Origin of the sequence: Blastococcus sp. HT6-30 (genome assembly GCF_039729015.1) — a bacterium.
Classification (GTDB): Bacteria; Actinomycetota; Actinomycetes; order Mycobacteriales; family Geodermatophilaceae; genus Blastococcus.
On the sequence record NZ_CP155792.1, the window covers coordinates 2,846,812 to 2,902,960 of the forward strand.

The following is a 56,149-nucleotide window of genomic DNA, read 5'->3' on the forward strand; positions in this document are numbered from 1 at the left end:
TACCTCGCCGAAGGGCTCGGCCACGCCTTCGTCGCGCTGGAGGACCGCAGCTCGGTCACCTACCTGGTCTCCTCCGGCTACGACCCGGGGCGGGAGTTCGGCGTCTCGCCACTGGACCCGGATCTGGACCTGCCCTGGCCGTCCGACCTCGAGCTGGAGCTGTCGGCCAAGGACCGGGCCGCCCCCACCCTGGCCGAGGCGCGGGCGCAGGGCCTGCTGCCGACCATGGCCGAGTGCGCCGCGCGGTACGCCCGGCTACGCCAGGTGTGAGGGCGGGGCGCCGGGGAGCCGGCCCGGGCGGGGCCACAGCCGGGCGGTGATGCGGCCCACCACGACGGCGACGCCGAACGAGCGGCTGTCGTCGGTGACGAACGGGTTGTCCCCCTCCACCCAGTGCCCACCGGGGACCGCCCGGCGCACCCGCTTGACCACCAGCAGGTCCGGCCGCGACGGGAACCGCGCCAGGACGACGTCCCCCGGGCGCACCCCGCGCGACCACCGGCCCCCGGACCGCACCCGCCGGGCCAGCAGGAGGTCACCCGAGCGGACGGTCGGGGACATGGACGGCCCGCTCACCCGGACCGGTCGCCACGCACCCGGCAGCGGGTCCACCGGGCCGTCCCCGCGCTCTCCCGCACTGTCGCCGTCGATCACCGCGAGTAGGGTCGCAGACGACACAACCCCACGATCCTCGGAGGCATCCCCATGCGTCTCACCCGCATGTTCTCCGCCGTGGAGGCCACCGCGCACTGCGACCTCCCCTGCGGCGTCTACGACCCGGCCCAGGCCCGCATCGAGGCGGAGTCGGTCAAGGCCATCCAGGAGAAGTACCAGGGCAACGACGACCCGGTCTTCCGCACCCGCGCCGTCCTGATCAAGGAGCAGCGGGCGGACCTCGTCAAGCACCACCTGTGGGTGCTGTGGACCGACTACTTCAAGCCCCCGCACTTCGAGAAGTACCCGCAGCTGCACGAGCTGTTCAACAAGGCCACCAAGCAGGCCGGCGCCGCCGGCGGCAAGGGCAGCATGGACCCCGCCGAGGGCCAGAAGCTGCTCGACTACATCGCCGAGATCGACAAGATCTTCTGGGAGACCAAGGCAGCTGCCTGAGACCGGATCTGCGCTGCTGCCGGGCCGCCCTCGTGGGTGGTCCGGCAGCGCCGTCTCGGAAACTCCTCCCACCCTGGCGACGCCGCGCCGGCGCCTAGGGTCTGCCCCATGCGCGGCTCGGAGGACTTCGTGATCGACGTCGGGCAACTCCTGGAGAGGGTCGAGGACGCGGCACCCATCGAGGCGGTGGAGGCCGTCGCCGACGCCCTGGGGGCGATGGTCGAGGCCCGCAGCGCGACCTTGCTGATCGCCGACTTCACCGGCCGGGCCGTCGTCCGGCTGACCTCGGCCGCCCTGGTCGAGGGCGCGCGCAGGCACGGGGGCGAGCAGGCCGAGACGCTGTCGCTGGCCGGCACGGTCTACGAGCAGGTCCTGCGGACGCAGGAGGCCGACGTCCGGGAGGCCGTCGACGGGGCGGTGGTGGTCGTGCCGGTCACCGACCGGGGCGACGCGATCGGCGTCATCGAGTTCGACCTCGCCCGCTACCCCTCCGCGAAGGAGATGGCGGAGATCCGTACCGCGGCGCACGCGCTCGCCTACGTGGTCATCGCCGCCCGCCGGCACACCGACGTGTTCGAGTGGGGGCAGCGCTCGACGGAGTTCGCGCTGGCCGCGGAGATCCAGCGTCGGCTGCTTCCCGCGTCCTACACGTGCGAGGCCGGTCAGTTCACCCTTGCAGGGTGGCTGGAACCGGCCAGCTCGGTCGGCGGGGACACCTTCGACTACACGCTGGACCGCGACTGCCTCCAGTTGTCGATCACCGACGCCGTCGGCCACCAGGTCGCCGCGGCCCTGCTGGCCACCCTGCTGGTGGGGGCGCTGCGCAACGGTCGGCGACGCGGCATGGACCTCGCCGAGCAGGCCCGGTACGCCAACGACGCCCTCGCGGAGAACGCGGACGCCGGGCAGTTCGTCACGGGGCAGCTGGTGCGGGTGGACCTGCACGCCGCTACCGCGACGGTCGTCAACGCCGGGCACGTCCTGCCGCTGCGGCTGCGCGACGGCCGGGTCGAGGAGGTCGACCTGCGGGTCGAGCCGCCGTTCGGCGTGGTTCCCGGCAAGTCCTTCGACGTCCAGCCCTTCCCGCTCGAGCCCGGTGACCGGATCGTCTTCCTCACCGATGGCATGCAGGAGCGCAACGCGGTCGACCTGGATGTCGCGAGAACGCTGGCGGACACCGCCGACCTGCACCCGCGAGAGGTGGTCCACGCCCTCGGCAGGGCCGTCCTCAAAGAGACCGGCGGGGACCTGCGCGACGACGCCACGATGATCTGCCTCGACTGGTACGGCGGCCCGCCGCGACCGCGCACCAGCGAGCAGGGGGCCGACCCGGACATCACCTCGCCGCCGGCCTGAACCCGGGATCCGGACCGACCGCGGGCGCGGCCGGTACGGTTTGCAGACGATGCGCATCGACCCCGCCGGGTGGCCCTTCATCACCGGACCGCTGGCCCCAGCCGCCCTGCTCGCCGCGGGAGGCCGGACCACCGGCCGCCGGAGCCTCCGCCTGGCCGCCTGGCCACTGGTGGGGCTGTCGGCGTACATGGCGCTGTTCTTCCGCGACCCGGACCGGCGCTGCGACACCGTGCCGGTCGACCCGGACGACGTCCTGTCCCCGGCCGACGGCGTGGTGATGGTGGCCGGTGAGCCGCAGGAGGGAGTGGCCCCCGACGGCGACTGGCAGCAGGTGAGCGTCTTCCTGTCGGTGGTGGACGTGCACGTCAACCGCTCCCCGTACCACGGCGAGGTCGTGGAGAGCTCCTACCGCAAGGGCAGCTTCCTCGCGGCCTACCGGAAGGAGTCGGCGCACCGGAACGAGCGCAGCGAACTGTGGCTGCGCGACGGGGACCGCACGGTCGTCTTCCGCCAGATCGTCGGCGTGCTCGCCCGCCGGATCGTCACCCGCACCGGGCCCGGGCAGCAACTGGCCACCGGGGAGCGGATGGGCCTGATGAAGTTCGGCTCGCGCATGGACGTGTTCGTGCCGCCCGAGTGCGAGATCACCGTGACGAAGGGGCAGCGCGTGCGGGGCGGCGAGACCGCCATCGCCCGCTGGTCCTCGACCCGCTGAGGGTTCGCCGTGCCCAGCTCCGCCTCCGGCCACCGGCCCCCGCAGACCCGCCGCACGGCCACCGTCGAGTTCGTGCGCGGCTCGGTGCGGGGCAGCCGGCGGCGTGCGCTCGCGACCCTGCCCAGCCTCTTCACGCTCGCCAACATGTTCTGCGGGTTCCTCGCCATCCTGGTGTCGATCCGCGGTCAGTACACGCTCGCGGCCGTCCTGGTCGGGCTGTCGGTGCTGTTCGACATCGTCGACGGCGCCGTCGCCCGCCTGGTCGGCGCCGTCACGCCGTTCGGTCTGCAGTTCGACTCGCTGGCCGACCTGGTCTCCTTCGGGCTGGCCCCGGCGCTGCTCGCGTTCACCCTGTTCTCCGAGGGGCGCGACGGGTGGGACCCGCTCGGCTGGGTCGTCTGCTTCCTGTGGGTGGCGTGTGCCGCCATCCGCCTGGCCCGGTTCAACACGACCATCGACCCGACGGCGGACAAGCGGTACTTCATCGGCATGCCGAGTCCCGGTGCCGCCGGCGTCGTGCTGGCGTCGGTGTTCGCCTTTGGCGACGACATGCAGGGCCGTGACCGGCTCTGGGTGCTGCTCGTGGTGGCCGTCCCCGCGGTGCTGATGGTCACCGACGTCCGCTTCCGGTCGTTCCGGTCGCTGGTCAGCCCGAAGAGCGGCCGCCCCTACGGGCTGGTCGCCACGGCGGTGCTCCTGGTGATCGGCCTCGCGCTGTTCCCGGTTGTCACCGGATGCGTGCTCGCCTACGGCTACCTGCTCGCACCGGTGCTCGTGCCGGTGCTGTCACCACTGGGCCGGCTGGTGCCGGCCCGCCTGAAGGAGCTCCTCTCATGAGCGTGCGCCCGATCCGCCCCGACGACGTCCCCGCCGTCGTCGGGCTGGTGCGCGAGCTCGCCGACTACGAGAAGGCGCTGCACGAGGTCCGCCTGACCGAGGAGCAGCTCACCGCCTGCCTGTTCGGCGACTCCCCCGCCCTGTTCGGCCACGTGGCCGAACGCGACGGCCGGGTCGTCGGCACGGCCCTGTGGTTCCTCAACTTCTCCACCTGGCGGGGCACCCACGGCATCCACCTCGAGGACCTCTACGTCCAGCCGCAGCACCGCGGCGCCGGGCTCGGCCGGGAACTGCTGCGCACGCTCGCACAGGTCTGCGTCGACCGGGGCTACTCGCGGCTCGAGTGGTCGGTGCTGGACTGGAACACCCCGTCGATCGACTTCTACCGGGCCGCCGGCGCCGTGCCCATGGACGAGTGGACGGTGTTCCGGCTCACCGACGACGCGCTCGCGTCGTTCGCCTGCGCCGCACGGGAGTGACCCACCGGCGCTAGCGTTCGGCCCGTGACCACCGAGCGCGGACCGATCGAGTGCTGGCTGACCGACATGGACGGGGTCCTGGTCCACGAGGGACACGCCCTGCCCGGGGCGAAGGAGTTCCTCGACCGCCTGGTCGAGCGGCGGCGTCGGTTCCTCGTCCTCACCAACAACTCGATCTTCACACCGCGTGACCTCGCGGCCCGGCTCAGCCGCACCGGGCTGCTGGTGCCCGAGGAGGCCATCTGGACCTCGGCGCTCGCGACCGCCGACTTCCTCACCACCCAGCTGCCCGGCGGGTCGGCCTACGTCATCGGCGAGGCCGGGCTGACCACGGCGCTCTACGAGGCCGGCTACACCCTCACCGACAGCGATCCGGACTACGTCGTCCTCGGGGAGACGCGCACGTACTCGTTCGAGGCGATCACGCGGGCGATCCGGCTCGTCGGTGGCGGCGCCCGCTTCATCGCCACGAACCCCGACGTCACCGGCCCCTCGCCCCAGGGCCCGCTGCCGGCCACCGGGTCGGTCGCCGCCATGATCACCGCGGCGACCGGCGCGAAGCCCTACTTCGTCGGCAAGCCGAACCCGATGATGTTCCGCAGCGCCATGAACCGCATCCAGGCGCACTCGGAGTCCACGATCATGGTCGGCGACCGCATGGACACCGACGTCGTCGCCGGGATCGAGGCCGGTCTGGAGACCGTGCTCGTGCTGTCCGGGTCCACCGCGGCCGACGAGGTGACGCGCTTCCCCTTCCGGCCCAGCCGGGTGCTCGACTCCATCGCCGACGTCATCGACCTGATCTGAGGGAGCCCCCTCTCCACCTCGCGGGTTCGGGCGCGCCCCTGAGGGGACCTCAACGGTCCAGGTAGGCCAGGCGGGACTCGGGGGTGGCCAGCAGGTAGAGCACGGTGCCGACCAGCGCCAGGATCGGCAGGCCGATCAGCGGCTGCTGGGCCGAGAAGGCGAAGGTGAAGCCGGTCAGCCCCAGGAACAGCTGCAGGGCGATCACCGGCCCGCGGGCCCAGCCGGCCACCCGCCACAGGCCGCGGGCGGCGGCACCGAGGACGCCGGCGGCCAGCGCGGCCAGCACCACCTCGGCCAGGGCCCGGGGCACGCTCTCGGGGTCGCCGGTCACGGTGAGGACGAGCAGCACCAGCGCGCCGAGGCCGAACAGCAGCGCCTCGAGCCCCACCGCCAGCGCAGCCCGGCGGAGCGACGGCGGCGCCTCGGTGCGTGGCGTCGCGGGGCGGGGCGCAGGTTGCGCGATCGAGGCGCCGAACAGGCGGTCGGCGAGGCGACGGGGCGGCGGTGCGGGCGCGCCGCGGTCCTCGGTCACGACGGCGAGACTACGCGGCGCCCGCTCGCCGCAGGCCCGTCGCCCGGCGCCGCCGACGGGTGCCCGCGCCCCCTGGATAGCCTGGCGGCATGCGCGCGCTCGTGGTCGTCAACCCGGCGGCCACCACCACCACCGCGAAGACGCGGAACGTGCTCGTGGGTGCCCTCGCCAGCGAGCTGAAGGTCGACGTCGCCGAGACCGGACACCGCGGCCACGGCCGGGAGCTGGGTGCCCAGGCGGTCGCCGACGGGATCGACGTGGTCGTCGCCCTCGGCGGCGACGGCACCGTGAACGAGGTGGTCAACGGGCTGCTGGCCGACGGCCCCGGGGCGGGCGTGCCCATGCTGGCGGTCGTCCCGGGCGGCTCGACCAACGTGTTCTCCCGGGCCCTGGGCCGCTCCCTCGACCCGGTGGAGGCGACCGCGGAGATCCTGGCCTCGTTGCGGGCGGGCCGCACCCGGTCGGTCTCCCTGGGCACCGCCAGCGCCACGGGGACCAGCACCGCGGCGGTGACCGGCGTGGCGCCGGCCGCGGCGGAGGCGGTCGCCCGCGCCGACGCCGACGCCGACGGGCCGGGGTGGACCGATCGACGCTGGTTCGTCTTCGCCGCCGGGTTCGGCTTCGACGCGGAGGTGATCGCCCGGGTGGAGGCGCGCCGGGCGCAGGGCCGCCGTTCGACCGGCGCTCTCTACGTCCGCGAGGGCACCAGCGCCTTCCTCTTCGGCCGCGAACGCCGGCGTCCGGCCATGACCTTGCAAGTGCCCGGCGAACCGCCGCTCGAGGAGCTGTTCCTCTGCCTGGTCTCCAACGTCAGCCCCTGGACGTACCTGGGCGCCCGGCCGGTGAACCCCACGCCTCGAGCCTCCTTCGACACCGGGCTGGACGTCTTCGCCCTCGGCCGCACGGGCACCACCCGCATGCTCCGGGCCCTGCGGCAGACCATGCGGCCGGAACCAGACCTGCGCGGGCGTGGCCTGCACCGCCGGCACGACCTCCGGGAGCTCACCGTCACCGCCGTGCGACCGCAGGGCTGGCAGGTCGACGGCGACCACCTCGGCACCGCCACCGGCGTGCGGTTCCGGAACGTGCCCGACGCCCTGCGCGTCATCGCGTAACCGGCGTGTCCCGGCCCGGGCGCGAGGACATTCCCTCCGCCGAGTGGCAGGCCTAGCACGGCCGTGGTGAGGTTGCTCACGCGGGGGTCAGCGCTGACCGCGTTTCCCTTGACAGGCGTCCGGCACGTGAAAACATCGCTGCTGGAACGCAACCTGCCGGTAACAAAGCAGGCAGTCGCTGCCGCCATGGCGCTGGGTACACCGGTGTCGGCCCGGCGATGGCAGACCGAGCTACGCGACTGACGTACCGACCGCAGACGACATCGAGGAGTACAACGCCATGGACTGGCGCCACCGCGCGCTCTGCCGGGACGAGGATCCGGAGCTGTTCTTCCCCATCGGGACGACCGGTCCGGCCCTGGTCCAGATCGAGCAGGCGAAGGCCGTCTGCCAGCGCTGCCCGGTGGTCTCGTCGTGCCTGGACTGGGCTCTGCGCTCGGGTCAGGACTCCGGCGTCTGGGGTGGGCTCTCCGAGGACGAGCGGCGCGCGCTGAAGCGTCGCCAGGCTCGCACCCGGGTCCACACCGCCTGACCAGGAGCACCACGACGGCTGCCGGGGACTCCCGGCGGCTCACCGCACCACCGCGTTCGCACTGACCGCCACGAGGCCGGTCCGGCTCCCCCCGGACCGGCCTCGGCGCTTTCCGGCGGCGCCGGGCTCAGCGCCGCGGCCAGCCGTTCCCGGGCAGGTGCAGCACCACCTCGGTGCCGGGTCGTCCCTCCGGCGCACCCATCGTGAGGCTGCCGCCCAGCTCGCTGGTCACCAGCGTCCGGACGATCTGGAGGCCGAGCCCGTCGCTGACGGCCGGGTCGAACCCCGGCGGCAGACCCCGGCCGTCGTCCCGGACGCGGACGAGCAGGTCCTCGCCGTTCCGCTCGGCGACGAGCTCGATGACGCCGGGCTCCCCCTCGGAGAAGGCGTGCTCCGCGGCGTTGTGCAGCAGCTCGGTCACCGCCAGGACCAGCGGGGTGGCCGCCGCCGCCGGCAGCTCGCCGAACGATCCGGTCCGCCGGGTCCGCGCCGCCGGGCCCACCGACGTCAGGTCGCCGAGCATCGGCAGCACCTGGTCGAGGACGTCGTCGACGTCGACGACGTCCTCCCGGCTGCCGGCCAGCGTCTCGTGCACCACGGCGATCGAGGCCACCCGGCGCACCGACTCCTCGAGCGCCGCCCGGGCGGCCGGCTCGGTCATCCGGCGGGCCTGCAGCCGCAGCAGCGCGGCCACCGTCTGCAGGTTGTTCTTCACCCGGTGGTGGATCTCCCGGATGGTCGCGTCCTTGGTCAGCAGTGCCCGGTCCCGCCGCCGGACGTCGGTCACGTCGCGCACCAGCACGAGCGCGCCGGGGGCTGCGCCGGGCACCTGCAGGGGCAGGGCCCGGAGCAGCAGGGTGGCGCTGGCCGCCTCGACGTCCATCGGATCGGGGTAGCGCCCCGCGACCGCCGCCGTGATGCCCGCGGCGGCCGCCTCCCCCGCCACCCGGTCGGTCACCGCCCGGCAGGTCACGTCGGCGAGCTGCGCGCCGGCCAGGTCACCGGCCACCCCGATCCGCCGGTAGGCCGACAGCGCGTTCGGGCTCGCGTAGGTGACGCGTCCGGCCCCGTCCAGGCGCACCAGCCCGTCGCCGACCCGCGGGCTCATCTCGGCGTCCTGGAGCTTCACCGGCGGGAACGTGCCAGCCGAGACCATGAGGCAGAGGTCGGCGGCGATGTCGAGGTAGGTCAGCTCGAGGGTCGACGGCGAGCGGGTGACCGCGAGGTTGGTGTCCTTGGCCAGGACGGCGATGCCCACGCCCTCGTGCCGGACCGGGATCACCTCGCGCCGCCGTGGCGTGTGCCCGGTCCGGTCGGGGTCCCCGTCCAGCACCGGCCGGCCGTCCCGGAGGGCCACGGCGAACGGCCGGGCCTCCTCCGGACCGGTCTCGACGCCGACCATGTCCTCCGGCCGGCTGGTGGGTGCGGTGAGCGGCCGCACCTGGGCCACGCACCACCAGGAGCCCGAGGGCAGCGGCACCCACAGCGTGAGGTCGGCGAAAGCCAGGTCCGCCAGCAGCTGCCAGTCGGCGACCAGGCGCCGCGCGTGGGCGATCTGGGCAGGGCTGGACGCCGTTCCGCGGGTGAGGCGTTCGGAGAGGCTGCTCATGGTGCGCCGAGCTTAGGACCCCCTCCCGGGGTCCTCCCCGCGCGGGCGAGGGGCGAGGTGGACGGGGTCGGTGCCCTGCCCAGTTGGACGCAGGCTCGCCGCGGGACCCGGCAGAGGGCCACTTAGGCTGCGCGCGTGGTAGCCCTTCCCGCCGTCGTCATCGAGGCCGCCGGGCGCCGCGACCACGACCGCATCGCCCAGCTCACCGTCGACGTCTACGTGGGCGGCGGGCTCGCCTCCAGCGGGTACGCGGCGGAGCTGGCCGACGTCGCCGGCCGGGCGCGCCAGGCCGAACTCCTCGTGGCGCGCGATGCGACCGGCCGGGTTGTCGGCAGCGTCGCGTTCGTACCGGGGGGCGCGTTCGGCGAGGTGCTGGAGTCCGCCGACGAAGCAGGCTTCCGGATGCTCGCCGTGGACCCGGACGCGCAGGGCCAGGGCATCGGGGCGGCGCTGGTGCAGGAGTGCCTGCGCCGTGCGTCGGCGGCAGGCAAGCGGCGGGTGGTGATCTCGACGGGCACGCGCATGACCGCGGCGCACCGGCTGTACGAGCGGCTCGGATTCACCCGCCTGCCCGAGCGGGACTGGACGCCGGTGCCGGGCATCGACCTGCTGGTCTACGCCCGCGACCTCTAGGCATCGACGACGGTGGCGATCAGGTCGCCCTCCTGGAGGACCTCGCCCTCCACGACGTGCAGCTCCCGCACCGTGCCCGAACGCTCCGTGAGGACCGGGATCTCCATCTTCATCGACTCGAGGATGACCAGCGTGTCGCCGGCGGACACCGGCGCACCGGGCTCGACCAGCACCTTCCAGACGCTGGAGACCATCTCTGCGTGGATCTCCTCGACCGCCACCGGAACCTCCCGCGCTCACCGTCCGTGAGCCCTCATCCAAGCACGCGGCCGGCGGATCAGGCGTCCGGGACGGCCCGCCCCTGAGCGAGTCGCCCGACCACCGCGCAGACCTCCGGACCGTCGTGCGGAACGCCGGTCTCGGGCAGCCCGCTCAGCGCCAGAGCAGCGGCGCGGGCGGCCGTCGCGACGTCCACCGCCCCGGCGCTGACCGTGACCAGCAACGCGTCGTACCAGCCGTCGAGCCGGTCACCGGGGTCGTACCCGGTCACCGCCACCAGGTCGATGTCCGCCTCGGCCACCAGCCGGCGCCCGGAGCCGGGCAGCCGCCCGCTGATCCGGCCCGCGGTGCCCGGGGGCAGGGTCGATCGCAGCTGGACGGCCACCGCGGCACGCACGTCCGGGCGAGCCGCCGGACCGGGGCCGGGCACCGGTGACCCGACCGCGCTGCGCAGCGCCAGCTCGACGGCGTCCACGCCGTGCGCGCGCTCCAGCACCGCCATGTCGAGGGAGACCCCGGCGGCGACCTCGGTCAGCTTTCCGTCCGGGGCGATGCCCACGGTGACCAGGCCGCGCCAGCCGATCTCCGCGAGCCGCTGCGCCGCCGGCGGCACGTCGCCGGGCGCTCCGGGGGTCCAGGACACCCGCGCGATGCCGGCCGCGCGGTCCCGGGCCACCGGCGTGGGGAACCGCAGACCCTCGTCGGTCACCCAGGCCAGGAGGCCCCGCTCGCTGGCCGGCTCCACGCCGTCGCCGCCCAGCCGCTCCAGCACCTCCGGAGCCGGGCCTGCCCAGCGCAGCCCCGCGCCGAGGACGGCGCTCGCCAGTCGCGCGTTCCCGGCCAGCGCGGGTGGGACGGGGAGCACGGTGTCGGCCCCGCTGCGCCGGGCCGCCTCCACGATGCGGTCGACCGCCAGGTAGGACTCCGCGGCCGGGGCGGGGCCGAGCAGCACCCCGTCGTCGGCCAGCCGGACGTGCCGCGCCGCGTGCTCGGTCTCGCTGTACACGGCGACGGCCTTGAGACCGAGCCGCTGGCACGCGCCCACCGCGGCGCAGCCCGCCGGGCCCCGTCCTGCGACCAGGACGGTCTCGATCCCCAGCTGCGGCACTGCTGTTCCTCCTGCATCCCATCGCCCGGCCCGGCGCACGGCCAGGCGCCTCCGTGAGAGGCTTGTCCGGTCAGCTTGGCGGGTTCGTCGGCGTCGTGCACCCTACGTGGGCCGCGCCGACCCCCCGCGGGATCCACGGGCCGAGCGGGCCCACCGGTGAGGGTGAGAGGAGGGCAGCGATGTCCAAGCGTGGACGCAAGCGTCGCTCCCGCAAGGGGAACAAGGCCAACCACGGCAAGCGCCCCAACGCGTGAGAGCGGCCCCTCTGCATGCAGAGGGGGTATGCGCCAGAGGCCCAGGACCCGACGGGTTCTGGGCCTCTGGCGTTCAGCAGCGCCTCACGCGGTGGGGCGCTCCTCCGACCGCTCGATCGTCAGCCGCTCCACGCTGACCTGCGTGCCGTCCTCCTCGAAGGAGACGCTGGTCAGCTGCGTCTTGATCCGCTCGCGCAGACCCGACGGCGGCTTGTCGCCCCCGCAGCGCCGGCGCACCAGGGCCTTGAACTCCTGCTCGATGCCGAACTCGCGCAGACAGGAGGAGCAGTCCTCGAGGTGCTCGGCGATCAGGCCGCGCCGCTCGTCGGTGGTCTCGTGGTCGAGGAACTCGAAGACGTGCGTCAGGACGTCGTCGCACGAGTTGATGTCGAGGGGTCCGCCGGACCCGTGCTCGCTGCTCACGAGTGGGTCGCCTCCTCACCGGCTCCGGCGCGGACGAAGCCGCGCTCGCGGGCGTAGTCGGCCAGCAGCTTCTGCAGCCCCCGGCGACCGCGGTGCAGCCGGGACATCACCGTGCCGATGGGCGTGCCCATGATCTCGGCGATCTCCTTGTAGGCGAAGCCCTCGACGTCGGCCAGGTAGACGGCGAGCCGGAAGTCCTCCGGCAGCTGCTGCAGGGCGTCCTTGATGTCGGAGTCGGGCAGGTGGTCCAGCGCCTCGATCTCGGCCGAGCGCAGACCCGAGGAGGTGTGCTCCTCCGCCGCGTAGAGCTGCCAGTCCTGCACCTGCTCGGTGGGGTACTGCTGCGGCTGCCGCTGCTTCTTGCGGTAGCTGTTGATGTAGGTGTTCGTCAGGATCCGGTACAGCCAGGCCTTGAGGTTGGTGCCCTCGGCGAACTGGTGGAACGCGGAGTAGGCCTTCACGAAGGTCTCCTGCACCAGGTCCTCGGCGTCGGCCGGGTTGCGGGTCATCCGCAGGGCCGCCGGGTAGAGCTGGTCCAGGTAGGGCAGCGCGTCGCGCTCGAACCGGGCATCCCGCTCGGCGCGGGTCTCGGCGAGCTCCGTGCGGCTCCCGCCCTCGCGGGCCTCCGGCACCTCCACCGGGGCGCCCTCGGGCAGCTGACCGGCGTTGTCGACCGCGGAATCCTCAGGCACCGACCGTCCTCTCCGGGGCCCCCGGACGCGGGGCACCACGTCGGTCGATCCTAGCCGTGCGGCGTCCGGACGGCCCGGGGGACGCCGGTGCACGGCCCGCGTGCGGGTGGTGGAGACGCTGCTGCTCACGGCGGGTGCAACGGCACCGGCGCCCGCGGCCATTCCCACCGGGCCGGTGATCGCTACGCTCCGGCGCCGTGGCGGCAACCCCGGCGGTGCGGGTCCTGGAGCAGGCGAAGGTGGCCCACACGCTGCACCCGTACGACCCCGGGCACCCGGCTGACCGGGGACACGGCGAGGCCGCCGTCGCCGCGCTGGGTGCCGACCCCCGCCAGGTGTTCAAGACCCTGGTGACCCACGTCGACGGCGTCCTCACCGTCGCGGTCGTGCCGGTCAGCGGGACGCTCGACCTCAAGGCGCTGGCCACGGCCGCCGGCGGACGCAGGGCGGCGATGGCCGAGCCCGCCGACGCCGAGCGCGCGACCGGCTACGTGCTCGGCGGGATCAGCCCCCTCGGCCAGCGGAAGGCGCTGCCCACCGTGGTCGACGCCTCCGCCCTGGGGTTCCCCACGGTGCTGGTGAGCGCGGGCAAGCGCGGGCTCCAGCTGGAGCTGCCGCCGGGCGAGCTGGTGCGGCTGACCCGGGCCCGGACGGCGCCGATCGGCCGCTGACCGCCTGGCTCCCCTACTACTCCGACCCGGTCGGCTGCGCTACGGAAGCGGAGCGGACGCCGCGTCCCGGGACTCCGCGTCGCCCTCGCCGGGTGCATCCCGGTCCTCTTTCGCGGCGGAGCGGGTCCGCACCAGGTGGGCAACCAGCAGCTGGCCGGCATGCCTGATGTGCTCCTCCATCGCGACGCGGGCGCCATCGGCATCACGCCGGTGCAAAGCCTGGATCAACGCGGTGTGGTCGTGCGCGGAGGCCTCCTCCCAGCCGGCGATGGACGTGAAGAAGCGGGTCGGCACGTACCGCACCGAGAGGCCGAGGAACCAGTTCAGCTTGGGTGCGGCCGCCACCTGGTTGATCATCCGGTGCAGAAGGTGGTTGCAGCGGGCGACGACGTCCCCGTCCCCTGCCCGCGCGGCTCGTGCCAGCCGGTCCTGGAGATCGTCGATCTCGGCGAGGTCCGTGTCGCTGAGCTTGAGCGCCGCGCGAGCGGCCAGCTCCCCGGCGATGGTCGCCTGGACGAAGAAGAGGTCGGCGACGTCCTCCGGCGACAGGGGCGCGACCACGAAACCCCGCCGCGGCTCCGAGACTACGAAACCCTCACCGCGCAGCAGGAGGAGTCCCTCCCTGGCCGGTGTCACGCTGATCCCGAGATCCGCCGCGATGCGGTCGAGGCGAACGAACTCACCCTCCCGGAGCTCCCCGGACATGATCAGCGCGCGGACGTAGCCCGCCGACTCCTCGCTGAGGGCCTGACGGCCGCGTGGCGGCTGCGAGGAGTGGAATCCGTCGATGCCCGATGCCTCTACCGCCACCTCAGCATGGTAGTCGGCCGACCCCGCCCCGTACTCGATGGATGGCGCGCGGCGGGGTGAGGCGGCAACCGTCCCGCCTCTCTGCGGCCGGTCGACGGCGGTCACTCTGCCGCCGAGGTGGGCGCCAGGACGCCCTCGTCGTGCAGCCGACCGATCTCCCGCGATCCCAGCCCGAGCACCTCGGTCAGCACCTCGTCGGTGTCGGCGCCGAGCACGGGCGCCGGGCGGGGAGGCTCCTCCACCGCATGGGGTCGCAGCGGGCTGCCCATCGCCAGCAGGCGACCGACGCCGGGCTGCTCCAGCTCGGTGAGCGGCGAGGACGCGGGGTCGGCCTCGTGCTCCCGCACGACATCCGTAGCCGTGCGGTATGGACCCCAGAGAACCCGTGCGGCCTCGAGTTGCCGGCTGACGGTCGCAACATCGCGGGAGGCGAACCAACCGCGCAGGATCGCCGCAATCGTCTCCCGGTGGTGGTACCGGCTCACCTCGTCCTCGAGGTCCACGCCGAGGGCCTTCTCCAGCGCGGCGAAGACCTCTCCCGTCCCGGTCACCTGGCACAGCGACCGCCATTGGCCCTCGGTCAGTGCCACCACCATCACCCGGCGTCCGTCCGAGGTGGGGAAGTCGACGCCGAAGCTGCCGTACACGTGGTTGCCGTGCCGCGGCCGGTCCACCCCCGACAGCTGGGCGTCCGCGTACCAGCCGAGCGCCGCCACCCCGGCCAGCGCGACGTCGGCGAGGGCCACCTCGAGGTAGCTGCCCCGACCCGTGCGGTCCCGGTGCCGCAGCGCGGCGAGCAACCCGACGACCGCCGACTGCCCGGTGAGCAGGTCCCACGCCGGGAGCACGTGGTTCACCGGCGCACCGTCCGACTCGCCGCCGGTCATGTTGGGGATCCCCGCCGCGGCGTTGACCGTGTAGTCCACCGCCGGCCGGCCGTCGCGGTGCCCTTGGACGTGGACGTGGACGAGGTCTGGCCGGCGCGCCGAGAGCGCGGACCAGTCCAGCCACGAACGGGCCACGTTGTTGTCCAGGAACACCCCGCTGTCCCGGCCAGGGGCAGTGATCAGGGCGGTCACCAGCTCCTTCCCGGCCGGGGACCGGAGATCCACGGTGACCGAGCGCTTCCCCTTGTTGAGGCTGTGCCAGTACAGGCTGGCGCCGTTGGGGGCCAGCGGCCAGCGTCGGTGGTCGGTGGCCCCGCCCAGCGGGTCGACGCGGATGACGTCGGCACCCAGCTGGGCGAGCGTCATGCCGCCGGAGGGACCGGCCACGTACGTCGCGCACTCCACGACGCGCAGCCCCTCCAGCGGCCGGTCGCCGGCGCCCGCCGCCGCGGTCACGAGGCCGCCGCGGCCGGCACCGTCGCCCCGGCCGGCTGGTGCAAGAGGCTGCGCGCGACGTCGGACGTCATCTCGCTCAGCGTCGGGTGCGGGTGGATCGACGCCAGCAGGTCCAGCGGGGACGCCGCCATCTCGATGGCGAGGACCCCTTCGGCGATCAGCTCCGACGCGTGCGGACCGACGATGTGCACGCCGACCACCGCATCGACCGACCGGTCCACAACCAGCTGCGTGAACCCCTCCGTGGCGTCCATCGTCGCGGCCCGCCCCGAGGCGCTCAGCGGGAGGCGCGCGACGGCGACGTCCATGCCCTGCGCCCGGGCCTCCTCGGGCGACAGACCCGCGACTGCGATCTCTGGGTCGCTGAACACGACGGCGGGGATGGCCGCCGGATCGAACGCCGCACGCTTGCCGCACAACACCTCGGCGGCCACCTCCCCCTCCGCCGTCGCCTTGTGCGCGAGGGCCGGTCCCGCCGTGATGTCGCCGATGGCCGCGACGTGCGGTGCGGCCATGCGATCCGGCCCCACCGCCAGGAGCCCACCGACGTCGGGCGTGATGCCGATCTTCTTCAGCCCCAGCCCGTCGGTGTTGGGGCGCCGACCGATGGCCACGATCATCTTCTCGGCCGACACCCGCTTCTCACCGGAGGCCGCGGTCGCCGTGACCACGCCGTCCTCGAAGCCTTCCACCCGGTGCCCGAGCAGCACGTCGACGCCGAGCGCCTTGAGCCGCTGGCGGACGGGACGCAGCAGCGCGGCGTCGACCCCCGGGAGGAGCCGGTCGAGCGCCTCGATGATGGTCACCCGAGTGCCCAGCTTGGCGAACGCCGTTCCGAGCTCCAGACCGATGTAGCCACCTCCCACCACCACGATGCTGCGCGGCAACGTCTGCAGGGCCAGGGCGTCCGTGGAGTCCAGGACCCGCTCCCCGTCCCGGGGAAGCCCCGGGAGCTCCACCGGCCGAGATCCGGTCGAGAGCAGGACGTCGGTGTACTGCAGGTGCCGCGGTGGGCGGTCGTCGGCGGACTGCAGCACCCCCGAGCCCGGCCTGGTGAACCGGAACTCGCCGGCCGCGACCTCGACGCCGGCCCGGCGGAGCAGCCCCGAGACGCCTCCGGTGAGCCCGCCGACCTTTGCCGCTTTCCACTCCTGGAACCGCGCCATGTCCACCGACACGTCGCCGACCGTGAGACCGGCGTCCCCGAGCCCGCCGGCCCGGTGCGCCACCTCGGCCACCTCGATGAGCGCCTTGCTGGGGATGCAGCCGACCTGGAGGCAGACCCCGCCCACGCCGGCGTCCCCGAGCCGGTCGACGAGCAGCACGCTGCGGCCCAGGGCGGCCGCGCGCAGCGCCGCCGTATAGCCGCCGGGGCCGGCGCCGACCACGAGCAGGTCGACGCCCTCTGCCACTTCTCCGACGACCATCACTCCCCCTTGAGCAGCAGGATCGGATCGGCCAGGTAGGCGATGAGGGTGGCCAGGAAGGCCCCCATGTCGTCGCCGTCGATCAGCCGGTGGTCGGCGGAGACCGACAACGGCAGCGTCGGCCGGACCACGGGCACACCGTCGACGGGGACCACGGAGTCGCGGATGCGACCGAAACCGGCGATCGCGGCCTCGGGCGGCCGGATGATCGGCGTGGCGAGCCAGCCGCCGAAGCTGCCGAAGTTGGTGATCGTGAAGGTCCCCTCGGACATCTGCGCGGAGCTGACGGTGCGGTCCCGGGCAGCCGAGGCGAGCTGGTCGATCTCTCGCGACAGCTCGCCCAGGGACTTGCCGTCCGCATCCTTGACCACCGGCACCATCAGCCCGGCAGCGGTCGCCGTGGCCAGGCCGATGTTGCGCCGGCCGTGGTAGGTGATCGTCTCGGCAGCCATGTCGATGCTGGCGTTGAACTTGGGGTGCTCGGCCAGCGTCGCGACGACGGCCTTGACCAGCAGCGGCAGGAACGTGAAGGCCACGCCGTCGGCCTCCAGGTGCGGCCGGAGGCTGGCCCGCGCCCGCACGAGAGCGGTGGCGTCGACCTCCCGGAACTCCGTGATGTGCGGGATCTGCTGCCACGAGGTCGTCATGGACTTCGCGATCGAGCGCCGCAGCCCGCGCAGGGGCACGGTCTCGTCGGCGAGCCGGCGCACGACGCGCCGCGGCTCGCCGGGCTCCGCGGAGCTCCCGCCCGCGGCCCCGGCGGTCTCGTCCACGCCCGTGTCGGCGACCGCGGGCGCGGCCGCGAAGGCCCGCACGTCGTCCGCGGTCACCCGGCCACCCGGACCGGAGCCACGCACGGCCGTCAGGTCGACCCCTGTCTCCAGCGCCAGCCGGCGGGTGGCCGGCGAGGCCAGTACCCGCCCGATCCGGGAGCGGCCCCCGTCGGCGGCCGCGGTGGGCGAGGGAGCCCCCGCCGCCGCCTCCGGGGACTGCGCCACGGCGGCGGGCGTGGGCAGCGCAGGCGCGGCGGCCGGCGGCTGCTCGGCGGCCGGCGGCTGCTCTTCGGCCGGCGGCTGCTCGGCGATCGGCGGCTGCTCGGCGGCCGGCGAGGTCGCCGGGCCGCCCGTGCCGTGGCTGCGGATCTTCACCGACTCATCGGTCTCGAAGACCACCAGCAGCGCCCCGATCTCGAGGACGTCGCCGACCTCGCCACCGAGGCGGAGCACCGTCCCGTTCACCGGAGACGGGATCTCCACGACCGCCTTGTCGGTCTCCACTTCGGCCAGGACCTGGTCGCGGACGACGGTGGAACCCGGCTGCACGTGCCACTCGACGATCTCGCCCGCATCGAGGCCCTCCCCGACGTCGGGAAGGCGGAACTCCAGCTCGCTCACTTGGCGCTCACCGTCCGGCGGACGGCGTCGACGACGCGCTCGACACTCGGGATGTAGTAGTCCTCGATCGAGGCGATCGGATACGGGGTGTCCGGCGACGCCACCCGGGCCACCGGAGCCTCCAGGGAGTAGAACGCCTCCTCCTGCAGGGTCGCGACCACCTCGGCCCCGAACCCGGCCGTCAGCGGGGCCTCGTGGACGACGACGCAGCGCCCCGTCGCCTCCACGGCCGACACCAGCCCCTCGACGTCCAGGGGGACGAGCGTGCGCAGGTCCAGCACCGTCGCCTCGATGCCCTCCTCCGCGAGCCGCGCGGCGGACCGCTCGGCCAGTTGCACCGCGGCGCTCCACGCCACCAGCGTCACGTCGCCGCCCTCGCGGGTGACCCGGGACTGACCGAAGGGAACGGTGTAGTCCCCCTCCGGAACCTCACCCTTGACCAGCCGGTACCCCCGCAGCGGCTCGCAGAAGAGCACCGGGTCGGGGTCGCGGATGGCCTCCAGCAGCATGCCCTTGGCGTCGTAGGGGTTCGACGGCATGACCACCTTGAGCCCGGGGGCCTGCACGAACTGCGCCTCGAGGGCGTCGGAGTGCAGCTCCGGGGTCCGGACGCCGCCACCGAAGGGGGTGCGGATGGTGACCTGCGCGTTGTACCGGCCCTGCGAGCGGTAGCGGTAACGCGCGATCTGCGGCGCGATCTGGTGGAACGCCTGGTGGGTGAACCCGAGGAACTGGATCTCCGCCACGGGGACCAGGCCGGAGACCGCCAGCCCGAGCGCCGAGCCCGCGATCACCGCCTCGGCCAGGGGCATGTCGAACACCCGGTCGGCGCCGAACTCCTTGAGCAGCCCGTCCGTCGCCCGGAAGACACCGCCGAGCTGGCCGATGTCCTGGCCCAGCGCCACGACCCGTTCGTCGCGCGCCATCTCCTCCCGGAGGGCTGACCGGATCGCCTCGATCATCGTCATCGTCGCCATGGTGTCGCTCCTCGGCTCAGTGGGAGTCCAGCGCGGCACGCTGCTGCGCACGCAGGCGCTCCGGCGGGTCGGCGTAGACGTGGGTGTAGATCTGCTCGGGGTTCGGGGGTGCGAAGGCCTCGGCGGACTCGATCGCCTCGTCGACCTGCCGGTCGATGCCGGCCTGCATCTCCCGTTCGGCCTCGTCGTCCCAGGCGTCCTGGCTGCGCAGCCAGGACGTGACGCGGCGGATGGGGTCGCGCTCGTCCCAGCCGCTGAGCTCCACCGGCTCCATGTAGCGGGTCGGGTCGTCGGCGGTGTTGTGGGCACCCATCCGGTACGTCTGGGACTCGATCAGCGTCGGTCCCTCCCCCCGCCGGGCACGCTCGACCGCCTGCTGCATCGCCGTGTACACGGCGAACAGGTCGTTGCCGTCGACGATGACGCCCGGGAAGCCGTACCCCTCGGCCCGGCTGGCGAAGTTCGACGCCGCGGTCTGCTTCGTTCGCGGGGTGGAGATCGCCCATCCGTTGTTCTGCAGGAAGAAGACCACCGGTGCCCGGGTGACACCGGCGAGGTTCATGGCCTCGTGCGTGTCTCCCTCCGAGGAGGCGCCGTCGCCGAAGTAGGTGGTCACGACGCCGTCGCTGCCCTGCAGCTTCAGCCCCCATCCCAGCCCGACCGCGTGCGGGAGCTGCGCGGCCAGCGCGATCTGCAGCGGGAGCACCTTGACCCCGTCGGGCACCCGACCGCCGGCCGGGTTCCCCATCCAGTACAGCAGGTACCCGTCGAGCGGAAAGCCGTGGCGGACGACCCCGGGGAGCTCACGGTACTGCGGAACGATCCAGTCGCGGGCGGGGTCGAGGGCGAACGACGAGCCGACGACCGAGGCCTCCTGGCCGCGGACGGCGGAGAACGTGCCCATGCGCCCCTGCCGCTGGAGGCTGATCGCCCGGACGTCCACCGTCCGGGACAGCATCATCCAGCGGAGCGCGTCGCGGACCTGCTCGGTGCTCAGCGGGACCTCGGCCCCGGGACGGACCGTCCCGTCGGGCGACAGGATCTCCAGCCGCTCGCCCGGGCCGGCGAAGCTCTGCTCGACCTCTTCCTGTTTCCTGTCGAGGTCCAGTTCGGCCTCGGTCTTCGGGTCGTCAGCTGTCGGGTGGGCGGTCATGGCAGCCCTTCCTTCGTGCGCGTCGGTGGGTATGGGTCGGGACGGGAGGACCGGGTCACTAGCCGATCTGGCTGGGCAACCAGGTCACGAGGTCCGGGATGAGGAACAGGAGCGAGGTGGTGAACAACTCGGCCGGGAGGAACCAGGCGATACCCCGGAACGCGTCCTCCAGTCGGACTCCGGGTGTGCCTGCAAGGACGTAGACGTTCAATCCCACCGGTGGGGTGATCAGCCCGATCTCGATCATCTTCACAGTGAGGATGGCGAACCAGATGCCGTCGAAGCCCAGGCCGATGACGACCGGGTAAGCGAGAGGCAGGACGATCAGCATGATCGAGATCGGGTCGAGGAACATCCCGAGCGGCACCATGATCGCCAGCAGGACGACGATGAGGACCGTCGGCGGCACCGGGAGCTCCAACGCCCAGTTGGCGAAGGCGTTGGTGATCCCGGCGCTGACCAGGAAGTAGGTGAACAGGCTGGCGCCCACCAGGATGGCGAAGATGAAGCTGGTCACCGACGCCGCCTCCGCGAAGCTGTTCCGCAGATTGATCATCAGCTGACGGGGCCCGTACCGGAACACGTCCGCCAGGAGCATGAACAGCGCGGCCAAGGCACCCAGCGAGGCGGCCTCGGTCGCGGTGAAGAACCCCGCGTAGATGCCGCCGATGACGATGGCGAACAAGACGGTGATCTTGACCAGCCCGGCATAACCCTTGCCCTGCGGCCGGTTGCCGGCGAGGCTCGGCTGGTCGTCGACGGCCGTCGGGGCCTGGTTGAAGCCGCCGATGGCCGGCCGCAGCCGTACCCGGATGATCACCAGCGACATGAACACCAGCGCCGACAGGATGCCGGGGACGATCCCGGCGGTGAGCAACGCGCCGATGGACTCACCGGTGATGATGCCGTAGATGACCAGCACGATGCTCGGCGGGATGAGCACGCTCAGCGTGCCCGCCGCGGCCACGATGCCGGCGGCGAACGCCACGTTGTAGCCGTACTTGCGCATCTCGACGATGGCGACCCGTCCGACGGTCGCCGTGGTGGCCACGCTCGACCCGGACACCGCGCCGAAGCCGGCGCAGGCGGCGATGGACGCGAGCCCCAGACCACCGGGCAGCCGGCGCAGCAGCCGGTGGCTGATCCGGAAGACGTCCTCGGCCACCCGCGCGTGCGCTGCCAGCACGCCCATGAGGATGAACATGGGTATGACGACCAGCGTCGCCTCCGCCGTCGCCTGGTACGGCAGCGACCCCATCGTGCTGGCCGTGATGTCAGCACCGCGGTAGACGATCAGGCCCAGGATCCCCGCGGTGGCGAGGGCGAAGGCCACAGGAACGCCCGTGCACAGGAGCACGAGCAGGACGAGGACGGCGAGGGCCGCCACGAGCCCTGCGGTCACGACCGGGCGCCCCTGTCGCGCTCGGTCGCCGCGGACGCCGCCTCGGGGTGTTCGTGCTGGACGGTCGGGGCACCCGTCCGGGCCCCGACGATCTCGTCGTAGGTGCTCAGCGCCAGCTCCAGGATCAAGGCGACGAGGCCGAGCGGGATCACGATCCGGATCGGCCAGATAGGGACAGGGACGAGGCCGAAACGGAACTCTCCGACCTGGAAGGAGTTGACGGCCACGACGGCCGTCTCGTAGGTCATCCACAGGAGCACCGCGATGGCGACGACCAGACCGACCGCGCGCACGACGTGGGCGGTGCGCGTCGGCAGGCGCTCGGTGACCAGGTCGACGCCGATGTGGGCCCCGGTGCGCTGCGCATAGGCCAGGCCGAGGAAGACCAGCCCGGCGAGCAGCACCTCGCTGTACTCGACCACCCCGGGGATGGAGGACCCGGTGATCTGGCGGACCAACACGTCCAGTGCCGTACTGATCATGATGCCGACGATCAGAAGGGCAGCGATGACGCCGAAGGTCGTCGCGATCAGGTGGATGACCTTGCGGACCGGCCCCCCGGGCCGCTCCGCGGGCGTGCCGTCGATCGGCGGCACGGAGTGCGCGTCACCGATCAGCGCGTCGGGGGACAACGGGTCGTTGCCCCCCGACGCACCCACCGGTGTCGAACCGGTCAGTTCCCGTTCCGCTCTGCGCAGGCCACGAGGCCGGGCGTGTAGGAGGACTCGGCGGAGTACTGCTCCAGGGCGGCCTGGTAGTCCTCCAGGTACCCGTCCACCTCGTCCGCGGAGACGCCGGCGCTCGTGGCCTGCTCACGCCAGGCGTTCAGCACGCTGTCGCCGACCATGGTCTCGAACTCCTCGACGTCCGCCTCCGGGAACACGCCGGGCGTGCCACCGGCCTCCAGGAACGTGTCGCAGGTGTTCTGCTCCTCTTCGGCCAGCAGCGCGATGGCGTCGGTGACGTACTGGTCGATCTCTTCGGTCATGAGCTCACGGGTCTCCTCCGGGAGTCCGTCCCAGAGGCTCTTCGTGATGACCAGCGCGCCGAGGTTGTAGAGGCCGGTGCCCGGGTCCGTCATGTTGGGCGCGACCTCGTGGAGGCTGTTGGCCACCGCGACGTCGAACGGGTAGGAGGTGAACCCGTCGATGACCCCGCGCTCCACCGACTCGTAGATCTCCGGGGCCGAGAGGGCGACCGGGCTGGCGCCGGTCTGCTCGATCGCCTGGCTGAGCAGGCCGACGGCGCGGATCTGCCGGCCCTGGAAGTCGTCGAGCCCGGACAGCGGCTCCGACGTCGCCACCATGGTCGGCGCCAGCGGCACGAAGCTGAGGACGTGGACGCCCTGGTTCTCGTACTCGGCGCGGAAGGCCTCGTTGTTCTCGTAGAGGTCGTTCATGGCCCGGACCTGCGCCTCGGCGTCGTCGGTCTGGAAGGGCACGCCCACGACCTGGGAGAGCGGCAACTCACCCGGGTAGTACAGGGCGATCATGAAGCCGAGGTCGGCCCGGCCCTGCGCGACGCCCTGCAGCGTGTCCGTCGCGGACAGCAGGGACTCCTGGTAGAACTCCTCGACCGTGATGTCGCCCTGCTCCTCGATCGAGTCGAAGTAGTTGGCGATCCCGGTGCTCAAGGACGAGTTGGGAGGCAGGTAGTTGGAGTACTGCCAGTCGAAGGACTGACCCTCGGCCCCAGCGCCACCCCCACCACCGCCGCTGCCGCCGGAGTCCCCGCCGCAGGCAGCCAGCGAGGCCGCCAGCACCGCCGCCGCGCCAACCGCAGCGGCCCGCTTCATGCGTAGTGAGCTGTGCACGCCATCTCCTCGATCTCAGTGCTGAGAGGGCCAGCCCGATTCGGCGGCCCTGTGACCGAGACGACAACACATACGATATATGTGAGTCAAGTAACAGCTTGGTCACCGTGTCGAAAAGTCGCTCCGGGGAGCCCTTCCGGTCGGACCTGTTCCGATGGGGCCGCGCCGATCAGCGACCGGGCGCGCGGCGTCCCCCTGTCCGGAGCGCACCGCGCGGTCACCGCGCCGGTGCGGTGAACACCTTGCCCGGGTTGAGGATGCCGTACGGGTCCAGCGCCGCCTTGACCGAGCGGTGCATGGCGAGCACGGCCTCCGGTATCTCGGCTACCAGGCCGTCACGCTTGAGCAGTCCGACTCCGTGCTCCCCGGTGACCGTGCCCCCCAGCTCCAGGGCGGCAGCGATGATGTCCTGGAACGCCAGCTGGGCGCGGTCGCGGGCGGCTTCGTCGCCCGGTGGGGTGATCAGCAACGGGTGCAGGTTGCCGTCCCCGGCGTGCGCGATGTTGGCGATGACGATGTCGTGCGACGCCCCGATCTGCTCGATGCGGGCGAGCATCGACGGGACCGCGGCCTTGGGCATGCACACGTCCTCGGTGAGCACCGGCCCGAGCCGCTCCAGCGCCGGGTAGGCCAGCCGGCGTGCGGCGAACAGCGCATCCGCCTCCTCTGCATCGGTGCTGACGGCCGCCCAGCTCGCGCCGGCGCGCTCGAACGCGGCCAGCATCTGCTCGGCCTCGGCGTCCCCGGCAGCCCCTGGGGTGTCGACCCGGCCCAGCAGCACGACCTCGGCGTCCTGCGACAGACCCATGTTCTTCCATGCGTCCACGGCAGCCAGGCAGTGCCGGTCCACCAGTTCGAGCGCCGACGGGGTGAGCCCGGCGGCAGCGACCGCTGTGACCGCCTCGCCCGCGGCGACCACCGAGTCGAAGTAGCCGGCCACCGTGCGCTCCGGATCGCGCAGCGGGCGCAGCCTCAGGGTCACCTCGGTGATGATGCCCAGCGTGCCCTCGCTCCCGACCATGAGGCCGGTGAGGTCGTACCCGGCCACTCCCTTGGCCGTGCGCCGACCCAGCCTGACCAGCTCGCCGGTGCCGGTGACAACCTGCACCCCCATCACGTAGTCCCTGGTGACGCCGTACTTGACGCAGCACACCCCACCGGCATTGGTCGCCACGTTGCCGCCGATGGTCGACCAGGGGGAGCTGGCCGGGTCCGGCGGGTACCAGAGACCGTGGCCGGCGACGTGCGTGCGCAAGTCGTCGTTGATCACCCCTGGCTGGACGACGGCGAAGCGCTCCAGCTCGTCGACCTCCAGCACCGCATCCATCGCCTCCAACGAGACGACGACACAGCCGGCGGTGGCGTTCGCCCCGCCGGACAAGCCGGTACCGGCACCCCGCGGGACGACGGGGGTGCGGTGCTCGATGCAGGCGCGGACGACCGCCTGCACCTCTTCGGCGATGCGCGGCCGGACCGCGGCGGCGGGCAGCACGTTCTCGGCCCACTCGGCCTCGTCGTGGGCGTAGGCGGCCAGCACGTCGGGGTCGGTGACCAGCCGGTCGGCCGGTAGCGCCGCCGCCAGGGCCGCGACCAGGTCGGCGGCCCCGCCGGCGGCTCCCGCCGGCGAGGGCTCGGGGGCGTCGCGGTTGGTGGGAGGTGGCGTCGTCACACCGGAACGGTAGGTGTGGCACCTGACACACTCGACGGAGGGTGGGTCCGACCGCCCGGGATCCCGACCAGGTGCTCCACGCGCCCGTCGGCAGCCCTCCGTTTCGCTGCGGCCGGTGCCACACGGCCACGCACCACCGGCCGGTCCGCCGGTTCCGCGGGCCCTCGCGCCAGACCCGCTCCGGTCAGGGTCGGCACCCGCAATCCCTATATGTCATGCGATCCTGGGCCGGTGATCCGTGCCGGAGCGGTCACGCGAAGTCGGCGCTACACCGGCGGAAGGTGTGCCGTGGCGATGAAGCCGGGTTGGAACGGGCGGTTCTACGAGGACTTCGAGGTCGGTGACGTCTACGAGCACCCGCTCGGACGCACGATCACCGCGACCGACAACTCCTGGTTCACACTGCTGACGCAAAACACCGCTCACCCCCACTTCGACCACCACTACGCCGCACAGACCGAGTTCGGCCGACCGATCGTCAACTCCTGCCTGACCCTCGCCCTCGTCACGGGCCAGTCGGTGACCGACGTGTCCCAGAACGTCTTCGCCAACCTCGGGTGGGACGAGGTGCGGATGCCGCATCCGCTGTTCGAGGGCGACACCGTCTACTCGCGCTCCGAGGTCCTGGCACTGCGCCCGTCGCAGTCCCGGCAGAGCACCGGGCTGGTCACCGTGCGGACCACGGGCTACACCCAGGAGGGGACCGTCGTGATCACCTTCACCCGCACCCTGCTGGTCTACCGGCGGGGCTACGGTCCCACCTCGGCGCGGCCCTCGATCGGCACGGACGCGCGTTGACCGCTCCCCTGGCCGGCTCCCGCGCCTTCCTCTTCGTCCCCGGCGACCGCCCGGAACGCTTCGACAAGGCCGCCGGCTCGGGTGCGGTGCCGATCCTCGACCTGGAGGACGCCGTCGCTGCCGGACGCCGCGCCGCCGCCCGGCAGCACGTCCGCCGGTGGCTCGACGACGGCGGCAGGGCGATCGTCCGGGTGCAGGCGGCCGGCGCCCCGGGCCACGAGGACGACATCGCCACGCTGGTGGGCGCCCGTGGCCTCCTCGGCGTCATGCTGGCCCGGGCCGAGGAGCCCAGCCACGTCGCGGCGGTGGGCTCGGCCACCGGCCGGCCGGTGATCGCGCTCGTCGAGACCGCCGCCGGGATCGCCGCCGCCCGCGACGTCGCCCGCGCGTCCGCGTGCCTCGCCCTGGGCGACCAGGACCTGGCGCTCGACCTGGGCGTCACGCCGCGCTCACCGCTGGTGCGCCTGCTCGCGGCCGAACTCGTCCTGGCCTCACGGCTGGCCGGTCTGCCGGCACCCCTCGACGGCGTGACGACCGAGCTGCAGGACGCGGACGTCCTGGCCGCTGACGCCCGCGGGGCCCGCGAGAGCGGCTTCGGCGGGAAGCTGTGCATCCACCCGCGTCAGGTCGACGTCGTCGCCCGGGCGTGGCGACCGTCCCCCGAGGAGCTCGACTGGGCCCGGGCCGTGGTCTCCGCCCACGTCGACGGTGGCGTCGGCACCGTCGCGGGCGCCATGGTGGACCGACCCCTGGTCGAGCGTGCCCGGGCACTCCTGGCCGACGCGGAGCGCTGACCGCCCGGCTCAGGCCGGGAGGCCATCGCCTCTCGGCCTGGGCCGGGCGGGTTCAGCCGCGGCCCAGGCCCAGAACGTGCCCGGCGACGTGCTGGAGGATCAGGTTGTTGGACACGGGGGCCACCAGGTAGAGCCTCGACTCGCGGAACTTGCGCTCGACGTCGTACTCGGCCGCCATGCCGTAGCCACCCAGGGTGGTCATCGCGGCGTTGCCAGCGGCCCATGCGGCCTCGGATGCCAATAGCTTCGCGACGTTGGCGTCCGTGCCGCCCGTCTCGCCCCCGTCGAACAGCTCGGCTGCCCGGTCGCGCACCAGCGACGCCGCCCGCATGTCCGCCCAGGCCCGTGCCAGGGGGAACGAGACGCCCTGGTTGTCGCCGATCGGCTTGCCGAACACGACCCGGTCACGGGCATACGCCGACGCCGTGTCGAGGAACCAGCGGGCATCGCCGATGCTCTCGCTGGCCAGCAGGATGCGCTCGGCGTTCATGCCGCTCAGGACGTGCCGGAAGCCCTGGCCCTCCTCCCCGACGAGCGCGTCGGCGGATAGCTCGAGGTCGTCGATGAACACGGCGTTGGTCTCGTGGTTCACCATCGTGTCGATGGGCTCGGCGCGGACCGACGACCCGGCCTCGCGCAGGTCCACCAGGAAGAGGCTGAGCCCGTCGGTGCGCTTGGCAACCTCCTCGCGGGGGGTGGTGCGGGCCAGCAGCAGCATGAGGTCGCTGTGCTGCACGCGGGAGATCCACATCTTCCGGCCGTTGACCACGTACCCCTCAGGCGTCCGCCGGGCGAAGGTCGTGATCCGCGTGGTGTCCGAGCCCGCGTCGGGCTCGGTGATGGCGAACGCCTGCAACCGGAGCTTGCCCGCCGCGATGTCGGGCAGGTAGGTGCGCTTCTGCGCCTCTGAACCGTGCCGCAGCACCGCGCCCATGGTGTACATCTGCGCGTGGCACGCCGAGGTGCTCGCCCCGGTGCTGTTGATCTCCTCCATGATCACCGAGGCCTCGACCAGGCCGAGCCCCCCTCCCCCGTACTCCTCGGGGATGAGCACCGAGAGCCAGCCGGCCTCGGTGAGCGCGCGCACGAACTCCTCCGGGTACTCGCGGGCGGCATCGCACCGGCGCCAGTACTCCGCCGGGAAGGACGAGGCCAGGTCGCGGACGCCCGCGCGGAGGTCCTGCAGATCCGTCTCGGGCATGGGTCAGCTCCTCGTGGTGGTGGTGAGCGGGGTCGCCGTTCCGGCGAACCGCTGCAGCGCTTCGCGCTGGCGCTCGCGGTACCGGGCGACGTTGTCCAACTTGATCTCCTCGTAGCCGCGCACCATGTCGGGGAGCGCAGCCAGCTCCACGGCGACGCCGTGGTTGGCCGGCGCGAGCTCCTCGAGGAGGCGGTGCACCAGCTCCCGGTACTCCTGGATGAGCGCCCGCTCGGTCCGGCGGACGTGGCTGTGGCCGAACGGGTCGAGCACGCTGCCACGGAGCCGTCGCATGCCGTAGAGCGTGCGCAGGACCGGCCGGGCGGCACGGGCGTCGATCGCGATCTTGTCCTTGCGACCCAGGTAGCGCAGCACCGGCGGGTGCAGGCGGTAGCTGTACCGGGCCCCGCGGCCGAAGCGGGACTCGACGTCGGCCTCGACGGCCGGATCGATCGAGAGCCGGGCGACCTCGTACTCGTCCTTGTAGGACATCAGCTTGTACAGCCCCAGCGCGACCGCCTCGGCCAGCTCGCCGCTGCCGGGGACCACCTCCGCCTCCACCGCGCGCACCTGCTCGACGAGCCCGGCGTAGTCCTGCGCCCAGGCCAGGTCCTGGTAGCCGACGAGGTCGGGCACGCGGACGCTGACGCAGCGGGCGAGCTCCGAACCGGCCGGCGCCCGCACCGACGCGATCACGTCGGCGACCTCGGGCGCCGGCGGCGCCGGTTCCACCGCCGGCGGAAAGAGGTCCGCCACGGCCGCCGCGAGCCCGGCGGGGTCGGCCACCGCCTGCCGCCCACGACGGAATGCCTGGATGTTGACCTCCACCGCGGCACCGTTGACGGCGATGGCCTCCTCGATCGCGGAGGCCGGCACCGGCAGCGCACCGGACTGGTAGGCGGCGCCCAGGAGCAGGACGTTGGCCGACTGGTCACCACCGAAGAGCTGCTGGGTCAGCTGGTGCGCGTCCAGGAACACCGCGTCGCCGATCCGGGTAGCCGTCCGGATCCGGTCCGCCAGCTGCTCCGGCGGCGGGAAGGTCACCCCGGGATCGGTCACCATCGCGCCGGTGGCCACCTGCGCGGTCGACACGACGGCGACCGTCCGCGCCGGATCGGCCACCGCGAGGTTCTTCGGCTCCGCCGCAACCAGGATGTCGCAGCCGAGCAGGAGGTCGCACTCCTCCCCTGCGACCCGCGCGGCCTGGACGACGGGACCCCGGGTGAACTTCAGGTCCGAGACGACCGCGCCGCCCTTCTGCGCCATGCCCGTCTGGTCCATGCCGCGCACGTGGAACCCGCCCAGCTGGGCCGCCGTGGCCAGGATCTGGGCGACGGTGACCACACCCGTCCCGCCGATGCCGACGATCCGGAGGGCGAAGTCGTCGGTCGCTACCCGGGGCGCGGGGACGGGCAGAAGCGCGGCGTCCAGCTCGGCCGCGGTCGGCCTGGGGGTCCGCTCCCCGGGCACGACGCTGAGGAAGGACGGGCAGTCGCCGGCCAGGCAGGTGTAGTCCTTGTTGCAGGAGGCCTGGTGGATCTGCGTCTTGCGGCCGAACTCGGTGTCGACCGGGACAACCGAGAGGCAGTTGGACTTCTGCCCGCAGTCACCGCAGCCTTCGCAGACCCGCTCGTTGATCAGCACCCGGGTGGCCGGCTCCGGGAGCAGGCCACGCTTGCGCCGGCGCCGCTTCTCCGTGGCGCACTCCTGGTCGTGCACGAGCACGGTCACCCCGGGCACGCGCGCCAGCTCCTCCTGCGCCTCGACCAGCCGGTCGCGGTGCCACACCTGCGTCTTGCCGGGCAGCCGGACACGCCGGTACTTCTCCGGCTGGTCGGTCGTGACGATGATCCGGGAGACACCCTCGGCGGTCAGCATCGCCGCCAGCGCCGGGACGTTCATCCCGCCTTGGGCCCTCTGCCCGCCGGTCATCGCGACCGCCGAGTTGTACAGCAGCTTGTAGGTCATGTTCACCCCGGAGGCAACGGCCGCGCGCAGGGCCAGGCTGCCGGAGTGGTGGAACGTGCCGTCCCCGATGTTCTGCACCATGTGCGGCACGTCGATGAAGGGGGCCATGCCGATCCACTGGCTGCCCTCGCCGCCCATCTGCATGAGCACGCTCACGTCGCCCACCGTCTCGGGCTGCATCAACACCGCCAGCGAGCTGCAGCCGGTGCCGGTGCCGATGAGGGTCCCCTCCGGGGTGGCCATCGAGGTGCTGTGCGGGCAACCGGAGCAGTAGTACGGCGTCCGGCTGAGCAGTGGCAGCAGCGCGGGCCGGCGGTCCTCGCGGACGGCCCGCGCCGTGCGTGCCTCCGACCACGCCTCCACCGTCGGCATGCCGCCGAGGGCCAGCATCCGCCGCGAGAGGACGCCGGCCAGCAGGTCGGGCTCCAGCTCGCCGGACGCCGGCACGAGCGTGCGCCCGTCGGGCCCGGTCTTGCCGTGAATGACCGGCGCCCCGGTGCGCCCGTAGAGGATCTGCTTGATCGCCGCCTCCACGAAGGACCGCTTCTCCTCGACGACGACGATCTCCCGCAGCCCCTGGGCGAAGGAGCGGATGATGCCCGGTTCCACCGGGGTGACCATGCCGAGCTTGAGCAGGCGCACGCCCCGGCGGCGGCACTCGGCCTCGTCCAGTCCGAGCGAGGCCAGCGCCTGGCAGACGTCCAGGTAGGTCTTCCCCGCGGCCACGATGCCGATGCGATCGTCGGGTCCCGACCGGGTGAGGCGGTCCAGCCCGTTGGCCGCCGCGTACCGCTGTGCGATCAGGGGGCGCTCGTGGTACAGCGTCGCCTCCAGCTCGCCCGACGTCGGCTGCAGCAGCATGCCGCGGACCTGGTGCCGGAACGCGCGACCGTCCACGGTCATGTCCGGCTGCACCGGCACGATCCGATCCGGGTGGACCTCCACGGTGCCCGAGCCGTCCGCGACGTCGGTGACGACCTTGACGCCGACCCAGAGCCCGGAGGCCCTGGACAGCGCGATGCCGTGCAGGCCCATGTCGAGGGCGTCCTGCGCGTCACCCGGGTAGAGGACCGGCATCCCGACGGCCGCCATGGTGGCCTCGGAGGCGTTGGGCATGGTCGAGGACTTGGCCGATGGGTCGTCGCCGACGAGCGCGAGCACGCCGCCCTCCGGGGCGGCCCCGGCCATGTTGCCGTGCCGCAGGGCGTCCACGGCACGGTCGACACCGGGCGCCTTGCCGTACCAGATGCCGGTCACGCCGTCGTAACGCAGTTCCTTGCGGGTCTGGGCCAGCTGGCTGCCGGCCACCGCCGTGGCGGCCAGCTCCTCGTTGACCCCGGGACGGAAGACGATGTCGTGCTCGTCGAGCAGGTCCCCCCGGCGTCCCAGTTCCATGTCGTAGCCACCCAGCGGGGAGCCGGGATAGCCCGATATGAAACCGGCGGTGCGCAGTCCGCGGCGCCGGTCGGCCCGGACCTGGTCGAGAGCGACGCGGACCAGCGCCTGGATGCCGGTGACGTGGAGAAGGCCCTCGGACTGCCGGTATCGGTCCTCGACCTGGACGACGGTGTTCATCTCGCTCCTCGGGACGGGAGTCCGGCGGTTGGGCGGGGTTCGGTGCGTTCGGGATCGCTGTCCGCCGCGCCCGGGCCGGGAGGACCGGCCCGGAGGCGGCTGGACGAGCGACCCCGGTGGCGGGGGCGGACGAGGACGCGCGCCCCCGGGAATCAGCCGTGGACCAGTAGGCCGCGGATCGTCTCGCCGGCCGCCTGGTCGGCGTACCCCTGGCGCAGGTTCTCGAGCGAGTAGCGCCGGGTGATGAGTGAGTCGAGCTCCAGGGTTCCCTCCTGGTGCATGCGCAGCAGCGCGGGGATGTCCCGGAAGGGGTTGCAGCCACCGAACAGCGAGCCCTGGATCCGCTGCTCGAAGACGGTGATCGGGTTGCCGAGCAACGACAGGGTCGTCTCCGTCGCGATGCCGGCGAGGGCGGTGAGGACCAGGGTCCCGCCCTTGCCGACGCAGCGCACCGCACCCTTGGTCGTCTCGGCGTCCAGCACGCCGGTGGTCAGCACGACGACGTCGGCCCCCACCCCGTGGGAGAGCTGGTGGGCCAGGTCGGCGCCCGCGCGGGTGTCCTCGGCCGTGTGGGTCGCCCCCACGGTCATCGCGAACTCGCGCTTGAACGGCACGGGGTCCACGGCGATGACGTGCTGCGCCCCGGCGTGCGCCGCTCCCTGCACCGCGTTCACCCCGACGCCACCGGAACCGACCACGACCACCGTGTCGCCCGGCTTGACCCCACCCGCGTACACGGCGGACCCCCAGCCCGTCGGCACGCTGCAGGACAGCAGCGCCGCGGTGTCCATGGGCACCCACGGCTCGATGCGCACGCACGAGTACTCGCTCAGCAGCGTGTGGCGGGCGAAGGCGCCCACCATGCAGTAGCCCCCGAGGGCCTCGCCGTCCAGCGTGAACGGCCACGTGCCGGTGGGCAGCTGACCGGTGGCGATCGTCGCGCCGACGTCGCAGAGGTTGGACCGCCCGGCTGCGCACCACCGGCAGTGGCCGCACGCCGGGAGGAAACTCGTGATCACGTGGTCACCTGGCTGCACCCGGGTGACGCCTGCACCCACGGCCAGCACCGTCCCGGAGCCCTCATGGCCACCGACGATCGGGTACCGGCCGCCGGCGTTGGCCTGGCGGAGGTGCTCGTCGGAGTGGCAGAGACCGGCGAAGGCCATCTCGACCAGCACCTCACCCGGACCCGGATCGCCGACCTCGAGCTCGACGACTTCGTAGTCCATGCCTGCGTCGCGCAGCACGGCACCATGAGTTTTCACGCGCGCTTCTCCTCTGGTCGATCGGGTCGGGTGCTGCCCTCGGCGCCGCGCGCCGGGCGCACCGTCACTGCAGGCCCTGGTTCATGCCGCCGTCCAGGGGAACCGCCGAACCGGTGATGTACCGGGCGCTGTCCGAGCAGAGGAAGGCGACCGTGGCGCCGAAGTCCTCCGGCCGGCCGAGCTCGCGGGCCGGGATCTTCGCCACCTCGTCGGTGATGCGCTCGCCCCACACAGCGCGCAGCCGCGCGGTGTCGTGCAGACCCGGCTGGACGGAGTTGACCGTCACCCCGTCGGCGGCGACCTCGCGCGCCAGGGTCTTGAGGAAACCGGTCAGGCCGGCACGGGCGGTGTTGGACAGGATCAGGTTCGGTACCGGCTGCCGCACCGCGATCGACGTGATCGCGACCACCCGGCCCCACCGCTGCTCGCGCATCCGGGGTACGGCGGCCAGGCACATGCGGACCGTGGAGAGCAGGCTCAGCTCGAGCGCCGGCGCGTACTGGTTGACCCCGATTTCGGCGAAGGTCCCCGCCGGCGGACCAGGGGCGTTGGGCACCAGGATGTCGACCCCGCCCATGGTCTTCTGGGCGAGCTCGACGAACCGCTCGCCCTCGTCGGGGTCGGCCAGGTCCGCGACGACCCAGGAGGCACCGGCGCCCAGACGCCGCGCCGCATCCTCGGCGCGACCGGCGTCGGAGCCGCAGATGGTGACCTGCGCTCCCTCGGCGAGCAGGGCCGCCGCCGTGGCATAGCCGAGCCCGCCGGTGGCCGCCGCGACCGCCGCGCGTCGCCCCTTCAGTCCTAGATCCACGCCGGCCTCCTAGACCTCGTGTTGCACGGCGGTACGCCGGCGGAGGATGGGACGGACATGCTCCCGAAGGAGGGCCTGGTGCGCCTCGTCCACAGCGTAGGCGGCATAGGTCTCGCGGTCTGGCAGGTCCATGACCACGACGACGTCCGCGTTGCCCTCCGCCAGACCGGCATCGACGCCGACGGTGAGCCGCCCGAAGGCGGTCGCCGGTCCGGCGGCCCATTTCTCGAGCGCCGTGACAGCGGCCGCCCGCTGCCGGGCCGTGGACTCCTCGGTCCACTCGAACACCGCGACGTGCCGGAACACCCGGGCCCCCTTCTTGCCGTGCCAGACGTGCGCCGTGACCCGGCGCACACGGAAGCTAGCATATTTTGTGTACGATCTTGCTGGTATCGCGGCCCCGCGTCCCCGGGCCAGCAACCGAGACGACTCCCACCGGTACGGCTGCCACCCGCGAGCGGAGTACGCCCCCTGCGCGCCCAAGCGGTCGCGATCTGCGGCGATCCGAATCCCTGGCGCGGTTCTTCGCGTCCGGGAAAGCGCGGTCAGCAGCGGCCGGTCGCTGGTCGCATCCGCGCGCGTCCACTCAGCCGTACGGATTGAGCAATTGGTCGACCGGCGCGAAGTCGTCGGTGAGCACCTCGGCCCCATCCACGAACCGGTCCAGCTCCGCGCCTTCGGCGACCTGCCAGGCGAGGTCCCGGTCGGTCAGCGCGGCGGCGATCGCGCCGGCCGGCAGGGGCTGCTGGGACGCGACGGCGATCACGTTGCCGCCGTCCTCCCCCGAGAGCACGGGAGCGCGGGCGAGCAGCAGCACATGGGCGAACACCGAGCGCATGGTGGCCAGCTCGGCGCGGACGAACGACAGCGGCGGGTGGTCGATGAGGTTCACCGCGTATACACCGTCGTCGGCGAGCGCGCGATCGATCAGCTCCAGCGCCTCGCGGGTGGTGAGCTGCCAGGGCACCGACAGCCCGCCGAAGGCGTCGCCGACGACGAGGTCGCGCTGCCCCGCCGGTTCCTCGGTCAGCCCGACCCGGCCGTCGGCCACCCGCACCCGCAGGTCGGCGGAGGTTTCGAGCCCCAGCTGCTCGCGGTCCATGGCGACGACGCCGGGGTCGACCTCCACCACGAGGCTCTCCGTGCCCGGGCGCACCTCGGCGAGGTAGCGCGGCAGCGTCAGCCCACCGCCGCCGAGGTGCAGCGCCGAGATGGGCTCTCCGGCGGGGAGGGCCGCATCGGTCACCGCGGCGATCGCCCGCACGTACTCGAACTCCAGGTGGGTGGGGTCCTCGAGGTCGACGTAGGAGTGCCGCAGCGTGTCCAGCAGCAGCACCCGGCCGGAGCTCCGCTCGGGGTCGGCGACCACGCGCGCGCAGTGGTAGGCGGTCTCCTCCTCGCAGGGGGTGGGCGCGACGGCGGCCAGCCCGCCGCCCACCACCGCCAGCACCAGCAGCCCCGTGGGCACCGGTCGGTCGCCCGGCCCGCGCCGGAGGAGCAGGGCCACCGCCAGGCCGGTGAGGACGGTGACCGCGCCGGTGGCGACCAGGATGACGCTGCTCGGCAGCACCGCCACCAGGACGAAGCCGGTGGCGAACGTCGCCGCGATGCCGCCGATCGTGCCGATGCCGGAGAGGCGGCCGACCACGGCGCCGGTCTCGTCGAGGCTGGCCAGCTGCAGCTTCACCACCATCGGCGGCACCGCCGACAGCAGCGCCGCCGGCACCACGACCGCCACCGCGGCGAGCAGCAGCACGCCCCCGGCGTCGGCGCCGGTGAGGAGGTCGCCGGTGAACCGGACCAGCGGCAGCACGGCGACGATCAGCGCACCACCCGCCACCAGCAGCGGCGCCAGCAGGCGTCGGGGATCGGTGCGGTCCGCCGCCGCGCCGCCGAACCAGGCCCCGGCCGCGATCGCCGCCAGCGCGAAACCGATCACGGCGGTGCTCGTCTGCACGGTGACGCCGACGTAGGGCGCGATGAGCCGGAGACCGACGATCTCGAGCACCAGCACCGCGCCGGAGCTGAGGAAGGTCAGCCCCGCCGCGATCCAGGGCGGCAGCGCGCCGCCCGGGGGCGGCGCCGTCGGGGGTGCGGCGGCGCCGGCGGCCACCTCGTCCGCGGCCACGTCAGAACAGCGCGGGCTGGTCGTCGCTGCGCCGCACGGGAACCGAAAGGGCACCCGGACGGGCGGGCGCCTCGACGGAGTCCGCCCGCGCCAGCAGCTGGGGCCCGTTGTTGCGCACGTTGTTCACGGCCACCCCGACCGGCCGCAGCTCCAGACCGGCGACCACCTCCGGCGGTGTCGGCCGGGCCAGCTCCTCGACGTCCTCGCGGGCCGGGTCGAGCCAGTCGGCCCAGCGGTCGCGCGGCAGCACCAACGGCATTCGGTCGTGGATCTCGGTCAGGGCCCCGGTAGCCGGGGCGGTGACCACGGTGCAGGAGTAGAGCCGGTCCTCACCTCTCCCCCACACCTCCCACAGGCCGGCCAGGGCGAGCACCGAGCCGTCCTCCGGGGTGATGAAGTACGGCTGCTTCGCCGGGGAGTCCAGCCGCTTGGCCCACTCATACCAGCCGTCGGCCGGCACCAGGCAGCGCCGCGACCGGGCCGCGGTGCGGAAGGCCGGCTTCTCGGTCAGCGACTCGACCCGCGCGTTGAGCATGCGGTTGCCGACCGAGGCGTCCTTCGCCCAGGAGGGGACCAGCCCCCAGCGGACGGCGCGGACCTCCCGGTGGCCGCCGCCCGTGGGCCGGCCCTCGGCGTCGCGCTCCTTGGCGTGCCGCACGACGTAGACGTCCTTGGTCGGGGCGACGTTGTAGTCGGCGGGCAGCGCCGGCTGTCTGCCGGCCGGCACCGCCTCGAACTCGATCGCGAGGTCATCGGGGCTGCGGCTGGCGGCGTAGCGACCGCACACGGGTGCCTCCTCGGGGACGGGCGGGACTGACGGTTCGCACTGTAGGTGCGTGCGCCGACGCGGAACCCGTGCGTGTCCGCCGCCGGAACGGGTAGGCCCCCCTGTCGAAACAGCCGACGAGAGACGAGGATTACCGCGTGACCGTGACTCAGAAGCCACCGACCGAGCACCCGAAGACCGCCAGCGACGCCGCGGCCCGCCCGTACGCGACGGTCAACCCCTACACCGGGGAGACCGAGCAGGAGTTCCCCTTCCTCGACACGGGGGAGATCGACGGCATCCTCGAACGTGCACACGTCGCGTACCAGGAGTGGCGAGGCCGTCCTGTGGAGGAGCGCACCGCGATCGTGGCACGCGCCGCCGAGCTGCTGGGCGAGCGACTCGACGAGTACGCCAGCCTGATCACCCGGGAGATGGGCAAGCGCCACGCGGAGGCCGTCGGCGAGCTCAAGCTCTGCTCGATGATCCTGACGTACTACGCCGACAAGGGTGCCGACTTCCTCCAGCCGACGAGGATCGACCCGATGTTCGGCAAGGGCGAAGCCGTCGTCGAGACCCAGCCCGTCGGTGTCCTGTTCGCCATCGAGCCCTGGAACTATCCCTTCTACCAGGTGGTCCGGGTGGCGGCGCCCAACCTGGTGCTGGGCAACAGCATCCTCCTGAAGCACTCCGAGAACGTGCCGCAGTGCGCCCAGGCCATCGAGCGCCTCTTCACCGACGCCGGCGCGCCCGAAGGCCTGTTCACCAACGTCTTCCTCCGCATCAGCGACGTCGAGCAGGTCATCGCCGACCGGCGGGTGCAGGGCGTCACCCTGACCGGCAGCGAGCGGGCCGGCAGCTCCGTGGGCGCCCTGGCCGGCAAGCACCTCAAGAAGTCGGTGCTCGAGCTGGGGGGGAGCGACCCGTTCATCGTGCTCGACGCCGATGACATGGCCGCCACCGTCAAGGCCGCGACCGCCGGCCGCATGCAGAACACCGGCCAAGCGTGCACGGCATCGAAGCGACTGATCGTCACCGAGGAGCTCTTCGAGCCCTTCGTTGAGGGCCTCAAGCAGGCGTTCTCCACCTTCGCACCCGGCGACCCGGCCGATCCCGAGACGTCACTGGCCCCGCTGTCCAGCGAGCGCGCGGCGCAGGATCTGCACGCCCAGATCCAGGACGCGATCGACAAGGGCGCCACGGTGGTCTCCGGAGGCGGACGCCCGCAGCACCCCGGCGCGTTCGTCGAGCCCACCATCCTGACCGACGTCACGCCGGAGATGCGCGCGTATTCCGAGGAGCTCTTCGGTCCGGCGGCCGTCGTGTACAAGGTCGGGAACGCCGAGGAGGCCGTGGAACTGGCCAACAGCAGCGACTTCGGCCTGGGCGCGACCGTAATGAGCAGCGACCTCGAGCGTGCCCGCGCCGTCGCCGAGCGGCTCGAGGCGGGCATGGTGTGGATCAACCAGCCCACCGCGTCCTTCCCCGACCTGCCCTTCGGCGGCATCAAGCGCTCCGGCTACGGCCGTGAGCTGTCCGAGCTCGCGATGTTCGAGTTCGCCAACCGGCGGCTGGTGCGCACCGTGCCGATCAAGAAGGCCGAGAAGCCGCAGGCTGGCTGATCGAGTGCGCGGGAGGCGCGGCGCGGGCCAACGGGCAGACTGAGCGGATGAGCGAGCTTGCGAGCTCACCCGAACGCTGAGCACAGCGCTGTCACGTGACCGACGAGCGCTGGCGAGGAGGTCACGTGACAGACGTCTGGTCCGCGCCGCACCACCCGTCTCCCGTCGACGCCGTCGCCACCCTGCCCGGGTCCAAGTCCCTGACCGCCCGGGCACTGGTGCTGGCGGCGCTGGCGGACGGCCCGAGCCGGCTGGTCCGGCCCCTGCGGGCGCGCGACACTGATCTCATGGCCGGGGCGCTGCGCGCCCTCGGGGTGCGGATCGACGACGACGGCGAGGACGCCGTCGTCACCCCCGGCCCGCTGCGCGGGCCGGCCGCCGTCGACGCCGGGCTGGCCGGCACGATCCTGCGCTTCCTGCCGCCGGTGGCGGCGCTGGCCGACGGGCCGGTGCGGCTCGACGGCGACCCCCGGCTGCACGAGCGGCCCAACGCGGGGCTCATCGCCGCGCTGCGGGCCCTCGGTGTCGAGGTGGACGACGCCGGCCGCGGGCGGGCGCCGTTCACCGTGCACGGCACCGGCCGGGTGCGCGGCGGCGCGGTGACCGTCGACGCGAGCGAGTCGTCGCAGATCGTCTCGGGACTGCTGCTGGCCGCCGCCCGCTTCGACGACGGGCTGGACCTGGCGCTGGCCGGTGGCGTCCCGTCCCTCCCGCACGTGGACATGACCGTCACGACCCTGCGGGAGCACGGGGTGGCGGTGGTCGCGACCGACCGGGGGTGGCGGGTCTCCCCCGCCCCCATCGGCGCCGTGGACCGCGTGGTGGAGCCCGACCTGTCCAACGCCGCCCCGTTCCTCGCCGCGGCGCTGGTGACCGGCGGAACGGTGACCGTGCGGGACTGGCCGGAGCTCACCACGCAGCCGGGCGCCCAGCTGGACCGGCTGCTGCCGGAGATGGGCGCGGACGTCTCCCGCACGCCCGACGGCGGACTGCGGGTCTCCGGCGGCAGCACCCTGCAACCGCTCGTCGCCGACCTCGGCGAGGTCGGCGAGCTGACGCCGGTGCTGGCCGCGCTGTGCGCGCTGGCCGACGGCACCTCCCGGCTGACCGGTATCGCGCACCTCCGCGGGCACGAGACCGACCGGCTGCAGGCCCTCGACGAGGTGCTCACGGCAGTCGGGGCCCGCGTCCGCCAGCTCCCCGACGGACTGGAGATCGAGCCGGGCCCCCGGCGCCCGGCCGTGCTGGGCTCCTACGCCGACCACCGCATGGTGATGGCCGCCGCGGTTCTCGGGCTGGCGATCGACGGCGTGCGGGTGGCCGACCCCGGGGCGGTCACCAAGACGCTTCCCGACTTCCGGGAGCGGTGGGCGGCCCTCCTCGGCGAGCGAGGGGGCGCGCGCTGAGCGGCAACCAGCGAGGGTCCCGGCGCATGGACGAGGACGACGTCCGGGTCCGGCCGAGCCGCCGCGGCTCACGGCCCCGCACGCGGACCCGCCCCACGCACGCCGACGCCGTCCCCGGGCTGGTGATCGCCGTCGACCGCGGGCGGATGACCGTCCGCGTCGAGGGGCCCGACGGCCGGCCGGTCGACGTGACCGCGATGCGGGCCCGGGAACTGGGCCGGCACGGCGTCGTCGTCGGCGACCGGGTGCGGCTCGTGGGCGACACCAGCGGCCGTACGGACACCCTCGCCCGGATCGTGGTCATCGAGGAGCGCGCCACGTCGCTGCGCCGCACCGCCGACGACACCGACCCCACCGAGCGGGTCGTCGTCGCCAACGCCGACCTGCTCGTCATCGTCACCGCCGTGACCGACCCCGAGCCCGCGCTGGGCTTCCTCGACCGGTGCCTGGTCGCCGCCTACGCCGGCGGGCTCGAACCGTTGCTGTGCCTCACCAAGACCGATCTCGCGTCGGCGCAGCCGCTGCTGGACCGCTACGCCGGGCTGAGCCTGGACGCGGTGCCGATGTCCCGGGAGCTCCCGCTCGAGGACCTGGTCGGCCGGCTCCGCGACCGGATGAGCGTCTTCGTCGGCCAGTCCGGCGTCGGCAAGTCGACGCTGGTCAACCGGCTGGTGCCCGATGCCCTCCGGGCGACCGGCGACGTCAGCAAGATCGGCAAGGGCCGGCACACGTCGTCGTCGGCCGTGCTGTTCGACCTCCCAGGCGGCGGCACGGTCATCGACACCCCCGGCATCCGCTCGTTCGGCCTCGCCCACGTCACCGCCGACGACGTCCTCTCCGCCTTCGAGGACATCGCCGAGGCCGCCACCGACTGCCCGCCCGGCTGCGGGCACACCGCCGACGACCCCGACTGCGCCCTCGACGCCTGGGCGGCCGCCGGCCCGCCGCGCCGGCAGCAGCAGCTCAGCGCCCTGCGGGTCCTGCTCGGCGCGGTCGGCCAGGTCGGTCCCGGCTACTAGAAGGACGCCCTGCCCCCACGGCTCGCACGCTCACCGCGGATCCCTGCAGGGGCGGCCGTTCCAGCACGTCACCAGCGCCGACGAGGCTGGACGAAGAGGTCGTCGTCCATCGGCTCGTCGACCGCCTCGATCCGCAGGTCGTGGCCCCGTCCCGCGATGTCGGCCCCGACCGCCTCGGTCAGCACGCAGACCCCCGTCTCCGCGTCCAGCCGGACCCGGAACGCGTCGGGGTACGCATCGAGCAGGTGCCGGCCGTCGGCGCCGTACTCGGCCAGGTCGACGGCCCTCGTACGTAGCAGCGGGCAGCAGCCGCACCGCGGCTCGTAGGCGTCGGTCGGCCGGACGAGGGCTTCCCACGCCGCCCGCCCGGCGTGCTCGACCTCCGCCACGGTTTCCAGTTCCAGGGCGGAGACCAGCAACCGGGTGTCCGGATCGCGTCCGTCGCCCAGCTCCACCGGGTCGAGCATCGCCACCCAGTGGTAGTCCTGGTGCATCGGGTCGTCGAGGGAGTGGTCCCACGACGATCGCCGCTCCGCGACCAGGCCGTCGGCCCGGAGCCCGGGCTCCGGCCCGGCGTTCCTCGGCGGCTCCCGGACGACCTGCAGCAGCGCGCCCTCGGTCGTCTCCACCCGCAGCACGTCCGGCCGACGCAGCCAGGCGCGCACGGCGCCGGTCTTCCAGGGGTCACCCGGCCACGACACGGTGAAGCGCAGGGTCGACCAGCGCCACGGCGAGGACCGGGCGAGGGCGGCGAAGGCGTCGGCCGACGGGGTGGGCACGGGGCGAGTGTGCCGCCCGGCCACTGCGCGGGCGAGCGACTTGTCGACGTCACGACCTGTCGACTCGTCGCGGTGTCGGCCGGCCGGGGCACCACCACGAGCCGACACCCGGCGGGGCCTCAGACCTCCACGTAGCCGCCGCTGCGCCAGTAGACCCCGGCGTCCCGGCTGAGCAGGCCCTCGTCCACCAGGTAGCGGCGCAGCGCCGCGACGTCGGGGTGCCACACGGCCAGCAGCGCGTTCACCTCGCGCTCGGGATAGCGGACGCCCGGCTCGAACACGCGCACGAGGTGGTCGAGGACCACGAGCCGCTTGCTGCGCTGGGCGGGGATCGACACCAGCCGGCCGTCGCGGACGAATGCCGACAGGATGGCATCGGCGGCGGGGTCGTCGGAGATCGGCTCCGGTGGCGGCGCGGCCTCCGCCGCCGCACGGGCGGCCGCCCCGAACCGCTCGGTGTGCAGCGCCAGGGAGTGCCCGTCGCGGGCGACCAGCCCGGCGCGGGCCAGCCGCCGGGCGGCGAGCGCGACGTCCTTCAGCGACGCCCCGGAGGCCGCGGCCACCTCCTCGATGGTCGTGGCACCGAGCGCCAGCGCGGCCACCACCTTCAGCCGCACGGGATCGGCCAGCAGTCCCGCGATCGTCGCTGCGTCCACGCGACCGACGGTATCCGTGCATCGGTGCACGGCCGGCGGGTAGGGATCCGATCATGGTGAGCCCCATCGACATCCAGAAGGCCCTGTCCGGCATGGACTACCCCGCGGGCAAGGACGAGATCGTCAAGCACGCCGAGTCGCACGGCGGCGACAAGGAGGTCCTCGACGCCCTCAAGGGGATCGAGGACCGCGAGTACGAGGGCCCGAGCGGGGTCAGTTCCGCCGTCTTCGACTGACGCCCCGCTAGGTTGGGTGCCCATGACGTCGGGTCGGGGCTACTCAGAGGACATGCGGCTGGCACACGTGCTGGCCGATCAGGCCGACTCGATCAGCATGGAGCGGTTCAAGGCCCAGGACCTGACGGTCGAGACCAAGCCGGACCTGACGCCGGTCACGGACGCCGACCGGGCGGTCGAGGAGATGCTGCGGATCACGCTGAGCCGGGCGCGCACCCGCGACGCCGTGCTCGGCGAGGAGTTCGGGACGACTGGTCACGGATCCCGCCGCTGGGTGCTCGACCCGATCGACGGCACGAAGAACTTCGTGCGCGGCGTCCCCGTCTGGGCCACGCTGATCGCGCTGTTCGACGGTGACGAGCCGGTGGTCGGGCTGGTGTCGGCGCCTGCGCTCAACCGGCGCTGGTGGGCGGCCAAGGACGTCGGCGCCTGGACCGGGCGCCGACTGGAGTCGGCCACCCGGTGCCACGTGTCGGAGGTCGCGCAGCTCGGTGACGCCAGCCTCAGCTACTCGAGCCTCTCCGGCTGGGAGGAGCGGGGCGGGCTCGACGGGTTCCTCGGCCTCACCCGCTCGGTGTGGCGAACCCGCGCCTACGGGGACTTCTGGAGCTACGTGCTCCTCGCCGAGGGCGCGGTGGACATCGCGTGCGAGCCCGAGGTGTCGATCTGGGACCTCGCCGCCCTCGACGTGATCGTGCGGGAGGCCGGCGGCCGCTTCACCGACGTCACCGGCGCCCCCGGCCCGGCCGGCGGCAGCGCCCTGGCCACCAACGGCAAGCTGCACGACGCCGCCCTGGATCGGCTGCGGACCGGGAGCCGGCCCACCCCCGCCTGACGGGGAGGGGCCGGCCCGCCGGATCAGTGCGCCGGGCCGGAGCCCGCACCCCGGCCGCCGCCCTGGATGCGGCGGCGCACGTCGTCGATCTTCGCCTTCGTCTTGGGGTCCTTCGCCAGCTGCTGGGCCTTGTCGGTGGCCTGCCGGAGGACCTGCTTGCCCTTCGGGCTGTTGGCGAACTGGACGGCCTTGCTGAACAACGACGCCATGGTGTGCTCGCCCCTTTCCTCGCCGGGAGCCGCGATCCGGCTCCGCTGACCGGTCAACGGTGCCGCCGGCCGCCCGGTTCCGCGCGCACCACCGGGTTCCGCGGAACACCGGGGGTCCTGCGGCCGCTGCGACAGGCCCGCGGTCACGGAGGGACGTCGTCCTCCCGGCCTGCGGTGGGGAACCCGTTCATGCGGATCTCTCCGGGCTGTCCCCGTAGGCGTAGGAGCTGTCGACGTAGCGGCCGCCCACGGCCGCTCCCGGCGGCGCGATGTGGTCCAGGCGGGCGAGCTCGTCGGCGGTGAGCGCGACGGCGGCGGCGCCGACGTTCTCCTCGAGGTAGGAGCGGCGCTTGGTGCCGGGGATGGGGACGACGTCGTCGCCCTGGGCCAGCACCCACGCCAGGGCCAGCTGGCCGGGCGACACCCCCTTGGCGGCGGCCAGGTCGCGGACCGCATCGACGAGCCGGAGGTTCGCCGCGAACGCCTCTCCGGTGAACCGTGGGTGGCCGCGGCGCCAGTCGTCCTCGCCGAAGTCCTCCGGGCTGCGGATCGCTCCGGTGAGGAATCCGCGGCCGAGGGGGCTGAACGGCACGATCCCGATCCCGTGCTCGCGGGCCACGGCGAGGACGGTGTCCCCGCCCGGCCCACCGCCCCCGGCCACTTCGAGATCGCGCGTCCACAGCGACCACTCGCTCTGCAGGGCGGCGATCGGGTGCACGGCGACCGCGCGGCGGATCGAGGCGGCGCTGGCCTCCGACAGCCCGAGGTACCGCACCTTGCCCTGCTCGACCAGCCCGACCATGGCCCCGACGGTGTCCTCGATCGGCACCCGCGGATCGACCCGGTGCTGGTAGTAGAGGTCGATGGTGTCCACGCCGAGCCGACGCAGGCTGGCCTCGGCGCACGCGCGCACGTTCTCCGGGCGGCCGTCGATGTCCACCCCGCCCGAGTCGTTGCGGGACAGCGAGAACTTCGTCGCCAGCTGGACCTCGTCGCGGCGGCCGGCGATGGCCTCGGCGACGAGCTCCTCGTTGTGTCCGCTGCCGTAGACGTCGGAGGTGTCGAGGAACGTGACGCCGAGGTCCAGGGCCCGGCGCACGGTGGCGATCGACTCGTCCCGGTCGGCCGCGCCGTACATCTGGCTCATGCCCATGCAGCCCAGCCCGAGGGCGGACACCACCAGCCCCTCCCGGCCGAGCGTGCGGGTGCCGACGGACGACGGGAACGAGGAAGCCATGGTGCGCATCCTCGCCCGCCCGCGGTCGCGCCCGCCACCGCCCGAGCCGCTCAGGCCGCGTCGCGGGCCCAGGTGCGGGCCGGCGGGGCGCACGGCCGCACGTTCACGTCGGTGGGGACGGGGTGCCACGTGCGCCGGTGGACGCGGTCGGCGAGGGAGCTGAGGGCGGGGAGCGCGAGGAGCACCAGCGCTCCGGCGACCCAGCCGGCGAGCACGTCGCTGACCCAGTGCGTGCCCAGGTAGACGGTGGTCGACCCGACGCTGACGGCGAGGAGGGCGGTGACGAGCGCGGCACCGCGGCGGTGCCGTCTGCTCAGGTACGCCACCAGGCCCCACATGGCGACCGCGTTGGCGGCGTGCCCGGAGGGAAAGACCATGCCGTCGGTGAAGACCTCGGCCGCCCCTGGCAGCACGGCGTCCTCGCCGAGCTGGAGCGGCCCGAGCCGGCCGAAGGCCATCTTGGCCCCGCCCACGGTGACGTTCAGCAGCAGCGTCGTGGCGGCCACCACCAGCAGCGGGCGCTGATCCCGGTCCCGGATGAACCGGACCGCCAGCCAGCCGCCGATCACGACCAGGCACACCAGCCGTTGTCCCAGGAGGACCCAGTAGGACAGCAGCGGCTCCCACTGCGGCCAGCGGGCGGCCGGTGCCCATCGGAGGATCGCCAGGTCCCACGCGACCAGCGCCGACCCGGTGTGGACGGCGACCGCGAGCGCGACGTAGACGGCCAGCAGCACTCCGGCGAGCACGGCACGGAGACGCACCCCTCGTGAGGGCACGGGCAGAACTCCCGGCCCGCGGCGGCCGCCCGGGCACTTCACCACCCGAGGCTACGTACGGCAGCTCTGCCGCGCCGCGGAAGGGCGGGACCGGCTCCGCCGAACTGGCGACGCCCCGGCGGGAACCACGTCTTCGTGCCCGTCCGATGACCGCCCGTGCCCGCTGCGGCGGCGTTTCCGGGTGCGGGCGCAGGGTAGGCGGCCAGGGCGGCCGCGTGCGCCCTCCCCGGCGCGACCACCGCACCCCGTCGCCGTGTGGCTTCCCCCGGGTCACGCCACGTCCCTTCGACGGACCGACAGCCAGGAGGACCCTCATGAGCTCCCGCCCCGTCAGCCCCGGCCTGCGCCGCGCCGCCCGCGTCCTGGGGCTGGCCAGCACCGGCCTCGGGGTGGCCATGCTGCGCGACCCGCAGGGCGTCGCACGGGTCTCCGGCGTCGACGACTCGGCCACCGCGCTCTCGGTGATCTCCGTCGTGGGCGCGCGCGAACTGCTGCACGCACCGCCGCTGCTGGCCGGCCGCCCCGGCTGGGCCTGGACCCGGGTCGCCGGTGACGCGATGGACCTCGCCGCCCTGGGCATCGCCCTCTCCCACCGGGACGGAGAGCGCGGACGCCGGCTGCGCAACGCCACGGCCGCCGTCGCCGGCCTGGCCGTCCTCGACCTGCTCACCGCCGCGCGCTCCCGCCGTCCGGGCAGCCGCGGGCCGGCGCGGGAACTGCTGCCCTCCTCGGCCCCGTGGAAGGGCGCGATCGACGTCTCGTCGGCCACGACGGTGAACAGGAGCCCGCAGGAGGTCTACGACCGCTGGCGGGATTTCTCCCGGCTGCCGGAGTTCATGGCCCACGTGCGCGAGGTGCGCACGCTCGACGGCGGGACGCGCTCGCACTGGGTGGCCGAGGCGCCCGGCCGGCGCACCGTCGAGTGGGACGCCGAGGTGGTCGAGGACTCGCCGGGCGAGCGCATCCGGTGGCGCTCCCTGGCCGGCGCCGGCATCGAGAACGCCGGCTGGGTGGAGTTCCGCCCGGCACCGGGCGACCGGGGCACCGAGGTGCGGGTGCGGCTGGCCTACGCCCAGCCCGGCGGCCGGCTCGGCAAGGTCGTCGCCGGCATGTTCGGCCAGTCGCCCGAGCAGCAGGTGCGCGACGACCTGACCCGCTTCAAGCAGGTGGTCGAGACCGGCCAGGTCGTCCGCTCCGAGGCCACCCCCGAGGGCCTCAGGGCCGGCCGGCTCGCCGCCCAGCGCCCCGCGGCTCCCCGCTCCTGACCCGCCCCGTCTCCGGAAGGACACCCCCGTGCGCGCCACCCAGTGGATGGGCAAGAACCACGTCGAGGTCAACGAGGTCCCCGACCCGCAGATCCTGAACGACCGCGACGCCATCGTGAAGGTCACCTCGACCGCGATCTGCGGCTCCGACCTGCACCTCTACGACGGCTTCGTCCCGACGATGCGCAAGGGCGACATCCTCGGCCACGAGTTCATGGGCGAGGTGGTCGAGGTCGGCCGCGGGGTGGGCAACCTGCGCGTCGGCGACCGGGTCGTCGTCCCGTTCCCGATCGCCTGCGGGAACTGCGTCGCCTGCCAGAAGGGGCTGTTCTCCGTCTGCGAGAACTCCAACCCGAACGCCCGCATCGCCGAGAAGTTCATGGGCCACTCGCCCTGCGGCATCTTCGGCTACTCGCACATGATGGGCGGCTACCCCGGCGGCCAGGCCGAGTACGCGCGGGTGCCCTTCGCCGATGTCGGGCCGTTGGCGATCGACGCCGACCTCACCGACGAGCAGGTCCTGTTCCTCACCGACGTGTTCCCGACCGGGTACATGGGCGTGGAGGCCTGCGACATCTCCCCCGGCGACGTCGTCGCGGTGTGGGGCATGGGCGCGGTGGGCCAGTTCGCCGTCGCCAGCGCGAAGCTGCTGGGGGCCGAGCGGATCATCGCCATCGACCGGTTCGACTACCGGCTGGACAAGGCGAAGGAGGCCGGCGCCACCGACGTCCTCGACTACGAGCAGGTCGACGTCCTCGACGCCCTCCAGGAGCTGACCGCAGGCCGCGGGCCGGACGCCGCCGTCGACTGCGTCGGCATGGAGGCCCATCACCCGAACGCCGCCATCCACGCCTACGACCGCGCCAAGCAGGCCACGATGTCGGAGACCGAGCGGCCGCACGCCCTGCGCGAGGCGATCCTCGCCGTGAAGAACGGTGGCACCGTCTCCATCGTCGGCGTCTACGGCGGGCTCATGGACAAGTTCCCGATCGGCTCGCTGATGAACCGGTCACTGACCGTCAAGACCGGCCAGGCCCACGTCCAGCGCTACCTGAAGCCGCTGTACGAGCGCATCCGCAACGGTGAGATCGACCCGAGCTTCGTCGTCTCGCACACGCTGCCGCTGGCGCAGGCCCCCGAGGCGTACCGGATGTTCCGCGACAAGGAGGACCGCAGCAACAAGGTCGTCCTCAAGCCCTGACCCGCACCGAACCCGGTCCAGGAGGACGCCCCGTGCAGTACGCCGAGTCCGTCGTCGACCTGGTGGGGAACACCCCGCTGGTGCGGCTCTCATCGGTGACCCGCGACCTGGGCCCCGACGCCCCGCTGGTGCTGGCCAAGGTCGAGTACCTCAACCCCGGCGGCTCGGTGAAGGACCGGATCGCCGTCCGGATGGTCGACGCCGCCGAGGCCGCCGGTGAGCTGGGGCCGGGCGGCACGATCGTCGAGCCGACCAGCGGCAACACCGGCATCGGCCTGGCCCTGGTCGCCCAGCAGCGCGGCTACCGCTGCATCTTCGTCTGCCCCGACAAGGTGGGGCAGGAGAAGATCAACGTGCTCAAGGCCTACGGCGCCGAGGTGGTCGTCTGCCCGACCGCGGTCGACCCCGCCGATCCGCGCTCGTACTACTCGGTCTCCGACCGGCTCAGCCGCGAGACCCCCGGCGCCTGGAAGCCCGACCAGTACTCGAACCCGTTCAACCCGCGTTCGCACTACGAGACGACGGGTCCGGAGATCTGGGCGCAGACCGACGGCCGGATCACCCACTTCGTCACCGGCGCCGGGACCGGCGGGACGATCAGCGGGGTCGGGCGCTACCTCAAGGAGGCCTCCGACGGCCAGGTGCAGGTCATCGGCGCGGACCCGGAGGGCTCGGTGTACTCCGGCGGCACGGGGCGCCCCTACCTGGTCGAGGGCGTGGGCGAGGACTTCTGGCCGACCACCTACGACCGCGATGTCGCCGACGAGATCGTCGCGGTGTCCGACGGCGACTCCTTCGCCATGACCCGCCGGCTGGCCCGCGAGGAGGGGCTGCTGGTCGGGGGCTCCTGCGGGATGGCGGTGGTGGCAGCGCTGCGGGTGGCCGAGCGGCTCGCGAAGGACGACGTCCTGGTGGTGCTGCTGCCCGACGGCGGCCGCGGCTATCTGAACAAGATCTTCAACGACGCCTGGATGGCCGACTACGGCTTCCTGGAGGCGACCGGCGGCGAGACAGTCGGCGAGCTCCTGCACACCAAGCGCGGGGAGACGCCGACGCTGGTGCACACCCACCCGAACGAGACCGTGCGCGACGCCATCGACATCCTGCGCGAGTACGGCGTCAGCCAACTGCCGGTCGTGCGCGCGGAGCCGCCGGTGACCGCGGGCGAGGTGGTCGGCTCGATCGACGAGAAGACGCTGCTCGACGCGCTGTTCGCCGGCCAGGCCTCGCTGTCGGACCGGGTGGAGAAGCACATGTCGCCCCCGCTGCCGATCGTCGGCTCCGGCGAGGCGGTGAGCGCTGCGGTCGCCCAGCTCGGCTCGGCCGACGCCCTGCTGGTGCACGTCGACGGCAAGCCCGCCGGCGTGGTCACCCGCCAGGACGTGCTCGGTCACCTCGCCGGCGTCGGGCAGGTGGCCCGGTGACCGGCTTCAACACCCGCGCCGTCCACGCAGGCCAGGACCCCGACCCGGCGACCGGCGCGGTCATCCCGCCGCTGCACCTCACCACCACCTACAAGCAGGACGGGGTGGGTGGGCTGCGCGGCGGCTACGAGTACAGCCGCAGCGGCAACCCGACCCGGGACGCGCTGCAGCAGCAGCTCGCGGCCCTGGAGCAGGGCACGACGGCGCTCGCGTTCGCCTCCGGGCTGGCCGCGGAGGACACCCTGCTGCGCACCGTCTGCCGGCCCGGCGACTCCGTCGTCCTGGGCGGCGACGCCTACGGCGGGACGTTCCGGCTCATCTCCCGGGTGCTCGAGCCGTGGGGTGTCGGCTACCGGCCGCTGGACCTCGGCGACCTCGACGCCGTCCGGGAGGCCGTCGCCCCGGGAACCACGCGGGTCATCTGGTGCGAGACGCCCACCAACCCGCTGCTCAACATCGCCGACATCGCCGCGCTGGCGCAGATCGCGCACGAGACCGGCACCGTGCTCGTCGTCGACAACACCTTCGCCTCGCCCTACCTCCAGCAGCCGCTGACGCTGGGCGCCGACGTCGTCGTGCACTCGACGACGAAGTACCTGGGCGGGCACTCCGACGTGGTCGGCGGGGCCCTGGTCACCGGCGATCCGGAGCTGGCCGAGCGGCTCACCTACAACCAGAACGCGATGGGTGCGGTCAACGGCCCCTTCGACGCCTGGCTGCTGATGCGCGGCATCAAGACCCTCGGCGTCCGGATGGACCGGCACTGCGCCAACGCCGAGCGGATCGCCACATTCCTGCTCGACCACCCCGCCGTCGCCTCGGTGCTCTACCCGGGATGGCCCGAGCACCCGGGGCACGACATCGCCGCGCGGCAGATGTCCGGCTTCGGCGGGATGCTCTCCTTCCGCCTGCGCGGCGGCGAGGAGGCGGCGCTGCAGGTCTGCGAGCGCACCCGGCTGTTCACGCTGGCCGAGTCGCTGGGCGGCGTGGAGTCGCTCATCGAGCACCCGGGCCGGATGACCCACGCCAGCGCCGCCGGCTCGCCACTGGAGGTGCCGGCCGACCTCGTGCGGCTGTCGGTGGGCATCGAGGACGCCGACGACCTGCTCGCCGACCTCGCGAGCGCCCTGGGTTAGCTCACCGCGCAGCGTCAGCGGAAGGACCCTGTCCGCCTCACCCTCGCGCGCGCTGGGGGCGAGCCTCTGGACAGGGCCGGTCAACGCGGCATGGTGAGGATTCTCGGGCCGTCCTCGGTCACCGCGACCGTGTGCTCGACGTGCGCGGCGCGGCTGCCGTCGGCGCTGCGCAGGGTCCAGCCGTCGACATCCACCGTGTAGTCGTCGGAGCCACCGGCGAGGAACCACGGCTCGATCGCGATGACCAGGCCGGGCCGCAGCCGCACCCCGCGGCCGGCGCGGCCCTCGTTGGGCACCGACGGCGCCTCGTGCATGGCGCGCCCCACCCCGTGGCCGCCCTGGTCGGTGTTGATGCCGCACCCGCCGGCCCGGCCGACCGCGCCGATCGCCGCGGAGATGTCGCCGATCCGGTTGCCCACGACGGCCGCCGCGATACCCGCCGCGAGCGCGCGCTCCGTGGTGGCCACGAGCTCGAGATCCTCCGGCCGCGGCGTGCCCACCGGAAAGGTGATCGCCGCATCACCGACCCAGCCGTCGAGCACCGCGCCGGCGTCCACGCTGAGCAGGTCGCCGTCGACGAGGACGTCCGGCGTCGGGATGCCGTGCAGCGCGACGTCGTTCACCGACAGGCACAGCACCCCGGGGAACGGCGGGGTGGTGGTCAGGGGTGCGTAGCCGAGGAACGGCGACGTGGCGCCGGCGTCGGCCAGCACGTCACGGGCGACGGCGTCCAGCTGGGTCAGCCGCACGCCCGGCGCCGCGAGCGCCCGCACCGCGGCGTGCATGTCGGCCACCACCGCGCCGGCGGCACGCATGGCGTCGATCTCCCCCGGCGTGCGCAACTCGATCATCTCGGTCCTTCCGGTGGTGATGTCCCGTGATTATCACGGCCATGGTGCGACCGCCGCTGAGCCCGAGCAGCGCGAGCGCGGCCGCCGGCTGGACGGGTTGCTGCGGGGAGCGCGCGGCGACCGGGAGCGGTGCGTGGAACCCGATCCAAGGCCGCTGCCCCCCCGGCCGGACGGCGCGCAGTGCGTGTTCGAGGACCCCCCGCGCACGGTACGGGGACCAGGTGACTCCTCCTCGCGTGACCGTCGTCGTCGCCACCCGCGACCGCCGTGAGTCGCTGCTGCGCAGCCTCGGCCACCTGACCGGCCCGGGCGCACCGCCGGTGATCGTGGTGGACAACGGCTCCTCGGACGGCACCCCGGCCGCCGTCCGCGCGGAGCACCCCGACGTCTCCGTGGTGGACCTGCCCGGCAACCGCGGGGCGGTGGGCCGGACGGTCGGTGTGCAGCGCGCGGGCACGCCGTACATCGCCTTCGCCGACGACGACTCCTGGTGGGAGCCCGGCGCCCTGGGGCGGGCCGCCGACCTGCTCGACGCCCACCCCGGGGTCGCCCTGCTCGCCGGCCGGGTGCGGATGGCCGCCGACGGCTCGGTCGACGCGGTCACGCGCAAGCACCGGGCCGCCGTCCTCGGAGCGACGCCGGGGAGCCCCGGGCCGGACGTGCTCAGCTACCCGGCCTTCGCCACGGTGCTCCGCCGGGACGCATACCTGTCCGTCGGCGGCTTCTCACCGCTGCTGTTCTTCGCCGGCGAGGAGCACCTGCTGGCCCTCGACCTGGCCGCAGCCGGATGGCAGCAGGTCTACGCCGACGACGTCGTCGCCTGGCACGACCCGGCCGGCCCGGCGACCGTGGCGCCGGAACGGTGGGCGCTGCAGACCCGCAACGACCTGCTGGTCGACTGGCTGCGCCGGCCGCTGCCGGTCGCGCTGACCGCCACCTGGCACCTGGCCCGCCGATCCGTGTCCGATCCCGCGGCGCGGGCGGCGCTGCGCGGCTGGGCCGTCCGGCTGCCGGCCGCGCTGCGTGAGCGGCGGCCCGTCCCGGCCGACGTGGAGCGCCGGTTCGCGCTGGCGCAGCGACCGCTCAACGCCCCAGTTGCCGGGTGAACCACCGGCGCGCGCTGTCGTTGCCGGCCGCGCCGCGCTTCCGGGCCCGGGTGACCGCGCCGGCGAGCTCGCCGTCGAGGCAGCGCGCCAGGGCGGCGTCGAGCGCCTCGGATGTCACCTCGCCCGCGGAGAGCACCAGCGGCCACTCCAGCGCCCGCGCCTGAGCGGTGACCTTGGCGCCGCCCTCGACCGGGTCGCAGGCGATGACCGGGCGGTCGTGCTTGAGCCCGAGGACCAATCCGTGCAGCCGCATGCTCACCACGGCGTCGGACCGCCGCAGCAGGGCCTCCACCTGCGCCGGACGACGCGGATGGGGCTTGTCGAACAGGTCGGTGTCGATCGGGAACCACGGCAGCGCCCGCGCGGCCAGCCACTCCTCGATCACGCCGCGGACCCGGTCGGCCCGGCTGCGGTCGCCGTACTCCCCCTGCACCGGCGCGAAGGCGACGGCCAGCACCGGGGCCTCGGGCGCCGGCCCCTCGATCGCCAGGTCCGGCCGCGTCACGCCCGGCGCATCCCGCTCCAGGACGGCGTCGAACATCGTCCGGGCGAGGTCGTCCACGACGGAGACGTTCACCGCCCAGCGTTGCGCACCGGCGAACGCGGAGGTCAGCTCGGGCAGGGGCGGCAGGTCACCGACCGGTCCCGTGGTGAACACCAGGTGCGTGTAGTCGGCCGGGTCGACGTCGCGCCAGTGCACGCCCCGGTGCAGGTACGGCGCCCAGGCGACGTCGTGGTCGATGCCCAGCTCGGTGAGCCAGCCCACCACGGCGTCGGCCCCCAGCTCGTCGCCGACGGTGGCGATCACCTCGTCGAAGCTGAACCACCCGGCCACGAGAACACGCATGGTCCCCACCTTGGCAGCTGGGCGTGCGGCGGGCATGCGCCGGGAACGAGACGCGCGTCTCGCCGGTTACCGCCGGTGGACGCCCCGAGCCAGGAGGATGCCAGCCGTGAGCACCACCGAGAACGACCGTGACCTGAGCGCGCTGGAGGCGGCGCGCGCCCGCATCCGGGAGGCGCACCTGCGCCCGACCGGGCAGCGGCCGGCCTCGACCGCACGGGGGCTGCACCACACCGCCCTGATCAGCAGCGACGTCGAGCGGACGGTGCGCTTCTACCAGGACGTGCTCGGCTTCCCGCTGACCGAGCTGATCGAGAACCGCGACTACCCCGGCTCCTCGCACTTCTTCTTCGACATCGGCAACGGCAACCTGCTGGCCTTCTTCGACTTCCCGGGCCTGGACGTCGGTCCGTACGCAGAGGTGCTCGGCGGCCTGCACCACATGGCGATCAGCGTGGACCCCCAGCGGTGGGAGCAACTGGTGCAGCGGCTGACCGAGGCCGGCGTCGTGCACGAGGTGCACAGCGGCGTCTCGGTCTACTTCCGCGATCCCGACGGCGCCCGGATCGAGCTGATCGCCGACCCGCTCGGGAAGATGTACGGCTCGAAGGTGCTGTGACGCGGACCGGTGGGGCGGCCGGGCCGCCCCACCGGTCCCGGGCTCAGCGGTCGGTGTCGGCGACGAGGTCGGCGTAGTCGGGGTGCCGCTCGATCCAGCCCGCGACGAACGAGCAGCGCGGGACGACGGACCCGCCGCGCGAACGCACCTCGTCGAGGGCGGCCCGCACCAGCGTGCTGCCGAGCCCCGACTGGCCGGCGTCGGGGTCGACCTCGGTGTGGGTGAACACCAGCGTGTCGCCGCGACGCTCGTAGGCGGCCACGCCCAGCACGCGGTCGCCGTCGCGGATCTCGAAGCGGTCGGACTCGGGGACGTCGGTGACGGTGGTCTCCATGGAACGGGTCAACCGGCCGCGGGAGCCGACTGTTCCGGTACCAGCCGGAGGGCCTTCGTCGGGCACTGCTGGACCGCCTCCTCGGCGTCGCGCACGTCGCCGCCCTCCGGGTGGGGGCGCAGCACCACGACCGTCCCCTCCTCGCCCACCTCGAACAGGTCCGGTGCCAACGCCTCGCAGGCCCCCGCCCCCACGCAGCGCTCGAGGTCGGCCTCCAGCCGGCTCACCGGGCGCCCGCGAGCCGGGCCGGGAGCCGCGTGAGCCCGTCGACGGACGACGACCGGAGGCGAGCCGGCGGGCCGGTGATCTCCAGGTCGGGCAGCTGCTCGGACACCTCGGGAAAGGTCACCGCCGGCTCCCGGCGGGCCATGTCCCGGTCGGACCGGTCGATGCCGAGCTCGGCGGCGCCCACCGTTCGCGGCGGAACGGTCTCCGGTGCTGGTACGGCGTCGACGGACACGTCCGGTCCTCCCTGAGCGGCGGTCGTGCTCCGCACGTTAGAGAGGTCGGCGGTGACGCACAACACCCCGCGGCGACATCGCCGGGACGGATGCACGAAGGCCCGGTCACATCCGTGACCGGGCCTTCGTCGTGGTAGCGGGGACAGGATTCGAACCTGCGACCTCTGGGTTATGAGCCCAGCGAGCTACCGAGCTGCTCCACCCCGCGTCGGTGAAACCACCGTACCACTCTCGACGCGGGTCGCGCCGCCCACCCCGTCGTCCGACCGCTCCGGCTGGCCGGCCGCCGACGGCACGGGGACCCGCGGTTCCTGCCGAAGGCCCTTCACCAGCGACACCAGCACCAGCAGCAGCACGATCGCGAACGGGAACGCCGCGACGATCGATGCGGTCTGCACCCCCGCCAGCCCACCGCTGACCAGCAGCACCGCCGCCGACGCCGAGATCACCAGGCCCCACGTCACGCTCACCACGCGCGCCGGGTCCTGCCCCTCGCGGGTGCTGAGCGACCCGAGCACGAAGGTGGCGGAGTCGGCACTGGTGATGAAGAACGTGACGATGAGGATCATCGCGCCGACGGCGGCCACCAGGCCGCCCGGCAGCGTGTCGAGCAGGGCGAAGAGCTGGGACTCCGTCGGCTGGTCCGCCAGCCCGGCCCCGTCCTGCTCGGCGACGATGCCCGCACCGCCGAAGACCGAGAACCACAGGCCGCTCACTAGCGTCGGAACGCCGAGCACGCCGACGACGAACTCCCGGATGGTGCGCCCACGCGAGATGCGGGCGATGAAGGTGGCCACGAACGGCGACCAGGAGATCCACCAGGCCCAGTAGAAGACCGTCCAGCCGTTGATCCACTCGGCGCGCTGGGTGTCGAAGGGCCCGGTCTGCAGGCTCATCGTGGGCAGCTCGGTGAGGTAGCTGCCCAGCGTGGTGGTGAAGGCACCCACCAGCCGGCCCGACGAGGCCGTGAGCAGCACGAAGGCGAACAGCCCCACCGCGAGCACGACGTTGGCCGTCGACAGCCACTTGATCCCGCGGTGGATGCCCGAGAGCGCGGAGACGAGGAAGAGGACCGTGACCACCGCGATGATGCCGAGCTGCACGCCCGGGCCGATCGCGATGCCGCCGTCGAGCGCGGCCAGGCCGCCGTTGATCTGCGCGGCGCCGAGGCCGAGGGAGGTCGCCACGCCGAACACGGTGGCGACCACGGCGACGGTGTCGACCGCGACGCCCAGCGGACCGTCGACGCGGTCACCCAGCACCGGTCGGAGCGCGCCGCTGATCGTGGCCTTCCAGCCGCGGCGGAAGCGGGCGTAGGCCAGCGCCAGCGCGAGAACCGCGTAGATGCCCCAGGGGTGCAGCCCCCAGTGGAAGAACGAGTAGCGCAGCGCGTCGCGGGCGGCCTCGGTGCTGGCGGGGTCGGCCGTGGGCGGCGACAGGAAGTGCGACACCGGCTCGGCCACGCCCCAGAACACCAGCCCGATGCCCATCCCGGCGCTGAAGAGCATGGCGAACCAGGCCGTCGTGCTGTACTCCGGCACGTCGCCGTCCCGGCCGAGCCGGACCCGGCCCCAGCGGGATGCGGCCACGGCGATCACCGCCACCAGGACCGTGGTCGCGGTCAGCAGGTAGAACCAGCCGAACCGGTCGACGACGAACGACTGCGTGGCGGCGGCGGCGGAGGCGAGCGCATCGGGGGCGACCGCACCCCAGACCACGAACGGGAGCACGACGGCCAATGAGGCCC

General features: G+C 73.4%; 59 protein-coding genes and 1 tRNA gene (2 of these 60 running past the window's edge). 24 read left to right on the forward strand and 36 right to left on the reverse strand.

Annotated features, from left to right (window positions below):
* On the forward strand, nucleotides 1-270 hold the end of the coding sequence (gene rfbC, locus ABC795_RS13700; protein WP_347057743.1) for a dTDP-4-dehydrorhamnose 3,5-epimerase. The gene continues 333 nt to the left of window position 1, outside the view; only the last 270 of its 603 coding nucleotides appear in the window; the start codon falls outside the window, past its left edge; the stop codon is at nucleotides 268-270.
* Here the strand turns inward: rfbC and ABC795_RS13705 are convergent.
* Nucleotides 256-654 (reverse strand): S26 family signal peptidase, encoded by a 399-nt coding sequence (locus ABC795_RS13705; protein ID WP_347057744.1) that lies wholly within the window; start codon nucleotides 652-654, stop codon nucleotides 256-258. The genes rfbC and ABC795_RS13705 overlap by 15 nt on opposite strands.
* Nucleotides 655-705: 51 nt before the next feature.
* Here ABC795_RS13705 and sodN point away from each other — a divergent pair, with 51 nt between their 5' ends.
* From sodN to ABC795_RS13735, 6 genes are all read left to right on the forward strand, one after another.
* Nucleotides 706-1,110 (forward strand): superoxide dismutase, Ni, encoded by a 405-nt coding sequence (gene sodN / locus ABC795_RS13710; protein WP_347057745.1) that lies wholly within the window; start codon nucleotides 706-708, stop codon nucleotides 1,108-1,110.
* A 108-nt stretch (nucleotides 1,111-1,218) separates the two neighbouring features.
* Nucleotides 1,219-2,466, forward strand: coding sequence for a PP2C family protein-serine/threonine phosphatase (locus ABC795_RS13715; protein ID WP_347057746.1), 1,248 nt, complete (start codon nucleotides 1,219-1,221; stop codon nucleotides 2,464-2,466).
* A gap of 49 nt (nucleotides 2,467-2,515) precedes the next feature.
* Nucleotides 2,516-3,181 (forward strand): phosphatidylserine decarboxylase, encoded by a 666-nt coding sequence (locus tag ABC795_RS13720; RefSeq protein WP_347057747.1) that lies wholly within the window; start codon nucleotides 2,516-2,518, stop codon nucleotides 3,179-3,181.
* Nucleotides 3,182-3,190: 9 nt separating this feature from the next.
* A complete protein-coding gene (gene pssA, locus ABC795_RS13725) occupies nucleotides 3,191-4,018 on the forward strand; it encodes a CDP-diacylglycerol--serine O-phosphatidyltransferase (RefSeq protein WP_347057748.1) in 828 nt (275 codons plus the stop codon).
* Nucleotides 4,015-4,497, forward strand: a complete 483-nt coding sequence (locus ABC795_RS13730) for a GNAT family N-acetyltransferase (protein WP_347057749.1) — start codon at nucleotides 4,015-4,017, stop codon at nucleotides 4,495-4,497. Before pssA ends, ABC795_RS13730 begins: the two co-directional genes overlap by 4 nt.
* A gap of 24 nt (nucleotides 4,498-4,521) precedes the next feature.
* Nucleotides 4,522-5,304 carry an HAD-IIA family hydrolase gene (locus tag ABC795_RS13735; protein WP_347057750.1) on the forward strand — a complete coding sequence of 261 codons (783 nt, stop codon included), beginning with the start codon at nucleotides 4,522-4,524 and terminating at the stop codon, nucleotides 5,302-5,304.
* Nucleotides 5,305-5,353: 49 nt separating this feature from the next.
* Here the strand turns inward: ABC795_RS13735 and ABC795_RS13740 are convergent, their stop codons facing one another.
* Nucleotides 5,354-5,836 (reverse strand): hypothetical protein, encoded by a 483-nt coding sequence (locus ABC795_RS13740; RefSeq protein ID WP_347057751.1) that lies wholly within the window; start codon nucleotides 5,834-5,836, stop codon nucleotides 5,354-5,356.
* 89 nt (nucleotides 5,837-5,925) lie between these two features.
* On the opposite strand from ABC795_RS13740, the gene ABC795_RS13745 reads away from it, so the two are divergent.
* Together ABC795_RS13745 and ABC795_RS13750 are read left to right on the forward strand one after the other, a co-directional pair.
* Nucleotides 5,926-6,951, forward strand: a complete 1,026-nt coding sequence (locus ABC795_RS13745) for a diacylglycerol kinase family protein (protein WP_347057752.1) — start codon at nucleotides 5,926-5,928, stop codon at nucleotides 6,949-6,951.
* Nucleotides 6,952-7,231: 280 nt separating this feature from the next.
* Entirely contained in the window at nucleotides 7,232-7,483 is a 252-nt protein-coding gene (locus ABC795_RS13750) for a WhiB family transcriptional regulator (protein WP_091928851.1), read from the forward strand.
* 127 nt (nucleotides 7,484-7,610) lie between these two features.
* On the opposite strand, the gene ABC795_RS13755 is transcribed toward ABC795_RS13750, so the two are convergent.
* Nucleotides 7,611-9,092, reverse strand: coding sequence for a sensor histidine kinase (locus ABC795_RS13755; RefSeq protein WP_347057753.1), 1,482 nt, complete (start codon nucleotides 9,090-9,092; stop codon nucleotides 7,611-7,613).
* A gap of 135 nt (nucleotides 9,093-9,227) precedes the next feature.
* On the opposite strand from ABC795_RS13755, the gene ABC795_RS13760 reads away from it, so the two are divergent.
* Nucleotides 9,228-9,725 carry a GNAT family N-acetyltransferase gene (locus ABC795_RS13760; RefSeq protein WP_347057754.1) on the forward strand — a complete coding sequence of 166 codons (498 nt, stop codon included), beginning with the start codon at nucleotides 9,228-9,230 and terminating at the stop codon, nucleotides 9,723-9,725.
* Here ABC795_RS13760 and ABC795_RS13765 read toward each other — a convergent pair.
* The 4 genes from ABC795_RS13765 to ABC795_RS13780 form a co-directional block, all read right to left on the reverse strand.
* A complete protein-coding gene (locus tag ABC795_RS13765; protein WP_347057755.1) occupies nucleotides 9,722-9,946 on the reverse strand; it encodes a biotin/lipoyl-binding carrier protein in 225 nt (74 codons plus the stop codon). The two genes, ABC795_RS13760 and ABC795_RS13765, sit on opposite strands and share 4 nt — an antisense overlap.
* 56 nt (nucleotides 9,947-10,002) lie before the next feature.
* Complete coding sequence (locus ABC795_RS13770) at nucleotides 10,003-11,052, reverse strand: biotin carboxylase N-terminal domain-containing protein (RefSeq protein WP_347057756.1); 1,050 nt, start codon at nucleotides 11,050-11,052, stop codon at nucleotides 10,003-10,005.
* A gap of 338 nt (nucleotides 11,053-11,390) precedes the next feature.
* The gene (gene rsrA / locus ABC795_RS13775; RefSeq protein WP_347057757.1) at nucleotides 11,391-11,729 is read right to left on the reverse strand and encodes a mycothiol system anti-sigma-R factor; all 339 of its coding nucleotides are present in this window, start codon (nucleotides 11,727-11,729) and stop codon (nucleotides 11,391-11,393) included.
* Entirely contained in the window at nucleotides 11,726-12,421 is a 696-nt protein-coding gene (locus tag ABC795_RS13780) for a sigma-70 family RNA polymerase sigma factor (protein ID WP_347057758.1), read from the reverse strand. The genes rsrA and ABC795_RS13780 overlap by 4 nt, the downstream gene beginning before the upstream one ends.
* A 197-nt stretch (nucleotides 12,422-12,618) precedes the next feature.
* Between ABC795_RS13780 and ybaK the strand changes: the two genes are divergently transcribed.
* Nucleotides 12,619-13,092, forward strand: coding sequence for a Cys-tRNA(Pro) deacylase (gene ybaK, locus ABC795_RS13785; RefSeq protein WP_347057759.1), 474 nt, complete (start codon nucleotides 12,619-12,621; stop codon nucleotides 13,090-13,092).
* 39 nt (nucleotides 13,093-13,131) lie between these two features.
* Here ybaK and ABC795_RS13790 read toward each other — a convergent pair whose 3' ends face one another.
* From ABC795_RS13790 to ABC795_RS13835, 10 genes are all read right to left on the reverse strand, one after another.
* Nucleotides 13,132-13,902: a GntR family transcriptional regulator gene (locus tag ABC795_RS13790; protein WP_347057760.1), complete on the reverse strand. Its 771-nt coding sequence runs from the start codon at nucleotides 13,900-13,902 to the stop codon at nucleotides 13,132-13,134.
* Between the two features lie 101 nt (nucleotides 13,903-14,003).
* A complete protein-coding gene (locus ABC795_RS13795) occupies nucleotides 14,004-15,245 on the reverse strand; it encodes a CoA transferase (protein ID WP_347057761.1) in 1,242 nt (413 codons plus the stop codon).
* Nucleotides 15,242-16,672 (reverse strand): dihydrolipoyl dehydrogenase, encoded by a 1,431-nt coding sequence (gene lpdA / locus ABC795_RS13800; protein ID WP_347057762.1) that lies wholly within the window; start codon nucleotides 16,670-16,672, stop codon nucleotides 15,242-15,244. The genes ABC795_RS13795 and lpdA overlap by 4 nt, the downstream gene beginning before the upstream one ends.
* A complete protein-coding gene (locus ABC795_RS13805; protein WP_347057763.1) occupies nucleotides 16,672-18,066 on the reverse strand; it encodes a dihydrolipoamide acetyltransferase family protein in 1,395 nt (464 codons plus the stop codon). Before ABC795_RS13805 ends, lpdA begins: the two co-directional genes overlap by 1 nt.
* Nucleotides 18,063-19,043, reverse strand: a complete 981-nt coding sequence (locus ABC795_RS13810) for an alpha-ketoacid dehydrogenase subunit beta (protein WP_347057764.1) — start codon at nucleotides 19,041-19,043, stop codon at nucleotides 18,063-18,065. The genes ABC795_RS13805 and ABC795_RS13810 overlap by 4 nt, the downstream gene beginning before the upstream one ends.
* 16 nt (nucleotides 19,044-19,059) lie before the next feature.
* Complete coding sequence (gene pdhA, locus ABC795_RS13815) at nucleotides 19,060-20,196, reverse strand: pyruvate dehydrogenase (acetyl-transferring) E1 component subunit alpha (RefSeq protein ID WP_347057765.1); 1,137 nt, start codon at nucleotides 20,194-20,196, stop codon at nucleotides 19,060-19,062.
* Nucleotides 20,197-20,254: 58 nt separating this feature from the next.
* On the reverse strand, nucleotides 20,255-21,598 hold the full coding sequence (locus ABC795_RS13820) for a TRAP transporter large permease (protein ID WP_347057766.1): 1,344 nt from the start codon (nucleotides 21,596-21,598) through the stop codon (nucleotides 20,255-20,257).
* Nucleotides 21,595-22,257: a TRAP transporter small permease gene (locus ABC795_RS13825; RefSeq protein WP_347057767.1), complete on the reverse strand. Its 663-nt coding sequence runs from the start codon at nucleotides 22,255-22,257 to the stop codon at nucleotides 21,595-21,597. Before ABC795_RS13825 ends, ABC795_RS13820 begins: the two co-directional genes overlap by 4 nt.
* A gap of 14 nt (nucleotides 22,258-22,271) precedes the next feature.
* Complete coding sequence (locus tag ABC795_RS13830; protein ID WP_347057768.1) at nucleotides 22,272-23,411, reverse strand: C4-dicarboxylate TRAP transporter substrate-binding protein; 1,140 nt, start codon at nucleotides 23,409-23,411, stop codon at nucleotides 22,272-22,274.
* A gap of 217 nt (nucleotides 23,412-23,628) precedes the next feature.
* Complete coding sequence (locus tag ABC795_RS13835; RefSeq protein ID WP_347057769.1) at nucleotides 23,629-25,080, reverse strand: FAD-linked oxidase C-terminal domain-containing protein; 1,452 nt, start codon at nucleotides 25,078-25,080, stop codon at nucleotides 23,629-23,631.
* Nucleotides 25,081-25,374: 294 nt separating this feature from the next.
* On the opposite strand from ABC795_RS13835, the gene ABC795_RS13840 reads away from it, so the two are divergent.
* Nucleotides 25,375-25,878, forward strand: a complete 504-nt coding sequence (locus ABC795_RS13840) for a MaoC family dehydratase (RefSeq protein WP_347057770.1) — start codon at nucleotides 25,375-25,377, stop codon at nucleotides 25,876-25,878.
* Nucleotides 25,875-26,672 carry a CoA ester lyase gene (locus ABC795_RS13845; protein WP_347057771.1) on the forward strand — a complete coding sequence of 266 codons (798 nt, stop codon included), beginning with the start codon at nucleotides 25,875-25,877 and terminating at the stop codon, nucleotides 26,670-26,672. The genes ABC795_RS13840 and ABC795_RS13845 overlap by 4 nt, the downstream gene beginning before the upstream one ends.
* 52 nt (nucleotides 26,673-26,724) lie before the next feature.
* Here ABC795_RS13845 and ABC795_RS13850 read toward each other — a convergent pair whose 3' ends face one another.
* From ABC795_RS13850 to ABC795_RS13880, 7 genes are all read right to left on the reverse strand, one after another.
* Nucleotides 26,725-27,873: an acyl-CoA dehydrogenase family protein gene (locus ABC795_RS13850; RefSeq protein ID WP_347057772.1), complete on the reverse strand. Its 1,149-nt coding sequence runs from the start codon at nucleotides 27,871-27,873 to the stop codon at nucleotides 26,725-26,727.
* Nucleotides 27,874-27,876: 3 nt separating this feature from the next.
* Nucleotides 27,877-31,569, reverse strand: a complete 3,693-nt coding sequence (locus tag ABC795_RS13855; RefSeq protein ID WP_347060725.1) for an indolepyruvate ferredoxin oxidoreductase family protein — start codon at nucleotides 31,567-31,569, stop codon at nucleotides 27,877-27,879.
* Nucleotides 31,566-32,678 (reverse strand): NDMA-dependent alcohol dehydrogenase, encoded by a 1,113-nt coding sequence (locus ABC795_RS13860; protein WP_347057773.1) that lies wholly within the window; start codon nucleotides 32,676-32,678, stop codon nucleotides 31,566-31,568. Before ABC795_RS13860 ends, ABC795_RS13855 begins: the two co-directional genes overlap by 4 nt.
* A 64-nt stretch (nucleotides 32,679-32,742) precedes the next feature.
* The gene (locus ABC795_RS13865; protein WP_347057774.1) at nucleotides 32,743-33,489 is read right to left on the reverse strand and encodes an SDR family oxidoreductase; all 747 of its coding nucleotides are present in this window, start codon (nucleotides 33,487-33,489) and stop codon (nucleotides 32,743-32,745) included.
* 9 nt (nucleotides 33,490-33,498) lie between these two features.
* A complete protein-coding gene (locus ABC795_RS13870) occupies nucleotides 33,499-33,843 on the reverse strand; it encodes a Dabb family protein (protein WP_347057775.1) in 345 nt (114 codons plus the stop codon).
* 232 nt (nucleotides 33,844-34,075) lie between these two features.
* The gene (locus ABC795_RS13875) at nucleotides 34,076-35,617 is read right to left on the reverse strand and encodes a fused MFS/spermidine synthase (RefSeq protein WP_347057776.1); all 1,542 of its coding nucleotides are present in this window, start codon (nucleotides 35,615-35,617) and stop codon (nucleotides 34,076-34,078) included.
* Between the two features lies 1 nt (nucleotide 35,618).
* Nucleotides 35,619-36,404 (reverse strand): SOS response-associated peptidase, encoded by a 786-nt coding sequence (locus ABC795_RS13880; RefSeq protein WP_347057777.1) that lies wholly within the window; start codon nucleotides 36,402-36,404, stop codon nucleotides 35,619-35,621.
* 137 nt (nucleotides 36,405-36,541) lie between these two features.
* Here ABC795_RS13880 and ABC795_RS13885 point away from each other — a divergent pair, with 137 nt between their 5' ends.
* The 3 genes from ABC795_RS13885 (at nucleotide 36,542) to rsgA (ending at nucleotide 40,430) form a co-directional block, all read left to right on the forward strand.
* Nucleotides 36,542-38,005 (forward strand): NAD-dependent succinate-semialdehyde dehydrogenase, encoded by a 1,464-nt coding sequence (locus ABC795_RS13885; RefSeq protein WP_347057778.1) that lies wholly within the window; start codon nucleotides 36,542-36,544, stop codon nucleotides 38,003-38,005.
* Between the two features lie 125 nt (nucleotides 38,006-38,130).
* Nucleotides 38,131-39,411, forward strand: a complete 1,281-nt coding sequence (gene aroA / locus ABC795_RS13890; RefSeq protein ID WP_347057779.1) for a 3-phosphoshikimate 1-carboxyvinyltransferase — start codon at nucleotides 38,131-38,133, stop codon at nucleotides 39,409-39,411.
* A gap of 26 nt (nucleotides 39,412-39,437) precedes the next feature.
* The gene (gene rsgA / locus ABC795_RS13895) at nucleotides 39,438-40,430 is read left to right on the forward strand and encodes a ribosome small subunit-dependent GTPase A (RefSeq protein WP_347057780.1); all 993 of its coding nucleotides are present in this window, start codon (nucleotides 39,438-39,440) and stop codon (nucleotides 40,428-40,430) included.
* Between the two features lie 68 nt (nucleotides 40,431-40,498).
* Here the strand turns inward: rsgA and ABC795_RS13900 are convergent, their stop codons facing one another.
* Nucleotides 40,499-41,209, reverse strand: coding sequence for a hypothetical protein (locus ABC795_RS13900; RefSeq protein WP_347057781.1), 711 nt, complete (start codon nucleotides 41,207-41,209; stop codon nucleotides 40,499-40,501).
* Between the two features lie 119 nt (nucleotides 41,210-41,328).
* Complete coding sequence (locus ABC795_RS13905) at nucleotides 41,329-41,865, reverse strand: DUF2087 domain-containing protein (protein WP_347057782.1); 537 nt, start codon at nucleotides 41,863-41,865, stop codon at nucleotides 41,329-41,331.
* A 53-nt stretch (nucleotides 41,866-41,918) separates the two neighbouring features.
* On the opposite strand from ABC795_RS13905, the gene ABC795_RS13910 reads away from it, so the two are divergent.
* Both ABC795_RS13910 and hisN read left to right on the forward strand, forming a co-directional pair.
* Nucleotides 41,919-42,101: a DUF2795 domain-containing protein gene (locus ABC795_RS13910; RefSeq protein ID WP_347057783.1), complete on the forward strand. Its 183-nt coding sequence runs from the start codon at nucleotides 41,919-41,921 to the stop codon at nucleotides 42,099-42,101.
* A gap of 52 nt (nucleotides 42,102-42,153) precedes the next feature.
* The gene (hisN, locus tag ABC795_RS13915; RefSeq protein WP_347057784.1) at nucleotides 42,154-42,936 is read left to right on the forward strand and encodes a histidinol-phosphatase; all 783 of its coding nucleotides are present in this window, start codon (nucleotides 42,154-42,156) and stop codon (nucleotides 42,934-42,936) included.
* Nucleotides 42,937-42,959: 23 nt separating this feature from the next.
* Here the strand turns inward: hisN and ABC795_RS13920 are convergent, their stop codons facing one another.
* The 3 genes from ABC795_RS13920 to ABC795_RS13930 all read right to left on the reverse strand — a co-directional run bounded on the left by ABC795_RS13920 (nucleotide 42,960) and on the right by ABC795_RS13930 (nucleotide 45,146).
* Complete coding sequence (locus ABC795_RS13920; RefSeq protein WP_347057785.1) at nucleotides 42,960-43,145, reverse strand: hypothetical protein; 186 nt, start codon at nucleotides 43,143-43,145, stop codon at nucleotides 42,960-42,962.
* Nucleotides 43,146-43,332: 187 nt separating this feature from the next.
* Nucleotides 43,333-44,382 (reverse strand): aldo/keto reductase, encoded by a 1,050-nt coding sequence (locus tag ABC795_RS13925; RefSeq protein WP_347057786.1) that lies wholly within the window; start codon nucleotides 44,380-44,382, stop codon nucleotides 43,333-43,335.
* A 50-nt stretch (nucleotides 44,383-44,432) separates the two neighbouring features.
* Entirely contained in the window at nucleotides 44,433-45,146 is a 714-nt protein-coding gene (locus ABC795_RS13930) for a phosphatase PAP2 family protein (RefSeq protein WP_347057787.1), read from the reverse strand.
* A gap of 329 nt (nucleotides 45,147-45,475) precedes the next feature.
* Between ABC795_RS13930 and ABC795_RS13935 the strand changes: the two genes are divergently transcribed.
* The 4 genes from ABC795_RS13935 to ABC795_RS13950 are packed head-to-tail and all read left to right on the forward strand — an operon-like array spanning nucleotide 45,476 to nucleotide 50,187.
* Nucleotides 45,476-46,426 (forward strand): SRPBCC family protein, encoded by a 951-nt coding sequence (locus ABC795_RS13935; protein WP_347057788.1) that lies wholly within the window; start codon nucleotides 45,476-45,478, stop codon nucleotides 46,424-46,426.
* Nucleotides 46,427-46,454: 28 nt separating this feature from the next.
* Complete coding sequence (locus ABC795_RS13940) at nucleotides 46,455-47,627, forward strand: zinc-dependent alcohol dehydrogenase (RefSeq protein ID WP_347057789.1); 1,173 nt, start codon at nucleotides 46,455-46,457, stop codon at nucleotides 47,625-47,627.
* A 32-nt stretch (nucleotides 47,628-47,659) separates the two neighbouring features.
* Complete coding sequence (locus tag ABC795_RS13945; RefSeq protein ID WP_347057790.1) at nucleotides 47,660-49,051, forward strand: cystathionine beta-synthase; 1,392 nt, start codon at nucleotides 47,660-47,662, stop codon at nucleotides 49,049-49,051.
* Nucleotides 49,048-50,187 (forward strand): cystathionine gamma-synthase, encoded by a 1,140-nt coding sequence (locus ABC795_RS13950; protein WP_347057791.1) that lies wholly within the window; start codon nucleotides 49,048-49,050, stop codon nucleotides 50,185-50,187. The genes ABC795_RS13945 and ABC795_RS13950 overlap by 4 nt, the downstream gene beginning before the upstream one ends.
* Before the next feature lie 80 nt (nucleotides 50,188-50,267).
* Here ABC795_RS13950 and map read toward each other — a convergent pair whose 3' ends face one another.
* A complete protein-coding gene (map, locus tag ABC795_RS13955; RefSeq protein ID WP_347057792.1) occupies nucleotides 50,268-51,038 on the reverse strand; it encodes a type I methionyl aminopeptidase in 771 nt (256 codons plus the stop codon).
* Between the two features lie 221 nt (nucleotides 51,039-51,259).
* On the opposite strand from map, the gene ABC795_RS13960 reads away from it, so the two are divergent.
* On the forward strand, nucleotides 51,260-52,144 hold the full coding sequence (locus ABC795_RS13960) for a glycosyltransferase (RefSeq protein ID WP_347057793.1): 885 nt from the start codon (nucleotides 51,260-51,262) through the stop codon (nucleotides 52,142-52,144).
* Here ABC795_RS13960 and ABC795_RS13965 read toward each other — a convergent pair.
* On the reverse strand, nucleotides 52,122-52,991 hold the full coding sequence (locus tag ABC795_RS13965) for a polysaccharide pyruvyl transferase family protein (protein ID WP_347057794.1): 870 nt from the start codon (nucleotides 52,989-52,991) through the stop codon (nucleotides 52,122-52,124). The two genes, ABC795_RS13960 and ABC795_RS13965, sit on opposite strands and share 23 nt — an antisense overlap.
* A 97-nt stretch (nucleotides 52,992-53,088) precedes the next feature.
* Here ABC795_RS13965 and ABC795_RS13970 point away from each other — a divergent pair, with 97 nt between their 5' ends.
* Nucleotides 53,089-53,607 (forward strand): VOC family protein, encoded by a 519-nt coding sequence (locus tag ABC795_RS13970; RefSeq protein WP_347057795.1) that lies wholly within the window; start codon nucleotides 53,089-53,091, stop codon nucleotides 53,605-53,607.
* Between the two features lie 43 nt (nucleotides 53,608-53,650).
* On the opposite strand, the gene ABC795_RS13975 is transcribed toward ABC795_RS13970, so the two are convergent.
* The 5 genes from ABC795_RS13975 to ABC795_RS13995 all read right to left on the reverse strand — a co-directional run.
* The gene (locus ABC795_RS13975; RefSeq protein WP_347057796.1) at nucleotides 53,651-53,941 is read right to left on the reverse strand and encodes a GNAT family N-acetyltransferase; all 291 of its coding nucleotides are present in this window, start codon (nucleotides 53,939-53,941) and stop codon (nucleotides 53,651-53,653) included.
* Nucleotides 53,942-53,949: 8 nt separating this feature from the next.
* Nucleotides 53,950-54,168, reverse strand: a complete 219-nt coding sequence (locus ABC795_RS13980; RefSeq protein WP_347057797.1) for a ferredoxin — start codon at nucleotides 54,166-54,168, stop codon at nucleotides 53,950-53,952.
* Complete coding sequence (locus ABC795_RS13985; protein ID WP_347057798.1) at nucleotides 54,165-54,401, reverse strand: hypothetical protein; 237 nt, start codon at nucleotides 54,399-54,401, stop codon at nucleotides 54,165-54,167. The genes ABC795_RS13980 and ABC795_RS13985 overlap by 4 nt, the downstream gene beginning before the upstream one ends.
* 132 nt (nucleotides 54,402-54,533) lie before the next feature.
* Nucleotides 54,534-54,610: transfer RNA gene (locus ABC795_RS13990), tRNA-Met, on the reverse strand.
* On the reverse strand, nucleotides 54,588-56,149 hold the 3' portion of the coding sequence (locus ABC795_RS13995) for a BCCT family transporter (RefSeq protein ID WP_347057799.1). Its footprint extends 25 nt past the window's final position; the window shows 1,562 of its 1,587 coding nt (coding positions 26-1,587); its start codon lies off the right edge, out of view — the gene reads right to left on this strand; the stop codon is at nucleotides 54,588-54,590. The genes ABC795_RS13990 and ABC795_RS13995 overlap by 23 nt, the downstream gene beginning before the upstream one ends.

Coding starts and splice junctions, on each gene's coding strand:
- sodN (WP_347057745.1), top strand. CDS start 706: ATGCGTCTCACCCGCATGTTCTCCGCCGTGGAGGCCACCGCGCACTGC.
- ABC795_RS13715 (WP_347057746.1), top strand. CDS start 1,219: ATGCGCGGCTCGGAGGACTTCGTGATCGACGTCGGGCAACTCCTGGAG.
- ABC795_RS13720 (WP_347057747.1), top strand. CDS start 2,516: ATGCGCATCGACCCCGCCGGGTGGCCCTTCATCACCGGACCGCTGGCC.
- ABC795_RS13730 (WP_347057749.1), top strand. CDS start 4,015: ATGAGCGTGCGCCCGATCCGCCCCGACGACGTCCCCGCCGTCGTCGGG.
- ABC795_RS13745 (WP_347057752.1), top strand. CDS start 5,926: ATGCGCGCGCTCGTGGTCGTCAACCCGGCGGCCACCACCACCACCGCG.
- ABC795_RS13750 (WP_091928851.1), top strand. CDS start 7,232: ATGGACTGGCGCCACCGCGCGCTCTGCCGGGACGAGGATCCGGAGCTG.
- ABC795_RS13755 (WP_347057753.1), bottom strand. CDS start 9,092: ATGAGCAGCCTCTCCGAACGCCTCACCCGCGGAACGGCGTCCAGCCCT.
- lpdA (WP_347057762.1), bottom strand. CDS start 16,672: ATGGTCGTCGGAGAAGTGGCAGAGGGCGTCGACCTGCTCGTGGTCGGC.
- ABC795_RS13810 (WP_347057764.1), bottom strand. CDS start 19,043: ATGGCGACGATGACGATGATCGAGGCGATCCGGTCAGCCCTCCGGGAG.
- pdhA (WP_347057765.1), bottom strand. CDS start 20,196: ATGACCGCCCACCCGACAGCTGACGACCCGAAGACCGAGGCCGAACTG.
- ABC795_RS13840 (WP_347057770.1), top strand. CDS start 25,375: ATGAAGCCGGGTTGGAACGGGCGGTTCTACGAGGACTTCGAGGTCGGT.
- ABC795_RS13850 (WP_347057772.1), bottom strand. CDS start 27,873: ATGCCCGAGACGGATCTGCAGGACCTCCGCGCGGGCGTCCGCGACCTG.
- rsgA (WP_347057780.1), top strand. CDS start 39,438: ATGGACGAGGACGACGTCCGGGTCCGGCCGAGCCGCCGCGGCTCACGG.
- ABC795_RS13910 (WP_347057783.1), top strand. CDS start 41,919: ATGGTGAGCCCCATCGACATCCAGAAGGCCCTGTCCGGCATGGACTAC.
- hisN (WP_347057784.1), top strand. CDS start 42,154: ATGCGGCTGGCACACGTGCTGGCCGATCAGGCCGACTCGATCAGCATG.
- ABC795_RS13920 (WP_347057785.1), bottom strand. CDS start 43,145: ATGGCGTCGTTGTTCAGCAAGGCCGTCCAGTTCGCCAACAGCCCGAAG.
- ABC795_RS13925 (WP_347057786.1), bottom strand. CDS start 44,382: ATGGCTTCCTCGTTCCCGTCGTCCGTCGGCACCCGCACGCTCGGCCGG.
- ABC795_RS13935 (WP_347057788.1), top strand. CDS start 45,476: ATGAGCTCCCGCCCCGTCAGCCCCGGCCTGCGCCGCGCCGCCCGCGTC.
- map (WP_347057792.1), bottom strand. CDS start 51,038: ATGATCGAGTTGCGCACGCCGGGGGAGATCGACGCCATGCGTGCCGCC.
- ABC795_RS13965 (WP_347057794.1), bottom strand. CDS start 52,991: ATGCGTGTTCTCGTGGCCGGGTGGTTCAGCTTCGACGAGGTGATCGCC.
- ABC795_RS13970 (WP_347057795.1), top strand. CDS start 53,089: ATGCCAGCCGTGAGCACCACCGAGAACGACCGTGACCTGAGCGCGCTG.
- ABC795_RS13975 (WP_347057796.1), bottom strand. CDS start 53,941: ATGGAGACCACCGTCACCGACGTCCCCGAGTCCGACCGCTTCGAGATC.